Below are 57,671 nucleotides of genomic sequence, written 5' to 3' on the forward strand. Positions count from 1 at the left end.
ATGCTCTCTATTCAACCGAAATTCGAATCTCACTTCCGATCCGGGTGATTAGGCGCTCTCTATTCAACCGAAGTTTGATTCTCACTCCTGATCCGGGTGATTAGGCGCTCTCTATTCGACCGGGATTTGAATCTCACTTCCGATTCGGGTGATTAGATGCTCTCTATTCGACCGAAGTTTGACTCTCGCTTCTGGTCCGGGTGATTAGATGCTCTCTATTCAACCGAAATTTGACCTTCGCTTCTGGTCCAGGTGATTAGGCGTCGTCCATTCAACCGAATTCAGACTCTCGTTTCCAACCCCGACATCGAGACTCTTATAACAACGTTTGTGTTCTTCACAGATAACGAGTACTCTAATTGATCAAATTGATTCAAGTACAGGTAAATTACAAAAGAATGATTAACCCTTACTATTCTTTATAAAAAACCCGAAAAATGACTAGGATATCATTTTCCGGGCTAGTGGGTTGTTTATTGATTTTGAACTAGCTTTACCATCATGCTAGCCATCGTACGTCTTTCTTCTTCGGAAGCAACATTCCAAAGGTCACGAAGAATTGCTTCTTCATCGTTTTTTGCATCAACTTTAGATGCTAAGTGCTCACCTATTTCGTAAGCTAGGTTGTTGATGGTATCTTGTTGCATTCCTTTATCCTGCGCTTGATTAAGACGGTCACCTAAGAAATCCTTCCATTGATCGAAGTTATCCATTATGGACATGGTTCATCCTCCTTTACTATTCTTCACCTATATTTTCTACGGAAGATGAAACCTTATACATGAAAATTATTTATAAACCTCCACTTAATCGAAGGACTTGTCCATGGACATACTTGCTTTCACTCGAAAAAAGGAAGCGGATTAAGTTTGCTACATCTTTTGGTTGACCAGCCCGTTGTAAAGGCACTTGATTTGTCCACTCTTCCTGGTCTTCCACTGGAATAAGTTTATTCATTTTCGTATCAATTAAGCCAGGTGTCACGGCATTCACTCGGATTTTTGAAGGCCCTACTTCTTTTGCGATGGACTTCATCCATGCAATTTGGGCGCCTTTCATCGCCGCATAAACCGATTCATTACTCGCACCTAATTCGCCCCAAATTGAGGAGATCACCACGATATTACCTTCTTTACGAGCAATCATTTGAGGTATAAAGGCTTTCGCGATCAACATCGTTGATTTCACATGTATCTTATATTGCTCATCCATCTTTTCAGCTGACGATTCTGTTAAGAGCTCATGATAACTACGACCTTGGGCAAATAATATACCGTGTATTTGAAAAGGGATGGATTCGATTAATTGATGAATTTCTGTTTCATCCGTGAGATTTGCCTGAACACTCATAATGACTTGATCTTCATCCAATAAAGACATGGTTTTCTCGATGGCTTCATTATTTTCATGGTAATGCAGGATAAATTGTCTTGAAGGGTGTGCCAAGCTATGAATGGCTTCTTGAGCCAAATCACTGCTCGCTCCAATAACAAGAACAGTTTCTCTCATCATTATTCCTCTTCCGGTAAGATCATACAAACGGTCATTTGGTCCTCATCAATCCATCCGTCAATTACTTCTTTCATATCGTCTCTTGTCAAGTTCTCCAATGTCTCGAAAATATTTCGATAATCGACAGAAAGATCATGATAGTGAATGATTTGGTTAGCTGTACCCTCTAATTCATTGAAGTCACGAATTAATTCACCGTATTTTCTTTTTTTCATTCTGGCAAACTCTTCCTCTGACACGGTTGTATTTTTTAAGTTCAACAACATGTCGATGACACGTTCACTGAATTCTTCTGGTTTAAGTGTTCTTCCGCCAATCATTGTCACTCCGAATGATTTTTCCATATACGACTCAAGACGTAAGGTTTCCATGACTAACCCTTCATTGTATAGCTCTTCAAAATACTTTCCGCTTTTAGAGAAATACAAATCCATCACAAGTTCACGGACAAGCTCATTCTTCAGTAACTCATTCGTTTGAAGCCGTTCTTTTTTATCTTTGATTCCGACCATACATTTAGGTGTTTGTACAGGCATATGGATGACTTCTTTTTTCTTGAAAACCGGATCTTTTTCATCACCGTAGTCCCGTTTTATTTCCTCAATCGGTGCAAATTCTTTCTTTGCTTGGTTGTTTCTGACTAATTCAGCCATCTCTTGTAAAGAAAAGTTCCCGATGACAAAGAGAGACATGTTCGATGGATGATAAAATGTTTCATAACATAAATATAAGTCGTCATGGGTAATCGTGTAGATTGAGTCTACTGTTCCCGCGATATCGATTCGTACCGGATGTTTTTCAAACATGGATTGGAGCGTTCCAAAGAATAAACGCCAATCTGACTGGTCATCATACATCCGGATTTCTTGTTCAATAATTCCTTTTTCTTTTTCCACCGTTTGTTCAGTGAAGTAAGGATCTTGGACAAAATCGAGCAAGGTTTCAACATTTCGTTCCTCATCTTCCGTACTGGAAAATAAATAGGCTGTTTGAGTAAATGACGTAAATGCGTTAGCTGAAGCCCCTCGCTCTGAAAAGTGCTGAAATACATCGCCATCTTCTTTTTCAAACATCTTATGCTCTAAGAAATGGGCAATCCCATCAGGCACTTGAGTGAACTCATCACTGTTTAATGGCGTGAATTTTTGATCGATTGACCCGTAATTGGTCGAGAAAATAGCGAACGTTTTCTCAAAATCTTCTTTAGGATAATAAAAGACCGTTAAGCCATTCGGCAATGTCTCTTGATAGATTGTTTCATTGATTCGAGGTATATTCAGTTCTTTCATACTTCTTCCCCTCCATTCTCAGCAGTCAAAAAGTAAACCGTGTCTAATTGGATTTGTTTTGAAACGGCAACAACATCTTCTTTCGTAACAGATTGAATGGCTTCAGCGATGGCTTGTGGATCTTCAGACTTCCCACCGATCACTTGCTGGTGAAACAATTCGATGATTCCTGTTGAACGATCTAATGTTTCTTTCAACTGGTTGGTGATTGCTTTTTTGGTCTGATCGATCTCTTTGTCTGTAATTTCACCTTCACTGATTGCCTGATGCTGTGCTTCAATAATCTCTCTCGCTTGTTCATATTTTTCAGGGGCAATCCCACTGAAAACAAACAACAGACCTTTATTGCTTTCGAAGCGGGAAGCAGCATAATAAGCCAAAGAATGTTTTTCTCGAACGTTCAAGAATAACTTGGAATGAGGATAACCACCAAAGATTCCATTGAAAACTTGAAGAGCAGGAAAATTGTCATCAGAAAAATGAACACCTGTGCGAAAGCCCATATGAAGCTTTGCTTGCTGAATTTTTTGTTTTTCTGTAATGGTATCTACTTTTTCCGGCAAGATTGGTTCTGAACGAACAATTGATAATCGTGGGTTTCTTGTAAACGTAAGATTTTCCTCGATATCTTTTTCCATCTGTTCGTTGTTAAAATCACCTACTGCGAAAACATCCAAGCGATCCTCTGTGAGCATCTGTTGATAAGTCTCATATAAGCTTTTTCCATCTAACTGCGGAAGGTCCTCTAAATAGCCATGTGAATGAATGCCAAATGCTTCGTCTTCACACATTTCATCGATTAAACGCATATTGGCATACTGCATTTTTTCATCAATGATCGATTGGATTTTATTTTTTAATGTGTCTTTTTCTTTCTCAACCAATGTTTCATCGAACGCCTGATCTTTAGCCTTGGGCTTGGTAAGTACATCACTCAAAAATTGAAGCCCTTCCTTGGTTAGCGTCTCTTCATCTTTAATGAATTTTTCATTTGGTATGTCCAATACAAAAGTAACAATGTGATTTTCACCTTTTTTGGCTCCGTAAATGCTGAATTTAGCGCCGTACAGTTCGTCAAGCTGCTGTCGTAACGCTCTTTCCGTCGGATATTTTTCTGTACCTTTCTGTAAAACAAACGGAAGAAGTGCACGTTCTGTAATATTCTCACGCTTCAGTGGACGTGTGAATTTTAATGCAATCGTATTTGTTTTAAATTTTTTCGTATCAATTAAATGAATTGAATAATTGTCTTTTTTGATGGTTTGTTCTGTTACCTGCGACATATACATCCTCCTTTATCCTTCATAACCTATAGTTTACATGAAACAATCGTTTCATACTACACGGGCGATTTGCAAAGGATTTGTCATGTATATTTCGCCGAAACGAATTTGTTGGTACGGATAGTTTTGCTTGTTGGTCATTTTATTTTTTTGTTGAAGTCCGTTGTTGATGATTCATGATCAGTTTCTCCACGATTTATCGGCGGCTTTGCTTGGGTTTTCGACGGCTTCACCTGGTTTTTCGATGGCTTCTCTCCGTTTTTCGATGGCTTCTCTCCGTTTTTCGGCGGCTTCGCTTGCGTTTTCGATGGCTTCGCCCAGTTATTCGGCGGCTTCATATGGTTGATCGTCGGAGCACTTTACCTATAGGACGTATGCGAATTAAAAATCAACACGAATCTATTTTTTATTTCGGTCTGCATAAACGCTCATCGCAGTACACATGAATTCGGCCAAGCCTTCACCGAATTGGTCAATGTTTTTCGTAAATCGTTCATCATTCACGTACATTTGGCCTAAGCCCTTAAATGCATCAAGCGAATAGTTTCCTATTTTATTCAAATATTGAAACCATTCTTGGATTCGTTCTTGAACCTCTTCTGAATCGGGTGACAGATGGCGAACTTCAGCCAACCGACGAAAAATTTCATTAAACCTTTCTTGGTCAAAGGTAGTCATGTTTTTTGTTTTTTCATTTGCTTGATCGACTGCTTTGTCACCCCACTTTTCTCTAGCTTCTTCTTCATATGGATTATGGCTAAAGTCAAAGCCTTTGAACTTTTCCTCATTTGTCATCGTTATGTCTCCTTTCGAATGTTGAATGGTTTTTTCAATGGTCCAGATCATTTGATCAATTCGCTTTCTTTTTTCTAAAAGCATTTGATGTTGTTTCGTTAAAGCTTCTTGCCGATTGAATGTTGGACTTTCCATGATTTCTTTGATTTTCTTTAAAGAAAAACCAAGCTCTTTAAAAAATAAAATTTGCTGCAGATGTTCAAGATTTTTTTCAGAATATATTCGATAACCCGCTTGCGTCATATCCTCAGGGATCAATAAGCCAATTTCATCATAATGATGGAGTGTACGTACACTGATGCCCACTAAATCAGCAACTTCTTTCACTTTCATTTCGAGATTCTCCCTTCATCCATAACTATAAAGCATCTCGTTACGTGAGGGTCAATAATTATTCTGTGAAGTTAGACAAACAATAAATGAGGTATCTAAGTCAATTGAGGCTGTGACGAAATGATGATGACGATGGGCGTATATTGAAGGTTTGCGGATTAACCCTGAAGGTTTGCGAATTAACCCTGAAGCACAGCGGATTAACCCTGAAGATTCACAAATTAACCCTGAAGTCTTGCAGATAAACCCTGAAGCTCCGCAAATTAACACTGAAGACAGCCTGTTTAACACTGAAGCTCTAAGGTCGCCTGCCACCAACGGCCGTCATCGAATCCTAAAATCTAAACTATATTGTCTATTTAACCTAACAAATATTTTTAAGCCACAAAGAAAGCTAGTCAAGAAATTTTCTTGACTAGCTTCGTACGTTTTACTGCATAGATGTTTCCTCAGGTTGCTGACTAACCAGTACTTTTCTTGGCTTGCTTCCTTCATACGGACCAACAATCCCTCTTTCTTCCATGGCATCGATCAGCCTCGCAGCTCTCGTATAGCCTACCCTGAATTTCCGTTGTAGCATGGAAACACTGGCGCTTTGCATTTCAATGATTAACTGGACGGCATCGTCATAAAGGTCGTCATCTACTTCTTCCATATCTTTGGACGTCTCTTCAGGAATCATTTCTTCTTGATACTGTGCTTTTTGTTGGGTAATGCAATGGTCTACAACACGTTCGACTTCTTCATCGGATAGAAAAGCACCTTGAATCCTTGTAGGCTTAGAAGCGCCGACAGGCAGGAACAGCATATCTCCTTTACCGAGTAGCTTCTCCGCACCATTCCCATCTAAAATTGTCCGTGAATCGGTAGCTGAAGAGACACTAAACGCGATTCGTGACGGAATATTCGCTTTGATTACACCTGTAATGACATCCACGGATGGACGTTGTGTTGCGATGATCAAATGAATTCCAGCGGCCCTTGCCATTTGAGCTAACCGGGTGATTGCATCTTCTACTTCATTTGAGGCAACCATCATTAGATCTGCCAATTCATCAATTAATACAACGATATATGGCAAGTGCGGATGGTTTTCACCTTCTTCTTCATTCACCTTGTCCACGTGTTCATTATATCCTTCAATATTTCTCGTTGCCGTATCCGAAAACAGATCGTATCTTCTTTCCATTTCAGAAACGATTTTTTTCAATGCTTTCGATGCTTTTTTTGGATCTGTTACAACAGGAGCCAACAAATGTGGAATGCCATTATACACATTCAATTCCACTTTTTTCGGGTCAATCATCATCATTTTCACTTCATGTGGTTTTGCGCGTAGCAATATACTCGTAATAATACCATTGACACAAACACTTTTACCGCTTCCTGTTGCACCTGCAATCAGTAAGTGAGGCATTTTATTCAACTCGGAAGCAATGGATTCACCAGCAATATCTCGACCTAAGCCAAAGAGCAGTTTGGATTCTGGTTTCATCTGTGGTTGCATTACTTCACGGAGTGATACTTGAGCAACTTCTGAGTTTGGTACTTCAATTCCAATCGCTGATTTTCCTGGGATCGGCGCTTCAATACGTATATCGCGCGCAGCAAGAGCAAGTGCCAAGTCGTCGTGTAAATTGACAATTTTACTTACTTTCACACCGATATCAGGATTAACTTCATATTTAGTAACTGCTGGTCCTACATGCACTTTCGAAACTCTAGCTTTCACACCAAAACTTTGGAAAGTTTGTTCCAGCTTTCTTACTGTGGATTGAATTTGAGATTTCTCTTGCTGTTGTGAATGACTGACTGGACTTGCAAGTAGCTGAAGAGATGGTAACCGGTATGACTCATTCTCTACCTCCGTTAAAGCCATCACTTCTTCTCCCTCTTCGGGAAGTTCTTCTACATTTTCCGTCCATTCATTTGTCTCGATTTCCATTGGTTCTGGTTCAGCTTTCTCTGGTTCAGCCGATTGGAAATCTTCAATAACAGGATTTGGTTCTGAGTCAGTCACTTCGTACGTTTTTTCGATTTCTAATTCTTCTTCTTTGGCCTTCTCGGCTGCTTCTTTTCGTTCGGCCCGTTTTTCTCGCATCTTTGTAAACCGAGCTTGTACGTTACTGAAAAACCCTTTAATGACATCAATGATCGATTTCTCTGTCAGCATGATCATGCCAAAAACGATCGCAAATGTTGCGACAACTTTTGAACCTACACCAGATAATAGATAAAAACTAGATACGAATAATATCGCACCTGTCATACCTGCGCCGATTGCTGAATAATCTACTTCTCCATTTTGATAGGCTTCATAGTAATCCCACGTTAACCCGAATATATTTTGAGTAGTCGCTTGTACAATCGTTTCGAATGTTTGTACGTGTGTAAATAATAAGATTGAAGCAAATAATAGATAAAAACCGATCCACCGAATGGATTTAAAATTCGGCCATTTTCTTTTGATCAATAAGTAGATACCTATAAAGAATATGAATCCGCTAATTACTATATACCAAAAGCCAAACAGCCATTGGAGTAACGTTACTAAAACATGCGGAATCACTCCGTTCGATATCATCGGAATCCCACTTGAAAAAATGGCAAATAGGATGAATGCCAATCCAATCAGTTCAAAATATAGATTTGACTTTCGATTATTTTTTCGTCTATTTCTCTTTTTCTTCTTTGCCACTTTCTTCACCTCGAAATAAATCAGTAAAGCAGCCATACTTGGCTGCTTCGTCGTTAATTCATTATATCACACTCTCGAAGTGTTGAAAGTAGTTGAAAAGTTACAAATAGAAATTGGATCCAGGCATCAATTGTTGATTTAAATAATCATTGGGGTCGGTTGAAATCATTTGGTCGATTTCATATCCTGAAAAGTCAGCTTTTTTTCTCACCTTTACCATCGCGTGTTTCATCGATACCCATTGAATCTGTTCATTTTCCTCTTCCTCAAAGATCTCTTCGTAGGTTAGAGGTGTATAATGGATCATTGAATCACCTGACCTTCATTTTTCTCATCAATCAATTCATTGAGCTTTTTAATGGCTTCACTCACACCGCCAACTTCATCGATCAACCCATACTTCACTGCATCCTCGCCAATAACGTTTGTTCCAATATCGCGTGTTAAATTCCCTTTTTCAAACATCAATTCTTTAAATTTTTCTTCGTCTACATTGGAATGGTTTGTTACAAAGCGAATGACTCTGTCTTGCATCTTGTCTAAGTATTCAAATGTTTGCGGTACCCCAATCACTAAACCGGTCAATCGAATGGGATGAATCGTCATCGTTGCTGTTTCAGTGATAAATGAAAAGTCAGCACTTGTTGCAATTGGCACCCCAATGCTATGACCACCGCCTAATACAATGGAGACGGTTGGTTTAGATAAGCTAGCTACCATTTCAGACAATGCCAAACCTGCTTCCACATCACCGCCAACAGTGTTTAACAGTAAGATAACACCTTCAATTTTCGGATTTTGTTCAATGGCAACAAGTTGCGGCAACACATGCTCATATTTCGTTGTTTTATTTTTGGAAGGAAGTTGAAGATGTCCCTCGATTTGACCAATAATCGGTAAAATATGAATATTGGAATCTGGTGCTGACGGGACGTTGGTTTGCCCTAACTGTTTAATCTTATCAACTAATGATTCTTCGGGACCATCCCCATCTGGCTGCTCGGGTTGCGCTTCATTTTTTTCATTTTCTTGCTCGCTCATATATACACCACCTTTATTCGGTAGTGTGTGCGAAAATATTCGATTCATACTCCTTGAAATAAAGCTCTTCTATTACGTAAAAAATCCTACAGGATCGTACCCTGTAGAATTTTTAAGCTTATAGTCCCAGACTGTTACTTAATGTTTGTTCTTCTTCGTCAGTTAACGGTAATAACGGCAGCCGTACTGAACCGACATTTATGCCTTTTTTGTTTAAAGCTGCTTTCACTGGTGCCGGCGAAGGGGCCATAAAGCACGCCTTCATTTTCGGTAACAATTGACGGTGCAGATCGCCTGCTTCCTTCACATTTCCTTGCTGAAATGCCGAAACCATTTCTTGCATTTCATTTCCAAGGACATGCGCTGCCATAGAAACGACGCCTGCTGAACCAACAGCAAGCGATGGTAACGTCAATCCATCGTCACCACAATATAAACTGAAATCGTTGTCCGTTTGCTCAATAATTTCACTCATTCGATCTAAATCACCAGTAGCGTCTTTCGTACAAACGATATTATCAATTTTCGATAGCCTGATTGTCGTTTCTGTCGACATATCAACGACAGAACGTCCTGGAATGTTATAAAGCATAATTGGCAATGTCGTCGCATCAGCGATTGCTTTAAAATGCTGATACAATCCTTCTTGACTTGGCTTGTTGTAATAAGGTGTCACAAGCATAATTCCATCGACACCCGTTTTGGATGCTTCTTTCGTGATGGCAATAGAACTCTCTGTACTGTTGGTACCCGTTCCAGCAATGACTTTTGCACGTCCGTCTACAACTTTTACGACTTTCTCAAAAAGTTGAAGCTTTTCCTCTTCTGTCAATGTAGGCCATTCACCGGTTGTACCACCAACAACGAGGCCGTCTGAACCATTTGCAATAAGATATTCTACAAGCTGTTCTGTTTTCTCTAAGTCTAACTCATTCGATTCATTGAAAGGAGTAACCATAGCTGTTATTACATTTCCAAAATTCATGATCAATCGACCCTCTCTTACGTATTTAATAAAAATGTGTCGTGCAGTGCGTTCACGGCTTTTTCAAGATCTGTTTCTTTAATGAGAAGCCAAATTGTTGTGTGACTGTCTGCAGATTGTAGAATTTGAATTTGTTGTCCCGCAAGAGCTGAAACCACTTTTGCTGCCACACCAGGAACTCCTTGAATGCCTGCTCCTACTGCTGAAACTTTTGCACAATTTTCATTTATATCATAATTGACCGCTAACCGTTCGATAATCTCTGTTGTTCGCTTCAATTTATCATTCGGAACGGTAAACGTAATACCTTTTGAGAAAATATTAAAAAAGTCAACGGAAACTCCAGCTGCTGCTAACTCAGTCAATAACTGATCGTGAAGTTCCATGGAATTAGATGTATTTGTTCGTACCTTTATTTGAGTAATTCCGGCTTGATGAGCGATCCCTGTGACAAGTTGATCTTTGAATCCCCTATCTAAACCTGGTGTTTTCTTGAATGTAACCAGCGTGCCTTCATCTTCCAAATAAGTTGAACGAACACGCACTTGAATTTTTTCCTGCATGGCAATCTCAACAGCTCGCGGGTGAATGACTCTGCTTCCTTCATATGCTAAATGAACAATTTCATTATAGGTCATCACCTTTAATGTCTTGGCATTTTTGACGATGCCTGGATCGGCCGTTTTAATTCCATCTACGTCTGTAAAAATATCGACGAATTCCGCTTCGAGCGCGGCACCAAGAGCTACTGCGGATGTATCTGATCCTCCACGCCCTAGCGTCGTAATATCGCCATTCGCATCTTCCCCTTGAAAGCCCGCAACAACGATCACATCGTTACTTTTGAAATAATTCAGTAGCTCATCCGGTATCACTTTATTGACTCTCGCATTCATGTGATCGTCAGTCGTCAAAATTCCGGCTCGTGGACCGGATAAAGCAGAAGCGATGAGACCACTTTCTCTTAACTCATTTGCCATGACAATCGATGAGATCAGTTCACCTGTAGACATGAGCAAGTCAATTTCACGGGAAGTCAATTGGGTATTCGGATAATGAACGAGCTCTAATAATGTATCTGTTGAATAAGGCTCACCTTTTCTTCCCATGGCCGATACGACGACTACAACTTTATAACCTTCATCAATTGCTTTCTTAATGTGTCGAATAGCATGTTTTCGACTTTCCTTATTTCGGACAGAAGTACCTCCGAATTTCTGTACTAAAAACTTCATAGTCCACCTCGAGCGATCCATTATTTAGCTAATTTAATGTAACTTTGTGCGATTTGGACAGAATTCCAAGCCGCTCCTTTCAGTAGGTTATCAGAAACAACCCACAGATGAAAACCATTGGAAACATCCAGATCTTTACGGATTCTTCCTACAAAGACATCTGTTTTTCCTTCTGCAGAAAGTGGAGTTGGATAAATTTGATGATGAACGTCATCTTGCAACACAACACCCGGAGCACCTTTCAATGCGCCTTGAAATTGATCAATGGAAATATTGTCATGATCGATCTCAACATAAACACTTTCCGCGTGCGAATAATAAAATGGCAAACGTACACACGTAGCGGATACTTGCAACTCATCGTCATGCATAATTTTTTTCGTTTCATTAACCATTTTCATCTCTTCAAGTGTGTAATGATTTTCATCAAAAGTATCAATTTGCGGCAAAGCGTTAAAGGCTATCGGATAATGTTTTTTCTCCGATTTAACCGGCAAAACTTCGGCAAACACTTCTTCGTTATTCAACATTGCTTGTGATTGATGCGTCAATTCATCCATCGCTTGATTTCCTGAACCAGAAACAGATTGATAGGTCGAAACAATAATTCGTTTCATGCCATATTTTTGACGGATTGGTTCCAAAGCAGCAACCATTTGAATGGTTGAGCAATTTGGGTTAGCAATAATACCCTGATGGTTCAAAATATCCTGTTCATTGACTTCTGGTACGACCAATGGAACTTGCTCATCCATTCGATAGGCACTTGTATTGTCAATGACAACCGCTCCTCGTTCAACAGCCTCCGGAGCCAGTTGCTTAGAAACTGAACCCCCGGCTGAGAAGAAAGCAATATCGACATCATCAAATTGTTCTGGCAGTGCTTCTTTAATTTCGATGGATTCACCTTTAAAATCCACAGTCTTGCCAACAGAACGTTTTGATGCAAGTGGAATCAATTGATTCACTGGAAAATCAACCTGTTCAAGCATTTCAATAATTCGTTGGCCGACAGCTCCTGTAACGCCAACAACTGCTACATTGTATTGGTTTGAATTAGTCATTGTAGTAACCCCCAAAAGATTCTCTTTATTTCTTTATTTTAGCACATTACTGAGCGAATCACACAATGTCATAATTACGCATAATCGGTTGTAATTGTTTGCCATTGATTGCTTCATCGATCGTTTCTGGAATCAATTCCATGTGCGAAACGAGTGAATCAGGTTTTTTATAAGGATGGTCCTGACCGTACGGGACAAAAAATACATTTTTAGTCACCAATAATTTCCCTAAATTCATTGCATTTAACCCAAGTGCATCATTTGTTGCAATAGCTAAGACAACAGGACTACCATTACGCAATGTCGCTTTAGCAGCCATGAGTGGCGGTGTGTTCGTTAATGCATTCGCAAATTTACTTAATGAATTTCCAGTCAACGGAGCAATGATCATGCAATCCAGTGGCGCTTGCGGTCCAAGCGGTTCTGCTTCAGGCATTGTCTTGACAAGTTCTTTTCCAGTAATTTGTTTAATTCGTTCCAAATGATCCTTTGCATTACCGAACTTTGTATCCGTCTCTTGAACCGTATAAGAAACGATTGGGACAACCTCCGCTCCCAATTCCATGAGTTTTTCGATTTGAGGAAATACCTGTTCATACGTGCAGTGAGACCCTGTTAATCCAAATCCAATTCGTTTACCTTTTAAATCCATGAAACATTCACTCCTGTTGGTTTTATTCTTCTTCATTCAAAATATGATGAACGACATGTGCTAAAATCTTACCTGCAGACTTCGGCGCGACGATACCTGGTAATCCTGGCGCCTGAATCGCTTTAACTCCAATCCGCTTCGCATATCGGAAGTCAACTCCTCCAGGTTTGGAAGCTAAATCAATGATCATACTATTTTCGGGCAGTGCGCGAATAATTGTGGGCGTTACAACAACATCAGGAATTGTATTGATCAAAAGATTACAATCCTGAAGGTTCACATCCAACTGTTCTAACGGAATGGGCTTGCAGTTATACTCGAAAATTCTTGCTAAATCTATCGTCGATCTGGATGAGACCGACACATTTGCTCCTAGCCCTTTAAATGAATGGACCAACGTTTTTCCGACTCTTCCGAAACCTAGTATCATAATATTTGAATCATGAATCGTGAAGTCTGTATATTGAATCGCTAACATGAGTGTACCTTCTGCCGTTGGAATTGAGTTGTAGATTGCTACATCATCTCGTTCAAATAAAGGCACAATCATTCCTTTAAACGCTTCTAATTCTTTTAGATAGGGGGTCATGATTCCGGTGAACAAAAAGCAATCGTCCGGCAGTTCGTTAAACCAATCTTTTGTAAGATGTGGGGACTCTTCTGCATAATGGGCTTCTGCATAGCCATCTTGATCCAACCCAGTTATCGGCAATACGACTGCTGAAAGTTCTTGTTTATAAACTTGCTCGGCATGGATAAAATTCACATCGGACAATTGATCTTTTGCTCCTTCAAAACCGATGGCATACACATCTGCGTCCGCCAAGATCAGTTGTTCCATCATTTCCAGATGACGTGCATCACCACCCACAAATAAAACTGACTTACCTGTTAACATTTTTTCAACTCCTCAGACCATGTCATTCATTCGATATATCGTATGTAATAGACCGTTTTGTGTGATTTGCTCATTTTTGAATTCCTATAATGGTGTATTTTCATTGCAGCATTAAACGTTTATATATAAATTAAAAAAACCGAACCGTGTCTCTGATCAACTCGGTTCGGTAAATACATCACTGTTTTTCACGTTATTCTGTTTTCCGTTTGACAACAATCAAATCATCACCAATGACCTCTAAATCTGTCCACTTAATCTTTGTACCTGTCTCTCCTTTTCGCAGTCCGAGTAAGTTATAATCTTGAATGATAATTTCCTCAACCATTCCGTCCACTGGGTTAATATTCAAATCTGTCTGCCCTAAAACGCCCAGTCGGGTGCCATGATCTGCATCAATCAGTTCTTTCCCTGATAGTTCTCGAAATCGCATGGACTCTCCTCCTTTAACGTATCTATTCTATTTATACGTTTTCAGGTTGAATCAATGCACGAGAAGGCTCGGTATTCAGTAATTGCTCAGCCAATAAATTAACATCGGCTAGAGAAACCTCTTCAATTTTTTGTACGATTTCATCTGGAGTTTGATAAGGCAACCCGAGTAATTCCATCCGACCATTTTTTTGCATGTGACTACTAGAATGCTCTAAGCCTAGAATCAATTGTCCCTTTAATTGTTCTTTTGTCTGTCGCATTTCTCTTTCACTTATACCAGTAGTCGTAAAGTCTTTAACAATTGAGTGAATAATTTCTTCCATTTCAGTTAGCTGATCTGGATTTGTCCCTCCATAAATAACCAATAATCCATTATCCATAAATGTACTATGGTAGGAAAAAATCGAATAAGCCAATCCATGCTCTTCTCTCACTTGCTGGAAAAGACGGGAACTCATACTACCACCTAATATATTTTCCAAGATTGACATACGGTATAATTTGTCATCGTTCATTGATAAACCAGGATAGCCCAAGCAGAAATGTGATTGATGAGATGGTTTTTTGACAATTGTATTCGATGGATGAAAAGTTGAATAAAAAGAACCTTCAACTGCTGCGCCTTTCCGCAGCTCTATTAGTGAGTCTGAAACTTTTTCAGAAAGTGAGGTTGTTAGATTTCCTGCAACAGATACAACGACTCGTTCTGCAGTGTAATATTTTTCACGATAATTCAAAAGATCATCTCTTGATATTTGAAAGAGAGAATCTTTTGTTCCTAAGATGGATTGCTCGAGTGGATGATTTTTGAATGTGGATTCATGAATATAATCATGGATGATATCATCCGGCGTATCTTCAATCATATCTATCTCTTCAGCGATTACCTTCTTCTCTCTCTCTAACTCTTCTTCTTCAAATGTAGAGTGTAAAAACATATCTGATAAAACTTCCCAAGCGTAATCAGCATGTTGATCAAGAACCGTCGCAAATATACAGGTATACTCTTTGCTGGTAAAAGCATTCACATCGCCTCCGATGGAATCAAATGCTTCTGCGATTTCTTTAGCTGTCCGCTTTTCCGTTCCTTTAAACATCATATGTTCCATGAGATGCGAGATCCCTTGTTTTTCGTTCGTTTCATTTCTGGATCCAGCCAAGATCCAAATGCCCATCGAGACGGATCTTGACTCGGGTAAGGTTTCAGTTATAATTCGTACCCCATTAGCTAATTTGTCCTTTACAACCATCCAATCCTCTCCAATTCTTACACAAATAATAACCAATATTCCTTATAAAGATGGCTTTGTTAAAGCTTCGTGTTGATTTTTAGTGATGTAGCACAGAGTTGTTGAATTGTGATTGCGTTGGTGACGACTCTAGCGGGTTAAGAAATAAAGGAACTTCCGCTACAACCGCACACGTCCTGTTTGCAACGCGGAAGCCACTGCAAGTGATCGCGGATATCGCCTTATCTCCTTTGGGTAAAAGCGGTCACCAGTACCGAATCACAATATCAAGAACGGACATTAACAGAGCCATAAAGATAAAGGCCAAGACAAAAATAATGCTCGATTCATATCATCAGCATTCATCGTTCACTTGATATATTTTATCTCAACCTTCACATTCGTTAAGTTTTCTTGTTATTCAAGAAACAGTTTAGCACAGCAGACTTAAAAAAAGAACTGGTCAAATGCCAGCTCTTTTGCTAAATCAATGTGATTGTAATGTCATATTATTAATCTTTTTTCTCTTCCTTGGCATCTTGTTCCTTCAATGCAGCTTTTCTGGATAGATTGACGCGGCCTTGTCGGTCGATTTCTTTTACTTTGACAAGTGTTTCGTCACCGACATCAATGATGTCCGTTACGTTTTTCACGTGTTTATCATCCAACTCACTGATATGAACGAGACCTTCTTTACCTTTGAAGATTTCGACGAATGCACCGAATTTCTCAACTCGTTTGACTGTACCAAGATAAATCTTACCGACTTCTGCTTCTTGTACTAAGTTTTCGATAATTTTCTTGGCTTCCTCGATCTTGCTCGTATCTGTAGAAGAAATAAAAATCGTTCCGTCTTGCTCGATATCAATTTTTACATCTGTTTGTTCGATAATCTTATTGATCTGTTTTCCACTCGGTCCGATGACATCACGAATCTTATCTGGGTTAATCGTCATCGATACGATTTTTGGTGCGTACGGAGATAATTCTTCTCGTGGATCATTTATTGTCTCTAACATATGGTTCAGAATATCCATACGTCCTTTTTTCGCTTGAGACATCGCTTCTTTTAAAATTTCTTTAGATAAGCCATCGACTTTAATGTCCATCTGAAGTGCCGTAATACCTTTTTCTGAACCAGCTACTTTGAAGTCCATGTCACCTAAAGCATCTTCCATACCCTGAATATCTGTCAGGACAGTGTAATTTTCACCTGATTTTACAAGTCCCATGGCAATACCTGCAACAGGGGCTTTAATTGGCACACCCGCATCCATCATCGCCATCGTACTTGCACAGATACTCGCTTGACTGCTGGAACCGTTTGATTCAAGGATTTCAGATACTAAACGAATTGTATATGGAAAGTCTTTTTCATCTGGAACGATTGGTTCCAATGCTCGCTCACCAAGTGCTCCGTGACCAATCTCCCGACGGCCTGGGCCACGCATAGGACCTGTTTCCCCTACACTGTATTGTGGGAAATTGTAATGGTGCATAAATCGCTTGGATTCTTCCAGACCTAATCCATCTAACACTTGTACATCTCCTAATGCGCCCAATGTACATACGCTTAGTGCCTGTGTTTGTCCACGTGTAAACATAGCTGAACCATGTGTGCGTGGAAGGACAGTGGTTCGGGAAGATAATGGGCGGATTTCATCAACTCCACGGCCATCCGGACGTACTTTTTCTTCTGTAATTAAGCGTCTAACTTCAGTTTTAACAATAGAGTCCAACACTGATTTTACTTGTTTAATGGTGTCTGCTTCTGCTTCTTGCTCTTCATATTCTTCGATAATTGAATCTTTTACTTGATCAATCGCTTCTTCTCGCGCTTTCTTTTCTTGTGTCTGAATGGCATCGATTAATTGATCCTTCGCTTTACGTGTCACTTCCTCGACGATCGATTCTTCAGGCGTAAAGAGCGTCACTTCCATTTTCTCTTTTCCGACCTCTTCGACAATCTTTTCTTGGAATGCGACCAGTCGTTTAATCTCTTCATGACCAAACATGATGGCTTCTAGCATGACATCTTCAGGCACTTCTTGAGCACCTGCTTCAACCATGTTGATGGCATCTTTCGTGCCTGCAACCGTTAAGTCAATATCGCTTTTCTCCATTTGTTCAACTGTAGGGTTAATGAGTAGCTCCCCATCAACTCGTCCGACTTGAACGCCTGCAATCGGGCCATCAAATGGGATATCCGAAATACATAATGCTAGGGAAGAACCGATCATCGCTGCAACTTCAGATGAACAATCTTGTTCTACACTCATGACTGTGCTGATCACTTGGACCTCATTCCGAAATCCATCTGCAAATAAAGGACGGATTGGACGGTCGATTAAACGGGAGGTCAAAACAGCTTTGTCACTTGGTTTTCCTTCTCTTTTCAAGAACCCTCCCGGAATTTTACCAACTGCATATAACTTCTCTTCATAATTAATTGTCAGTGGGAAAAAAGGTAAGTCTTTTGGCTGGCTGGAAGCAGTCGCAGCTACAAGTACGGAAGTGTCTCCGTATCGGACCATTGCGGCTCCATTTGCTTGCTTGGCCACTTCACCAATTTCGAACGATAGCTTACGACCGGCCAATTCGATCGAAAATGATTTCATTTCATTCGCCATATTTATTACTACTCCTCTCAAGTCACATCGTTTTCGTTTTCATATGCTTTCCATTTATCTATTTTAATACGCATTTAGTCGTATGTAAAACCGCTTGACTGATTAAAAAACGCACGTAGTAAGCATTTAATCATTCTTTTATTCATAAAGAAAAAAGCGGGAAATAGTCCCCGCTTTTTCTGTACCTTATCTGCGCAGTCCAAGTTTTTGGATTAATTCACGGTAACGTTGAACATCTTTTTTACGTAAGTAATTTAATAGATTACGACGTTTACCAACCATTTTCATCAAACCACGGCGTGAATGGTGATCTTTATTATGTTCACGCAAATGATCGTTAAGGGTTGTAATTTGTTCAGTTAGGATAGCCACTTGAACTTCTGGTGAACCAGTATCGTTATCATGTGTCTTGAACTCACTAATCAATTCATTCTTACGCTCTTGTGAAATTGCCATCCTATTCACCTCCTACTTTTTATTGAAAACCCCTTAATCCTCGCATCCGACGGAGAACTCGCTATGCCAAGAGTAAGGTTATTTCTTACACTATAAAGATTACATTTTATGAGCAAAAAATGCAAGTCATTTACTGATTATTTTTCAAAGCTTCTTTCGCTTTTCGTTCATCTTCTTTCAATTCTTGCGTTAACTCGTCCACTCCATCAAATGCCAACTCGTCCCGTATATAAGAGCAAAACGACACTTGCATGGACTCACCATAGATATCACTTTCAAAATTAAATAAATGAACTTCTATGATCGGTTGTTCATGTTTCTCTTCGAATGTTGGGTTATAACCAATACTTGCCATTCCGTCATAGTTTTGGCCTTGGACGATAGCTGTTACTGCGTAAATACCAACCTTGGGAATAGCTCTGCTTTCATCGATTTCCAAATTAGCCGTCGGATAACCGATTTCCCTGCCCCGTTGGTAACCTTTAACGACGTGACCCGTTAATGTATAGGATCTTCCTAACAGCTCATTCGCTTGGTTTGGTTGCCCTTGATCTAATAATTCTCTAATTCTTGTTGAACTGACCTTCTCATTTTCAAAAGTAACTTTATCTATGACTGTATAGGAAAGTTTCCCGCGAGCATATTGATCCATATCGTGAATTTTCCCTGCACCTTTGTGTCCAAAAGAATAATCGAACCCAGCAGCAACATGGTGAATGGACAAATCGATAAAGAATTTATCAACAAATTCTTGAGGCGTAAGTTTCGCTAATTCTTTAGTGAATGAAACAACAAATAAATATCGAATGCCCATTTTTTCAAAAATTGCTTTCTTTTCTTCCAATGACGTCAACAAAAAATTCGATAACGGTTCATTTTTCAAGACTGCCAGTGGATGTGGGTCGAATGTCATAACAGCCGACTCTAGATTATTCTCTTTAGCGTAATCAATTGCTGCTTGTATGACTTGTTGATGGCCCCGATGCACACCATCAAAAAAACCAACTGCCAAACTAGATGGCTTTAAATGGTTTCGTTTATAATCCTCTGGATAATTTAATCGAATGACTTCCATTTTTACACCTTCTTCTTACTCGAAAACTTTAAAAGGTTTCATCAATCCATCTTTTGTTGGATGGTTTTGATAGATTGCAATAACCTTTTGATCAGGTTGCTCAATTTTGATATAAGCGTCATTTGCCATTTCCGCAAATGTCGGAAACACTTGTCCTTGTCTGAACTTCTTTGCTTCTTCATCGTCTTTCGGTGTATATGTCGGTAAAAAGGTAAGAGTTTGAGATAAAGTTCGAATACATTTATTTAATTGCCCTTGCTCAATAGCTTCTTCAATTTCTTCAAAAGTTACGGTTTCCGATGCATGGATTGTAGCCGCTTCAGTTCGTACTAGTTTGGATAGATGAGCTGGATATCCTAGCTTTTCTCCAATAGTAACACATAACGTCCGAATATATGTACCACTTGAACATGCGGCCCGGAAAATAAATCGGACATCGTCTTGATCGACTCGCTCAAGTTCTTTGGAAAGCATATCAATTTCATGAATCGTCACTGTCCGTTCAGGTCTATCGACTTCGATTCCTTCTCTCGCATACTCATACAACCGCTTGCCTTCTACTCTAACGGCTGAATACATCGGTGGAATTTGACGTATTCTTCCTTGAAAGCTCTCTAGGGCTTCTATACACGCATCATATGTAAGACCAGGATCGACTTCAGCCTTTGCAACGACTTCGCCTGTTTGGTCTTCTGTCGTTGTTTGTTTACCTAATGAAATTTCGGCTTCATATACTTTAACGGAGTCTGTTAATAAGGAAACGATCTTCGTGGCTTTACCGATGCAGATGGGCAAAACCCCCTCCACTTCTGGGTCCAACGTACCTGTATGACCAACTCTTTTCATTCGTAACAACTTACGGATTCGCGCTACACAGTCATGAGAAGTCATGCCTGCGGGTTTCCATAGTGGAATGACACCATTCAAAACCGATTCCCTCCTATGCTTTCTAAACTTAAACTTTATGTATACCTAAAATGGAAAGGATAGACAGTTCATTGCCTATCCTCCTCATTTTATTTCCTATACGTTTAAAAATTTTAATTTTATGATTCGTCCTCTTCATTTAGGTTGCGGATAATTCGCTCGATTCGATTTCCATATTCGATTGTCTCATCGATTTCAAAGGAAATCTCAGGCACTTTTCTTAGTCGAATACGTTTTCCGATTTCTGAGCGAATAAAACCTTTTGATTTAGCCAACCCAACGAGCGTTTGTTCTTTTTCTTCTTCAGTTCCAAAAATAGAAACGAAAATTTTCGATTCTTGGAGGTCCGGACTAATTTCTACATCCGTCACCGTAACAAATCCAATGCGTGGATCTTTAATTTTTTGGGTTAAAATGTCGCCTAACTCTTTTTTCATCTGCTCAGCGACACGATTGGCCCGAATATTACTCATCGATAATTCACCTCTATATTCTCATTACAGCCATTCATAATTTACGATTGTGACCTCTAAATCTGACCGCTCGTCAATTAGATTAACAGCTTGCCGCAAGATTTTTTCTGCCATCACTTGATCGACAGATACAGTGGCCATCTCAAACGCACAACGTTGCCATAGGTCATGGAAGTCTATTTCTGTAATGCTAATGTTAAATTGCTTGTGAATTTGATGGGTGATCTGCTTGATAATCGAACGTTTCTCTTTCAGTGAATGGACATCATATAACATGCATTCAACCCTTACACTGCCGATCATTTGCGTTCGATTTCCTCCATGATGAAGGCCTCGATAATGTCACCTTCTTTAAGATCATTGAAATTCACAATTGTAATACCACATTCGTAACCTTGTTGAACCTCTTTGGCATCATCTTTAAATCGTTTTAATGAATCAATTTCTCCTTCAAACAAAACAACACCGTCTCGAATAACTCGGACACCTGAGTTACGTGTGATTTTACCATCCGTAACGTAAGAACCTGCAATTGTACCAACTTTTGATACTTTAAAGGTTTCACGGACTTCTGCTTGACCAATCACTTTCTCTTCATATTCAGGGTCAAGCATACCTTTCATGGCAGCTTCCATTTCTTCGATCGCTTTATAAATGACACGATGTAGTCGAATGTCGATTTTTTCAGATTCAGCTGCCCGTTTCGCATTGTTGTCTGGACGGACATTAAAGCCAATCACAATGGCATTGGATGCGGAAGCCAGGATAATATCTGATTCGGTAATTGCTCCAACTCCAGTGTGAATGATATTGATGTTAACACCTTCGACTTCAATCTTTTGCAAAGATGACTGTACAGCCTCTGCAGAGCCTTGAACGTCAGCTTTAATAATGATATTTATTTCTTTCATATCACCTTGCTTAATTTGTTCGAATAAATCATCCAGACTGACTTTTCCTTTGGAGTCACGTTCTTCAGCAATTTGTTTTTCAGCACGCAGGTCTGCCACTTGCTTCGCTTTCTTTTCATCTTCAAAGACGACGAACGGATCACCAGCATTTGGTACGTGTTGGAAACCTGTCACTTCTACTGGAGTGGATGGTCCTGCCTCATCTACTCGCTCACCTAAATCATTGACCATGGCACGTACCTTTGCATATCCATTTCCAGCAACAAATGGTTCACCGATTCGGAGGGTACCATTTTGCACGAGCAATGTAGCGACACTGCCTCGTCCTTTTTCAAGTTGAGCTTCAATGACTGTCCCTGATGCCAAGCGATTTGAATTGGCTTTAAGCTCTTCAACCTCTGCAACAAGGTTAATCATTTCGATCAGCTCATCAATTCCTTCATTTTTCAATGCGGACAACTGAACGAAAATCGTTTCTCCTCCCCAGTCTTCAGGAATCAATTCATATTCCGTTAACTCCTGCATAACACGGTTCGGGTCAGCACCTTCAACATCCATTTTATTGACCGCAACGATGATTGGTACCTCAGCTGCTTTCGCATGGTTGATTGCCTCAACTGTCTGTGGCATGACACCATCATCTGCCGCAACAACTAAAATGGCAATGTCAGTAACTTTCGCTCCGCGTGAACGCATGCTTGTAAATGCAGCGTGACCAGGTGTATCCAAGAATGTTGTTTTCTTCCCATCTTGATCGATTTGATAGGCTCCGATATGCTGTGTAATTCCACCAGCTTCACCTGTAGCGACTTTCGTTTTACGGATCGAATCAAGTAATGTAGTTTTTCCGTGGTCAACGTGACCCATAATAGTAACAACAGGTGGACGTTCTTCTAATTCTTCCTCAGTATCTGGTTCGATATAGTTATCAAGATCTGATTGATCAACAGCAACTTCTTCCTCTACTTCAACACCATAATCTTCACCGATTAATTCAATGGTTTCTGGATCAAGTTGTTGGTTTTTTGTCGCCATGACGCCAAGTAGCATAAGTTTTTTAATAATTTCCGAGGATTCTCTGCCTAATTTTTCAGCTAATTCGCCAACAGATAACGATCCTTCATAAGTAATTTTCTTTGGTAGCTGAATCTCCTGTTTAGGCTGTTTCTGTTGCTGATTTTGTTTTCCCTTTCGGAAATTGCGTTTATTGTTCCGTTGATTATTCGGTCGTTGTTGATTTGTTGGTTTATTTGATCTATGCTGATTCGATTGTTTGTTCTGTTGTTTTGAATTTTGTTGAGTTTTTTGTTGATTGTTGTTTTGTGATCTTTGCTGGTTGTTGTTTTGTGTTCTCTGTTGATTGCTATTTTGCGCTCTTTGTTGATTGTTATTCTGCTGCTTCTGTGGCTTTTGCTGGGAATGTTGCTTGTTTTTTTGGTTACCAGCATGGTTAGCTGTTTCATTTTTTTGACCTTGTTTGTTGTTTTTTTCTTGTGTTGAACGATTTGTATTTATTGGTTTTGTCGCTTCTTTCTTTGTTGATTGTTGTTCCGTATTGGACTGGTCACTTTGTTGTCCTTGATTTTTTGTATTACCTAAAGATTCATCTAATTGTCGAATTGTATTTTCACTAATGGCTGTCATATGATTGGATACTTCAATACCAAGCTCATTCAACTGATTGATTACTTGCTTGCTTTTTAGGTTGTTTGCTTTGGCATATTCATATACGCGCATTTTTTTCATACATTCACCCCCGAGTTTTATTCCCGCAACAATTCTGATAATTTCTCAGAAAAACCTGCGTCTGTAACCCCTACAGCCACCCTACCTTCTTTACCAATTGCTTTGGAAAGTACTTGACGGTTGTCTATGATGACATAGGGGACTTGATAGCTTTTACATTTATCTGTTAATTTCTTTTGTGTGTTATCTGATGCATCCTCAGCAATCAGAACAAGCTTCACTTGTTTGTTTCGGATGCCTTCAACGATTGTTCCTTCACCATGAACTAGCTTTCTAGCCCTATTGGCGAGCCCCAACAAGTTTAAATAATTAGACATGTTCAGAACCTACTTGTTTGAACAACTCGTTATAGATGGACTCATCGATTGAAGTATTCAAATTCCTTTTTAATTGGCCACTATTTTTCGCTTTTTCAATGACTTCGCGGTCTTTCTTTATATATGCTCCTCGGCCATTCTTCTTACCGGTTTCATCAACGAATACTTCCCCTTCTTTGTTCCGGACAACCCGAATCAATTCCTCTTTCGGGAGCATTTCGTTCGTAACGACACATTTACGTAAAGGTTTTTTTCTTTTATTCATTTAAAAACACCCCTACTTATTCTTCTTCAAAGTCAACGGAATCCATCTCATGATCTAATTCGGTTGCTTGCTCCATATCAAATAAACCAAGTTCTTCAGCATCACTTTCACTTTTAATATCAATTTTCCAGCCTGTCAGTTTGGCAGCCAGTCTAGCATTCTGGCCTCTTTTACCGATTGCCAATGAAAGTTGATTGTCTGGAACGATAACTGTTGTCGCGTTTTCTTCTTCATTAACCAGAACATCGGTTACGCGAGACGGACTAAGTGCATTAGAGATATACACAACAGGGTCCTCGGACCAATGGACGATGTCAATCTTCTCCCCTTGCAACTCATCTACGATCGCTTGAACACGCTGTCCTCGCTGACCTACACAAGAGCCTACTGGGTCTATTTCTTCATCTTCTGCAAACACACTGATTTTAGACCGATCTCCCGCTTCACGGGCAACGGATCGGATCTCCACAATTCCATCATAAATTTCTGGCACTTCCATCTCGAATAAACGCTTCAATAAACCTGGATGTGTCCGTGAGAGATAAACTTGTGGTCCTTTGCTTGTTTTTTCAACTTTTGTTACATAAACTTTGATCCGATCATGCACTTTATAGCTTTCTGTCGGCATGATTTCGTTGAGTGGCAGTTTTCCTTCAATCTTCCCTAAGTGTACGTATAAGTTTCGAGCATCCATACGTTGGACTTTACCTGTCATAATATCGTCAACGCGGTCGATGAAACCTTCGTAGATGACATCTCGTTCAGCTTCACGAACTCTTTGCGTGACAACTTGTTTCGCGTTTTGTGCCGCAATTCGCCCAAAGTTCCTTGGCGTTACCTCTTGCTCAACGACATCACCGATTTCATAGTTGACATCCAGTTCTTTGGCTTCTTCAAGGCTTATTTCCAGATCTTCATTTTGAACATCTTCTACGACATCTTTTCTGGAGTAAACTTTCATCGTTTCATTTTCTTCATCCATCTCAACTCGAACATTTGTTTTAGAGTTGAAGTTCTTTTTGTAAGCAGAAACGATTGCTGCATCTAAGGCTTCCAGCAAAATCTCCTTATCAATCTCTTTTTCACTCGCCAATAAATTAATGGCTTCGAATAAATTAGTTTTCAAAACTCTCTTACCTCCCTTAGTTAAAAGATACCGCTAATCGAGCTAATGCAATTTTTTCATACGGAATTTCAATCTCTTTTTCCCGCGTTTTTTCTCGGTATCGAATGTGTACGAAATCATTTTCAAAATTAACTAAATCGCCATAAAATTCTTTATTTCCTGCAAAAGGTTCATATGTCTTGATATATACATGAGAACCGATATGCTGACGAATCGCTTCCTTTGTCTTTAGCTTCCGTTCTGCACCTGGAGATGACACCTCCAAAAAATAAGCAGGATCGATCGGATCATCTTCATCCAATCGTTCACTGAGTTTTTCACTGACTTGTTCACAATCTTCCAAGTCAACCCCTCCTGCTTTGTCGATATAGACACGCAAGAAGTTATTTTTACCTTCTTTCACGAACTCAACATCCACTAATTCCAGCTTTAATTCATCAACAATCGGCTGTGCAAGCTCTTCTGTTATGCCTTCGATCTTTTTACTCATGTGACAATCCTCCTCAGAAAAATGCTTTTGACTGATTCACTGACAGCGAAAAACTATCGTGAGCTATCAGTTATGATTTGTTTACATCGCTTTTCTTCTTATATATTCCAAACCAAAGCACTTTAAGTAAATGGTTGATTTTTTTCCGTAGAAACCTTGTTTCATAAATTATCCCTGCTGAAAAGCCAGCAGGGAAAGAGAAACGGTGCATCTTGAACGAATCAAAACGCATCCAGTAAACGTTCATAAGACGCATTCAGGGTAAAACGAAAGAGTGGGACGCGCCCACTCTTTCATCGTAAAGGTATCCTTAGTATAACCAATTTGAAATATATCATAACTTTCATTTAAATGCAAGAATAGGCTCGGCGTTCATCGGTTAGTTTCGGGCACATAGAAGAAGAGCCAAGCTCAGATTTATTGAAAAAGGTTATATGTAAAATTCGAGAGTAGGCCAGGAAGCACTCGGCTCATATAGCTCTAACTTGGTTTCATAAATCCTAGATTCGGTCACATATAATTCTTGCTTGGGAGCATATCAGCCAGAGTTGGGCGCATATACGAATGAAGTAGCTCATATTTCTGATAGTAGGTCGCAAATCCAATTCAAAGGTTGTCCAATCCAGTGCACGGACCATATATCGCTATCTTGGTATCATATTTCGCTCGACCGGTTACATATAACTTGCACTTGGATACATATCGATGAAAGCAGGGCACATATACGGAGAAATAAGCCCATATTTTTCTAGTTTGGTCACATATATCGAAATACTTGCAAACCATAACAAAACCCGGCTGCCTCAACAGCCGGGTTGCATGTATAGAATAAGGGAGATTTAAACGAATATTACTTCTGCTCAGCCGAACGAAATTCCACTCGGCGGTTTTTACCGAGGATTGCAGCTGTGTACGCAGGTAAATTTTCATTTAAGGTTAAAGCATTGTTTTTTCATGTAGAAACTCTATGTCCTTATAGAAATTCACTAAAATAACGATAGCTGATTTTCCTCCGGCAATCCTTCTAAGCAACCATGATCATCCAAATATTCGACAACCGTTTTAGATAATCGACTGCGTTCTCTCAAATCTTGTTTCGAAAGGAAATCCCCTTCTTCTCTAGCCTTGACGATATTAATTGCCGCATTTGTTCCCAATCCATCAACAGCGTTGAACGGTGGGATGAGAGTATTTCCATCAACAATGAAGTCTTTGGCATTTGAGCGATAAAGATCTACTTTTTGAAAACTAAACCCTCGTTCATTCATTTCCAATGCAATTTCCAAGACCGTCAATAAGCTTTTTTCCTTCGGAGTCGCATCATTGCCCTTGCTTAAAATCTCTTCGATCCGCGCTTTCAATGCCTCTGAGCCTTTAACCATTGTATCAAGCTCGAAATCTGCCGCCCGGACAGAGAAATAAGCTGCATAAAAATAAATTGGATAATGGACTTTGAAATACGCGATTCTTACGGCCATTAATACGTAGGCTGCGGCGTGAGCTTTCGGGAACATGTACTTGATTTTTTTACAAGATTCGATGTACCAATCGGGTACACCATGTTTTTTCATTTCTTCAATCCATTCATCTTGAAGCCCTCTACCCTTACGTACGAACTCCATAATTTTAAATGCTAGCGATGCTTCCAGCCCTTTATGCATCAAATAAACCATGATGTCGTCACGACAACCAATAACGTCACCAATTTCACAAATCCCATCATTAATCAATTCTTGTGCGTTACCAAGCCAAACGTCGGATCCGTGCGAGAGACCAGATATAATGACAAGCTCAGCAAAAGATGATGGTTTCGTGTCTTCCAGCATTTGACGAACAAACCGAGTACCAAATTCCGGAACACCCAATGTACCCGTTTTACACAAAATTTGATCCGGTGTTACACCAAGTGGATCGGGACCACTGAATATTTTCATCACTTCTGGATCATTCGTCGGGACAGTCTGTGGGTCGATTCCCGTCAGATCTTGTAGCATACGGATAACCGTTGGATCATCGTGTCCAAGGATGTCCAGTTTCAATAAATTGTTGTCAATCGAATGGAAATCAAAATGAGTTGTCTTCCATTCCGATGTACGGTCATCTGCTGGATATTGGACTGGTGTGAAATCATAGATTTCTTTATCATCAGGCACAACAATAATGCCTCCTGGGTGCTGACCTGTTGTCCGCTTGACCCCTGTACAGCCTTTGACTAATCGATTGATCTCGGCTTGCTTATAGTGTTGGCCATAATCTTGTGCATAACCTTTCACATAACCGAACGCCGTTTTTTCAGCAACCGTGCCGATCGTACCTGCACGATAGACATTTTCCTCGCCAAACAATACTTTTGTATAATGGTGTGCCCTCGGTTGATAGTCACCAGAAAAGTTCAGGTCAATATCAGGGACCTTATCGCCTTCAAAACCTAAAAACGTTTCAAAAGGAATGTCTTGTCCATCACGATGATAAGCTGTGCCACATGCTGGACAATCTTTTTCAGGTAAGTCAAATCCCGAAGCTACCGAACCATCTGTAAAAAATTCATGATTCTTACAATTCGGACATGCGTAATGTGGTGGCAATGGATTGACTTCCGTAATCTCTGTCATCGTAGCGACAAATGATGAACCAACGGAACCTCTTGAACCGACTAAGTAACCATCATCCAATGATTTTTTAACGAGTTTCTGAGAAATCAAGTAAATAACTGAAAACCCATTATCGATGATACTCGTCAGTTCTTTTTCCAAGCGGCTCGTTACAATCTCAGGTAAGTCATCTCCGTAAATGCTTTTTGCACGGTCATAACACATTTGCCTGATCTCATCATCAGCGCCTTCGATATTCGGTGTATACAAGTCATCTTTAATCGGCTTGATGTCCTCAATTTGGTCCGCTATGGCATTCGTATTCGTAATGACCACTTCTGTAGCTTTCTCTTCACCGAGAAAATCGAAAAGCTCTAGCATTTCATCCGTTGTACGGAAGTGAACATCCGGTTGTGTTTGACGATTCAACGGATTCCCACTTTGAGATGCAATCAAAATTTTTCGGTACTGTTTTTCATGTGGTTCAATGTAATGAACATTACCTGTAGCGACAACTGTCTTTTGTTGTTTTTCTCCGATTTCAACAATTGTTTTCAGCATTTGTTTAATATGTCCCATTGAATGTGCTTGTTCTTTCTCAATCAGATGTGCATAATTGCTCGGTGGTTGAATTTCAATGAAATCATAGAATTCAGCCACTTTCTCTGCTTCATCTTTTGATTTTAGTGCAACCGTATCGAATAGCTCTCCTTGATCACACCCTGAACCGACTAGTATCCCCTCGCGAAACTTATTCAGCTTGGAACGAGGAATTCGAGGCTGTCGATAAAAGTAATCGATATGAGCCATTGAAACGAGTTTGAATAGATTTTTTAGTCCTTCTTGTGTCTGAGCAATTAATGTAGCGTGAGACGGACGGGAGCGCTTATATGCGTCTCCTTCACCAACATAACGATTCAGCTCATTATGATTCAAAATCTCTTTTTCTTTTGCCATCTTCAATAAACTGACAAGCATATACCCTGTCGCTTCCGCATCGTAAATCGCACGGTGGTGCTGTGTTAATTCAATATTTAAAAACTTACACAATGTGTTCAATCGATGATTTTTTAAGTCAGGTAATAGAAATCTAGCCAATTCTAATGTATCGATTACTGGATTCGTTACCTTTTCAATTCCCATTCGTTGATAGGCTGCATTTATGAACCCAATATCAAAACTAGCATTATGTGCGACCAATATATCTTGTTCACACCACTGGTGGAAATCTTTCATTACTTCCTCAATTTCCGGTGCATCTTGAACCATATCGTCTGTAATCCCAGTTAAATTAATCGTTGTATCACTTAACTTTTGATGCGGATTTGCGAATCGCTCAAAGCGATCGACAATTTCACCTTGATGTACCTTGACGGCAGCCAATTCGATAATCTTGTCGAAGTTAGCAGATAGACCCGTTGTTTCAACGTCAAACACAATATAATTTGCATGATCCAAGTCAATCGCTTGTTCGTTATATGCAATCGGCACACCATCGTCAACCAAGTTGGCCTCAAGACCGTATAATACTTTGATGCCATGTTTCTTGCTAGCATTGTAGGCTTCCGGAAAAGATTGTACAACAGCATGGTCCGTAATCGCGATTGCTGAATGACCCCAATCAGCTGCTTGCTTAATGAGACGTTCAGCTGACACAGTAGCATCCATTTGACTCATGGCTGTATGAGCATGCAATTCCACACGCTTATCATCCATAGGATCTTGCCTGACTTTTGGCTTGATTTCAACAAGATCCGTACCCATCATGACAAGTTCATGCGTATAATTATCTGTTTGTATTCCACCACGTGCTTTGATCCACATACCAGGCTGTAGCTTTTTAAATTCTTCTTTTTGTTCTTCCCCTCGAGAAAACATTTTAATTTGAAGTGAGTCTGTGTAGTCTGTCACACTGATGATCAACAAATCACGACCCGACCGTAAATTCCGAATATCGACATCGAATACATAGCCTTGAATGGCCAGGCGCATTTCCTCTTCGATAATATGCTGCATTTCAATCGGTTCCTCTTGAATCGTCTGTCCAAGTTTAACCGGAGCATTTGAAGGTTCCGCCGCATTGGCTTGTTTCGCTTTTTCTTCCTGATCCCGAATGGCTTTTTCAATCAACGTACGTTCTTCCTGCTGTTTCTCTTGCTGGAACTGTTCGATCTCCTCGTCGTTTTGAATGATCTCCATATCAAGCTGGTAATTTTTTAAGCCATATTGCTGACAAAAAGATTTAAGCAATGGCGAAAGTTTCTTTTGGATTGCACTGGCTTCCATTTGATTCCGTGCACAAAGAAGAATAACATTACCTTTCAACTGTGGTTGCTGAGAATGGACAAAATCTTTATACGCAGGAAAGAGATCATCGATGGAAGAAATAAATAAATTCCAATAATTTATGATTTCTTTTTCTTCCAACTCACTCTGTTCAGTTGTCACCATGAAATTGACTTCCGCGATATGTTGAAAAGCTTCCCGAAGCTTTAACGAAAAAACTTCAATGACTTCGCACGGAAAGGGCTTTGGATTATGTAATTGAAATTGCCATGTTTTCGTTTCTTTAAAGACGGTCAGTTTCTGTAAAGTTGTTTCTGAAAAATATTCATGAACAATCGTCTCAGGCAATTGGATTTGTTCAATCAATAGCTGTAGTCGCTCTTTTGAAAAGTTGTCCATACCTTTCCTCTCACCCTTTATAATTCATTTAGACCCCTGCCATAGATTGACAAGGGTCCTGTTTACTTGATAATTATTCATTCTCCCTCAATTGTTCGATGAACTGTGTAAGCTCGGAAATCTTCACATCTTTTTGTTCACCTGTCTGACGGTGTTTAAATTCAATATACCCTTCACTGGCACCTTTTCCGATCACAAATCGATAAGGGATGCCGATTAAATCACTGTCGTTAAATTTAACACCCGGCCGTTCTTTTCGGTCATCATATAATACATCGAAACCTTCATCTTGCAACTGTTTATAGAGTTGATCGGCCAACTCAACTTGTTGATCATTTTTCGTATTCAAATTAAGTAAGTGAATATCAAATGGTCGAATCTCTTTCGGCCAATTCATACCATTCTCATCACCAAATTGTTCCACAACAGCGGCAAGAGCACGGGATACGCCAATACCGTAACATCCCATGATAAATGGCTGAGATTTACCGTTACGATCAAGATATTCTGCACCGAGTTTTTCGGCATAAAGCGTACCTAGTTTAAAAATATGACCCACTTCAATGCCTTTGGCAAATTCAATCGTTCCCTGCCCATCTGGAGACGGGTCACCTTCTTGGATGAATCTCAAGTCCGCATAGTGACTCACATGGAAATCTCTTTCTGGTTGGACATTTATATAGTGATAACCATCTTCGTTTGCACCACATGTTGCGTTCACTAAATATTGAACAGCATAATCAGCAACGACATCTACGGTGTCAGGCAACTTTACAGGTCCAAGCGAGCCAAAGCCAGCTCCAACTGTCTCGCGAGTCTCTTCTTCCGTTGCCAACTCAACAATATCTGCATTGTATAGATTTTTTAACTTCACATCATTGACTTCGTGGTCACCTCTGATTACAACTAAAACAAATTGGCCATCCACTTTAAACATTATGGCCTTCATGCCCGTTGCCAATGGGTGTCCTAGATAATCTGCTACTTCTTGCATCGTTTTTGCATTTGGCGTGGAAACCTTTTCCAACTCTTTCGGTTGCACATCAGGTTTCTCACCTTGATCGGTTACCGGAGCCATTTCAATATTTGCTGCATAGTCCGAGGTGTTTGAATAAGCAATGATATCTTCCCCTACTTCAGAAAGAACCATAAATTCATGCGTATCTTTACCACCCATTGCGCCAGAATCAGCGATTACAGCACGATAATTCAAATTTAATCGATCGAAAATTCTCGAGTAGGCATCATATAGTGCTTGGTAAGTCTCGTCAAGAGATTCAAAGCTATCATGAAAAGAATACGCATCTTTCATTAAAAACTCTCGTCCTCGCAATAAGCCGAAACGAGGTCTTTGTTCATCTCTAAACTTATTTTGAATCTGATATAATGTAAAAGGTAACTTTTTATAAGATGTCACTTCATCTTTGACCAATGTGGTGACTACCTCTTCGTGAGTAGCCCCTAACGCGAATGGTCTGTTGTGACGATCTTTCAAACGCATTAATTCTCCGCCCATCGTATACCATCTACCGGTAGCTTCCCAAATTTCAGCTGGTTGTATGGTCGGCATTTGAACCTCTTGCGCACCGGATCGATCCATTTCTTCCAAGATGATTTTCTCAACTTTTCGAAGTACCTTTTTACCGAGTGGCAAGAAATTATATACTCCTGATGCCAATTTACGAATATAACCTGCCTTTAAAAGCAATTGATGACTTTTGATTTCAGCTTCTTTTGGAACTTCCCGCAAAGTCGGAATTAGCAAATTGCTTTGTCTCATTTCATTCACCTCAATCTAATTATACCGTAAAGCCATAACGCATTTACATAAACAATCGTTCAATGTCATTCCACGTGACAGCAATCATTAACAACATCAGTAAAGCAAAACCAATAAAGTGGAAAATCCCTTCTTTTTGTGGGTCGAGTGGTTTACCTCGAATTGCTTCATAGCCTAGGAACATCAGACGACCACCATCCAACGCTGGAAGTGGTAATAGATTTACAATTCCTAAGTTAATACTGAGCATTGCTGTCCACATAAAGAAGTTCAAGATTCCTGTTTGTACAACTTCATCTGTCGCTGTATAAATACCTACAGGACCTGCTAAAGCATCCAGTGATAATTGACCCGTTACAAGCATACCGAGAGCATCTAGTATCAGTGTGCCGATCTCATAAACCTGAGTAAAACCATAACTGAATACTTCTAATGGTGCTTTATCGAAGTCTCGCTTCACACCAATCCGACCAATCATTTCACCAGTTTCTGTCTCGTATGAATTGGTGACAAGTGAAGTTTCAATCGTTTTACCATCACGGTCAGCGGTCAATGCGATTTCTTCGCTAGGTCGCTCCTGCACATAAAGAACAAACTCGGTCCAGTCATCAATTTCTTTTCCGTCAATCGAAGTAATGGTATCTCCTGCGATCAGTTCAGCTTGTTCTGCTGGAGAACCATCCTGCACACTACCTAAAGATGCTTCTTCAACTGGAACGCCTTGAATAAAACCAAGTCCCCAAAATATGACGATAGCTAGCAGGAAGTTCATCAATGGACCAGCAAATACTTGCATCGCTTTTTTTCCGACTGACTTTGAACCGAATTGACGATCGTATGGAGCAATCAATGTTTCTTTTTCGTCCATGACAAATAACGCTTTTCGGTCAACATCGTACTGTTTTCTCTCTTCTGTATTGAGCTCATGACATACAAGTGTCAAATCATGGTCGAGATCGATCTGTTCAACTTCAACAACTTTGGCATTCGGATGCTTCGATTTATTATTGACGATGATTTTGTTCACTTTGTTTTGCTCATTGAATTCAATGCCTATATGATAACCTGGCTTCAATTCCACAATTTCTGGATCGTCCCCGGCAACACGCACATACCCACCGATTGGTAACATTCGAATCGTATACAGTGTTTCATCTTTTCGATGAGAAAAGATTTTCGGACCAAAACCAATTGCGAATTCCCTTGCAAGCATTCCTGCACGCTTGGCAAAGATTAGGTGTCCCAATTCATGGATAAACACCAATAAGCCAAACATAAATATAAAGGCAATGATTGTATTCATACACTAGCACCTTCCTTTACGAGTAAACACTCAAAATGCGTTTTCTCGTATCTTGGTCAACAGCAAGAATTGTTTCCAAATCAGGTTGCTCAATTACTTGATGTTTCTGTAATGCATCTTCTATGAGTTGTTCGATTTCCAAAAAAGTGATCTGGTCGTCCAAAAATAACTGAACAGCGACTTCATTGGCAGCGTTTAAAACAGTTGGTGCACTTCCGCCTGCTTTTCCGGCTTCATAAGCCATCCTCAAACAAGGGAATCTTTCAAAACTCAACTCATTGAAATGAAGCTCTTGAAACTTCAATAAATCTAATCCTTCACTTAATGAGAAGTCTGTACGATTCGGATAAGTCAATGCATACTGAATAGGAATCCGCATATCTGGAGTTCCCAATTGTGCCATTACACTTAAGTCATTGAATTCTACCATAGAATGGATGACACTTTCTTTGTGCATGAGTACATCAATCTTTTGATATGGTACCTGGAATAACCAGTGAGCTTCAATGACTTCTAATCCTTTATTCATCATTGTAGCCGAATCAATCGTGATTTTTGCACCCATATCCCAATTCGGATGCTTTAACGCATCTTCTTTTTTGACACCGATCAATTCATCACGAGAATAATCCCGAAAGCTACCGCCAGAAGCAGTGATGATCAAACGATTAAGTTGGTCTTGCTTTTCTCCACGCAAGCATTGGTGAATGGCTGCGTGTTCACTGTCCACTGGCAGTAAATCCACACCATACTTCTTCGCTTCTTCCATCACTATATGCCCAGCAGTGACTAACGTCTCTTTATTGGCAAAAGCGATTTGTTTTCTCGCACGAATTGCATCCAAAGTCGGTTTAAGTCCGATGCTTCCGAGTAGTGCATTGACAACCATATCCGTCTGTTCATGGGCAGCAACTTCGCATAAAGCTTCCATTCCATAAGATATTTTCGCTTGAAAAGAAATCTTTTTTTCAATTTCTTGTTTGGCTTCCCGATCACCAGCGATAATCCATTCTGGTTTTAATCTTTCTACCAACTCAAGTGCTTTGTCTACACGCTTTCCAAAAGCAAAGGCAAATAATCGATATTCCGGAAGCTGTTCAATCACTTCGACAGTTTGTTCACCAATTGAACCTGTCCCACCTAATAATGTAATGTTTTTCATTATACAACCCTCAACTTATCAAGTTCGTTCAATTAAAAAAAGTGTATGAAGTGTAAAAATGGCACCATAAAGATCAAGCTATCGAAGCGATCGAGGATGCCGCCATGACCTGGTAGTATCTGCCCTGAATCCTTGACTCCCATATGTCTCTTTAAAGCAGATTCAACCAAGTCACCGATTTGTGCTGTAATCGAGGCAAATATAGTGACTAATAGTAAGATTAATAAATTATCATGAATGGTTGTAACAGATTGTAGGATCAATACAGCAATAACGGAGATGATCACGCCACCAAAAAAACCTTCAATCGTTTTCTTTGGACTGATTGCCGGCCACAGTTTATTTTTACCAAGGAACTTACCGGTAAAGAATGCCCCTGTATCTGTTAACCAAATGACAACTAACACAAAGACAACATATTCCAAACCGTCATAGCGTGTTTCAATAAAGTATGAAAACCCAATCCCTATGTATAGTGCAGAAGTCAGTACGTAGGAAACACCATTAAATGTAAATTTGTTTTTGACGAGAACCGTATAAGCCAATAATAACAGAAAAGCTAAAAAGATGATTTCTATACGGCTTAAAGGAATTCGTTCTGCAAAAGGCAAAACCTTTTCATCACATAAAAGCAACCATAGCATAACCACTCCAACGATTGCAGGAAAGGAATTGAAAGGCACATTATTCATTCTCATCAACTCAAAAAAAGCGATGGTTGCTAATAGAAACACCATAACAACAAATGGCCACTCTCCGAATAGGACAAGCGGAATAAATAAAATCAATCCAATAATTGCGGTAATTATTCTTTCTTTCATTATACATCCACCTAACTGCCTATAACCCACCAAACCTTCTCTTACGGTCTTGATAAGCTAAAATAGCCATATCCAAGGCTTTTTCATTAAAATCCGGCCAAAGTTTTTCTGTAAAATAAAATTCTGAATAGGCGATTTGCCATAACAAGTAATTGCTAATGCGTTGTTCACCACTTGTACGAATAACCAAATCGGGATCACTCAACGAATTTGTGGTCAAATAATTTGAAAACGCTTTTTCATCCAGATCATCAAGGTCCATTTGACCTTCCTGATAATCCAAGCAAATTTGCTTCACAGCATCTAATATTTCTTTGCGACTGCCATAATTAATTGCGAAGTTAAGGATCAATCCTGTGTTATTCTCTGTTTTTTTTACAGAATAACTGACTGCTTCTTTTGTATATTTAGGCAAGGCGTCAAAGTCGCCAATCGTTGTTACTTTCACATTGTTCTTTACTAAATCTGGTAAGTAAGTGTCCAAAAACTGAGAGGGAAGTTTCATAATAAACTCCACTTCATTCATTGGTCTTTTCCAATTCTCAGTGGAAAAAGCATACAATGTTAACGCTTTAAGATCTAGTTCAACGGCACGTTCAACCATCTTTTGGATGGTTTTCATTCCTTCCCGGTGTCCGGCAATCCGAGGCAATCCCCTCTTTTTTGCCCACCGTCCATTTCCGTCCATGATAATGGCAATATGTTCCGGTAAATTGGATGGATCGATTTCTTTTTGAACGGATTGCTTTTCTTTCGACCGAGTAAACATACCAATCCCTCACTAAGTAAAAGAGTATATAGAAAAATTTAGCTTTCGCTTCACACAGCGAAAGCTTATGTTAATCATGCGAGAAGCTAATTACACTTCTAAAATTTCTTTTTCTTTTGCTTCTAAACTAGAGTCAATTTCACCGATACTATTATCAGTGATTTTTTGAACTTCATCTTGATTAGCACGTAGTTCATCTTCAGTAATTTCGCTATCTTTTTCTTGTTTTTTCAGTTGGTCGTTAGCTTCACGTCGAATATTTCTGACTTGAACACGAGCTTCTTCAGCATATTTCCGTGAAACTTTCACCAATTCTTTTCTTCTTTCTTCTGTCAATGCAGGAATATTGATTCGAATGACATTTCCGTCATTATTTGGTGTCAATCCTAAGTCTGCTTTCAGAATACCCTTTTCGACATCACCGATCGATGATTTATCAAATGGCGTGACGACAAGTAAGCGTGCTTCTGGTGCTGAAATTGTCGCTAATTGATTCAACGGCGTGTTGGCACCATAATAATTCACATACACCGTATCCAAAATGGCCGGGTTGGCACGACCTGCTCGAACTGTAGCCAGTTGTCTACTAAAAGCTTTAACAGCATCATTCATTTTTGTTTTTGTGTCATTAATGATTGATTGACTCATGAATATTTCCTCCTAATTACTGTACCGATGTCTTCTCCTAATAATACGCGTTTGATATTTCCTTTTTCCATGATGGAAAATACAATTAATGAAATATTATTATCCATACATAATGAAGTCGCTGTAGAATCCATGACCGCAAGCCCTTTGTTCAAGATATCCAAATAGGATAACTCACTGAACTTCATTGCCTCTTGATCCATTTTCGGATCAGCGGAATAGACACCATCTACATTGTTTTTTGCCATTAAAATGACATCTGCTTCAATTTCTGCTGCTCGTAAGGCTGCCGTTGTGTCTGTAGAAAAGTATGGATTCCCGGTACCTCCAGCAAAGATTACCACACGCTTTTTCTCCAAATGTCGCATTGCTTTTCTGCGAATATAAGGCTCTGCAACTTGTCTCATTTCAATGGAGGTTTGGACACGTGTTTGGACATCGAAGTTCTCTAAACTGTCTTGCAAGGCCAGTGAATTCATGACTGTCGCCAACATGCCCATATAATCGGCATTTGCACGGTCCATTCCAACTTCACTACCTATCTTACCACGCCAAAGGTTTCCTCCGCCAACGACAATGGCAATTTCTATACCTAAATCATGAATTTCTTTTATTTGTTGGGCTATTGATTTGATAAACGTTGGATCAATGCCACTACCTTTTTCTCCACTTAATGCTTCACCACTTAATTTTAGTACAATTCGTTTGTATTTTGGTGTCGACATAGCTACCTCCATCAATTATATGTAAGCTATTCATCAAACATGTGCTGTTAAAAATGATTAGCTAAATAGATTCTTTTAAAAATAGGGAACACGTTCTCCGTGTTCCCTATTTTCTTGCCACCCATTCAAGTAAGATGAATGTTCATATAAAATTTCGCTATGGTTCATATGAGCGCCACATGAACAAAGGACTTGGGAACAGCTTATTTTTTGATTTGACCCATTACTTCGTCAGCAAAGTTTTCTTCACGTTTTTCCATACCTTCGCCAACTTCGTAACGGACGAATTCTGTTACTGATGCGCCGTTTGATTCTACATATTTTTTAACTTTTTGATCTGGATCTTTAACGAAACCTTGTTCCAATAGGCAAATTTCTTCAAAGAATTTACCTAAACGTCCTTCGACCATTTTCTCAACGATATGCTCAGGTTTACCTTCATTCAATGCTTGAGTTTTTAGCATTTCGCGTTCTTGATCCACTTCATTTTGCGGAACCTCATCACGAGATACAAATCGAGGGTTAACTGCTGCGATATGCATAGCAACATCTTTTGCTACAGATTCATCTGTTGTACCTTCCAATACGGTTAACGCTCCGATTCGGCCACCCATGTGAGTATAAGCACCAAACGCAGCATTGTCATCTTTTGTTAGTAGGCCAAAGCGACGAAGTGATAGTTTTTCACCAATTTGTGCAATGTTTTTATTGATGAACTCTTGTACGGTATCGCCTTCACCATTCAATGGCTGTTCAAGAGCTTCTTCTACTGTAGAAGGATTTTGACTTAGAATATGGCTTGCTAAAGCATCCAATAGTTCCTTGAACTGATCGTTCTTTGCAACAAAGTCTGTTTCACTGTTTACTTCGATCAATACAGCAGCATTTCCGTCAACTTTGATATGAGCTGATCCTTCTGCCGCAATGCGGTCTGCTTTCTTTGCTGCTTTAGAAATTCCTTTTTCACGAAGATATTCAACAGCTTTATCCATATCTCCATCCGTTTCAGTTAACGCTTTTTTACAATCCATCATTCCTGCGCCTGTTTTTTCACGTAATTCTTTAACCATTTTCGCATTTACTGCCATAAGAATTCCTCCTTCAGGTAATTGGGTATCATATCGTTAAGACGAAAGTTTTCTAAAAAAGGGTGATAAAAGGTTCTGTTCCCCCTTATCACCCTTTACCTTTTACTCTTCTACTTTTTCTTCTGTCTTTTTCTCTTCTGTTTCTTCACTCGTTGCTTCTTCTTCAGAAGTTGTATCTTGCAGTTCTTCACCTTGTTTTACTTCTAGAATTGCATCAGCCATTCTGGAAGTAAGTAACTTAACCGCACGGATTGCGTCATCATTTGCTGGGATCACGTAATCAATCTCGTCTGGATCACAGTTTGTATCAACCATCGCTACGATTGGAATATTCAATTTCTGTGCTTCTTTCACAGCAATTCTTTCTTTACGTGGGTCGACAATGAATACAGCGTCTGGTAAGCCGTTCATATTTTTAACGCCACCTAAGAACTTTTCAAGACGTTCTTTTTCTTTAAGAATCATAACAACTTCTTTTTTCGGTAATACGTCGAACGTACCGTCTTCTTCCATTTTTTCGATGTCTTTCAAACGATTTACTCGTTTTTGAATGGTTTGCATGTTTGTCAATGTACCACCCAACCAACGTTGGTTAACGTAGTACATACCAGAGCGAATTGCTTCGTCTCTAATTGTATCTTGTGCTTGTTTTTTGGTACCGACGAATAAAACTTTCCCTCCGTCTTGTGCCAAGTTTTTCACAAAGTTAAATGCTTCATCAACCTTTTTAACTGTTTTTTGTAGATCGATGATGTAAATGCCGTTACGCTCCGTGAAGATGTATTTTTTCATCTTCGGATTCCAACGACGTGTTTGGTGGCCAAAATGCACACCTGCTTCTAGCAATTGTTTCATTGAAATTGCTGCCATTGTTCATTCCTCCTATGGTTTTTATATTCCTCCGCTCACTTCATCAACAGAACAGAACTTTTTGAAAGCACCACTGTACTGTTTCGACGAGCGTGTGTACTAACACCAAAAGTAAATATATCATATTGATTTTACACTAGCAAGTGTTAATTCGACAATTGTGTATGAATTTTAATCATTAGTTCGATCTCTGTCACACCTACGTTTAATTGTTTAGCAATTTGATCTGCTGAATAGCCTTGATCGTAAAGGTGCATCACTCGGCTTTCCATTGTTAGCTCATACACCGGCTCATGTTCTTCTTGTGGAATAAGTGGTTCATAATCCAGTTCATCGGGGAAGTTTTCTTTGGTAAAGAAGGGCTCCTCTTCAAATTCGGTCGAATCCTCTTTTTCTATGACTGATTCTTTGCTTTGTTGCTGTTGCGTTCTTTGCTTATCTTGTTGTTTTTTCATTTTGTTTATTTGTTCGGTGAATTTCTGGTTCTCTTCCTTGATCTCTACTAAATAATTATGGAATAGTTCATCAATTTCTTTTTCTTTCTGTTCAATAACATTTTCTCGCTCTTTATTTTCCTGAAGTTTCTGATAGAGAAGAAACAGAAAAATGAATGTAACGCCATGTAAAATTAAGCTTAATAGTAACACGTCGAACCCTTCTCCAATCGCTAGCGTGAATAATCAATCTTCTTTCCTAAATAAGGATGATTTAATCTATTTTCCTCTGTTCGTTGCTGTTTCAAAGGTCTGTGATGTTCGTTTGATTGTCGGACTTGGTTGCTATCATCTGCATCCCTATGAATTTGCGTTTGATCTTTTTGTTCTGATTTTATTACTGCTTTTCGCATCTTTTCTGCTTCTTTTAAATGATTCTGGCCGATAAAGTCTTGACTTTGTTTGCCGCGTTGTTGCAGTTGATCTTGGAGTTGACTGTGTTCTTGAACTCTCGGCAGTGCGACTTGTAATTCTACACCCTTCCAACTCACTTAACTCACTCCTTTTTTTATAAAGGAATGATCGAAAAATCTTGATGTTTGTAGACAACCGATACGTGTTTATATTCTTGTTGAATGGACATGGAGTACTTTCCGACCATTACATGAACATTTGGATACAGGATACCATTTACATCCATTTTCAAAAAATCAAATGCTTCCTTCTCTTCGTTCAATGTAAATTGTTTTTCAAGCAACTTCTCAAGTTCAATCTTTGTCATGTTATACGTGTTTCTTTGACGCAACATCGCTACACGTTCTTTGCTTGATAGATCCCTAATTTGTTTGACTTCTTCTAAACGTTCTCCCAATAGTTTTAACTTTTTTAATTGGTCTTGGGCTTGTTCAATTTTTGACTCTAGTTCATTATACAAATGCATGACATCCATACTATGGCCTAAATAAACTTCTGTCTTTGTTTCTAAACGATTGCCGAAATCATTTCCTTCAATTTTCTTACCGACAGATATATGTCCTCCAATAATATGTCCTCGGTGGCAATAGAGCATATCTTGAGCATCGATGTGACTATGTAAACAAGAATTTTCAATAATGATATTTCTACCTGCTTTAAGATTTGCTTGATTAATATTCCGTACGCGAATATCCATTCCGGCATCAAGTCTTCCATTACCAGCCGCATATACACCCTCATGGACAAAAATCGAACCCCCGGCTTCCAGGGTGGCAGCTTCGACAGTCCCTTGAATCGTTATATCGCCTCTTGCCTTTAAAGAGAAACCTGTGGGAACGTCACCATTTATAACGATTGAACCATTAAAATCAATGTTGCCTGTCTCCATACTCACCGATTTTTTCACTTCATAAACAGGAAGTACTTGTATTTGTTTTGAAATCAAACTGACTTGGCCGCTTCCGGTAGCAAATATTGCCTGGTGCTCTTCCTGAAATTCTGTATTTTTTCCAGCCTTCATAACTGCTGGTTTCCCGGGCTTTGCCTTAACTACGTTACCTGTAACATTCATTCCATCCTTTGATTCTGTTGGCGGAATAATGGTAACTAATTTCGTGCCTGTTTCGACCTTTGGAATGACCATGATTTCTTTGAAGTCAATATGCTCTTGATCGTTTATCTCGATTGTTGTTCCTAATTGTACGTGATATTTCAACATACCATTCTTCCCATGTTGAGGCGCAAGCCCTCTTGCAAAGACAACGGGATCTTGGTTAATTCGAAAGTTTTTAATCATCGTTAATAAAACATCTTCCAACAACCCATATGTTACGTTTTTCGAACGAGCAAAATCAAAAAGATCTTTTAAATGAATTTGTTCTTTTAGTTCGTGTAATTCTTGGGTAGATCGATGTTGTAATACCTCACGGTTAAACTCTATAAGTGCTTGCATTTTATCATCACTAATCTGGATTAGAAAGACGCTCGACAAATCCAAGTTTTTTTCACTCCTAGTCACTGAACGATTTATTGAACAGTCGTTAAAAGGCTTTTCAGTTTTGCAATGGATTTTGTATGTATCTGTGAAATTCGAGAAGTCGAGAGTTGAAGAATCCCCCCAATTTCTGTGAATGTCAATTCTTCTTTATAAAATAGTTGTAGGACAAGCTGTTCTTTTTCATTCAGTTCTGTAATCACTGTTACCAATTCATTGATTTGCTCTTTTTTCAAGCTGGACTCTTCCGGCGTATACGCTTGTCTATCTGGTATGGTGTTCCTTAAGCTCTCCCGATGCTCGGGTTGTTGTTCACTTTTTTGTTCTTCAATCGATAGAAAATTTGCGACAAGTGTATCTTTTACAATTTCTGAGGTTTCTTGGTGGGATATGCCGACTTCATTTGCGATTTCACTGATTTTTGGTTCTCGATTCAATCTCTTTTCCAATCGCTCCGTTGCTTGCTCGACTATTTTTGCTTTTTCTCTGACAGACCTTGGCAGCCAATCTTCCTTTCGTAAACCATCAATGATCGAACCTTTTATGCGAAAAGAAGCGTACGTATCGAATTTTAAATCACGGTTGGGATCGAACTTTTCTAATGCATCAACCAACCCCATAAAAGCCAAGCTTTTTATATCCTGTCTTTCCACATTCTTCGGTAATGTTGTATAAATGCGGTTGACTTGATAATCCACTAGTGGCATGTAGTGTTCAACCAATTTATTCCCAGCTTGCTCATCCTTATCCTGTTGCCATTTTTTCCAAATTGTCTTCAAGGAATCTTCGGTTAATACCATAATATGTAACCTCCTGAAACTCAGGCTTTCTGATTATATGAACTGTTCACCTTGCTGTATGGTCCGAACCTTCAAAAGTAAACTCTCCGTACTGAATTCGATTGTCCGGCCTTTATTTCCGCCAACATCTTCAGCAAGGAGTGGTATGTTATGCTCTGTGAGCACTTCTTTTACTGCATCAATATTTCTTGGCCCAATCCGGATTGTATCTTTCCCGCTTTGATTGGTGAACATTTGAGCTCCACCCGCAATTTTAGCTTTCATTCGGCTCTTTTTAGCATTCTTTTGCAGCATCATTTCAATTAGTGTCGCAATTCCCGTATCTGCAAATTTACCTTGTTTAAAATCCTCAGTTTTGGCAATTGACGAATCAGGAAGCATCACATGGACCAATCCAGCTATACGGATTTGTTCATCATAGATCACAACGCCAACACACGAACCTAGTCCGATTGTGGAAATCGATCCTGGGTGTTCGACTACGTTTAAATCAGCTATTCCAACCTTGACAGCACCCAGAACCTTACTCATGATCGGCAACTCCCAATACTTCAAAAATTTGTTGAAATGCTTCTGGGTCCGGTAATAAAATAAAATGACCTTGTAATGGGTTCTTTTCCGATGTTTCATCACTGAAAACTGTTTCAATCATAATTGCGTGGTCGGATACTTGCGAAATTTCGATTAGACCTGCAGTCAACATTGCACCCAGCATATCTATAGCGACAGAAGGAACGGATTGATGTATTTCCAAATTTGTAAAGTCAGATAACGCACGCACATAGGATCCAGTTAAAATATTTCCTAATTCCATAAAAGCAGATATTGCGAATGAATCGCCTTCTATTAAGGATAAGTTCTTATTGCCGGTCAGCAATCCAACAAATTCTTCTGCTTCAGCCGGATCAATCACAAAAAACATGCTTCCTTTTAACCGTCCTTGTAACTCTACATGAATAGCAGCTTGTACTTCTTCCTTCCCACCTGCCCTTTCCATCATTTCATCAAAGGAAACAACATGTACAACTGGCGTTTTCATGTGTACGGGTTGATTCAACATTTCAGATAATGACGTCGCAGCGTTACCCGCACCGATATTAGCGATTTCTTTTAAAACATCTTTGTGGATCGCTGTATAATCAAAAGGATGATTCATAATACTTCCTTTCCACCAGCAGAGTTATTTTTCCACTGCTGATAACTGATTCACTTCTTCATTGGAGAGTACTCGATCAAGATTTAACAGAATTAATAACCGATGTTCCAATTTGGCTACACCACGGACATAATCAGTGTCCACCGAACCAATTACTTCTGGTGGTGTTTCAATGTCATCTTCACTCAAGTCAACAACATCGTTCGCTTCATCAACAATCATACCGACTTCTTTATCATCAATGTGCACGATAATCATTCTTGACCGATTAGAATACTCACTCGTTTCCATACCAAAACGCTCACGTAAATCAATGACCGGTGTGACAATACCACGTAAGTTTATGACTCCTTTAATAAACTTCGGTGTATTGGGAATCCGAGTAATTTCTAGCATTCTCTCGATTGAACCGACATAATCGATTGGCACCCCATATTCTTCATTTTGCAACCTGAAGACGATCACTTTAACTTCTTTTGACACTTTGCTCATCTAAACAGCCTCCTTATTTAATTAGTGAATGCGTATCTATGATTAACGCCACTTCTCCATCGCCGAGTATTGTCGCCCCTGATATGGCAAATATGTTCGTTAGATAGTTTCCTAAATTTTTCAAAACAACTTCTTGTTGCCCGATCAGTGAATCAACTACCAGACCTGCCACTTGTTCACCTTTACGAACAATGATAACGGATTCATAGGCAGATTCATTAGCAGAATCTGGCACTTCCAGCACATCACGTAAAAAGATAAGTGGAATCACAGACTCTCTGAAATGCATCATCTGTTGTCCTTGTACGGTAACGATTTCTTCCGGTTTGATCAGCGCCGTTTCGATGATTGTTGAAAGTGGTACGGCATACGTTTCATTACCAATCGTGCTTAACATGACTGAGATAATTGATAATGTCAGTGGGAGTTGGATCGTAAACGTGGTCCCTTTTCCTTCCTCTGATATAATTTCTATTGTTCCGCCCAAGGATTCTATTGTATTTTTGACAACATCCAGTCCCACTCCTCGACCAGATATATCAGAAATCTCGTCCGCTGTTGAGAATCCACTTGCTAAAATGAGTTCATCGATTTTTCGATTCGATAGCTGATTCGCTTGTTCAGGTGTGACCACCTGATTTTCGATGGCTTTATTCAATACTTTTTCTCGATTAATTCCTTGTCCATCATCAGAAATTTCAATATACACATGATTGCCACTGTGATAAGCCTTTAACAACACGTGTCCTTGGCGATTTTTTCCCATTTTTTCTCGGACATCTGGCGTTTCAATCCCATGATCTAACGAGTTCCGGATTAAGTGGACTAAAGGATCCCCAATCTCATCGATTACCGTTCGATCGAGCTCTGTTTCGGCACCTTCAATATCCAATTGAATCTCTTTTTGTAACTCTCGTGTCAATTGGCGAACCATTCGTGGAAAACGATTGAAAACCTGCTCAATCGGGACCATACGCATGTTTAAAATGATGCTTTGTAAATCACTGGAAATCCTGGTCATTCGACCGACCGTCTCTGTTAAATCATTATGCTCCATTTCATCGGCGATTTGTTCTAGTCTTCCTCTGTCAATGACTAGCTCTTCAAACAAATTCATCAATGCATCCAAACGATTGATATTAACACGGATGGTTTTATTTGCTGCTTGTTTTCGTTTGGATCCAGAATTTTCTTGGGCTTCCTTCGTTGTGGAATCAAGTTTTGTTGGTTCTTGATTTATTCCTATGTTTTCTGTTCGTTCCGTTTGTTTTTGATTGCCGATTGGTTGAATGCTCACCTGCTTAATTTCTGATACCTTCATGATTTTGTCAGTTATTTCTTTCTGTTCGATCGAAGTCACATAGGCCACATCAAACTGTTGATCGAATTCTTCATTTTCAAGTACTTCGACTGAAGGCACTGACTTAATTATTTCGCCTTCCTTCTCTAGGATCTCAAATACCATATAGACACGTGCTGCTTTCAGCAAACAATCATCCGCCAGTTGAATCGTTAAGTGATAAGTATGTAAACCTTCTGCTTTTGCTTGGTTAATCACCGTTTCTTCAAACGAATCGAGCGTGAGTTCTTTGCTAGTGACATCCTGGTTGGAAGCTACAGAATCATCCGAAACATCTTCACCTTTCTCGATTGCTTTGAGTTGATCTAAAATAGGTTGTATTACACCTTTTCCATCACCGCCCGAAGAGATATCACCGACCATTTCCTCAAGCTTTTCGACAGCATGCAATAACATATCCAGCAAATTAGTAGATGCTGGTAATTGATTGTTTCTGACTAGATCGAGAACATCTTCCATTTGATGTGTTAATGTCGTCAATTCTTCATAGCCCATTGTTGCAGACATACCTTTTAATGTGTGTGCCGCACGAAAGATCACTTCGATATGTTCCATATTCGTAGGGTCTTTTTCTAGGTCGAGCAATCCATCGTTGATTGTCTGTAAATTTTCGTTACTTTCATCGATAAAAATACCTAAATATTGGCTAGTCTCCATAAATGTTCCTCCCTATTCGTTCACCAATTCCACCAGTGTCGAGGTGATTTCATCCAAGCGTCTGATCAAGCAACCATTGATATGTTCAACAATAGATTTGGGCATTCCGTAAATCAATGCTGTTTCCTGGGATTCAGCGATGATGATGCTCCTTGTATCAAGTTGTTTCAGTTCCATAGCTCCATCTGTTCCGTCTGTACCCATCCCCGTAAGTACAACCGCTAGTTTATTTGTGTTTTTTAATGTAGCAACCGATGAAAACAACTTATTCACGGATGGTCGATGTCCCTTTTCCGGCTCTTCTCGGTTGATGTCAATGACAAGTGAACGATTAAGTTGTTTGAGTTGAAGATGATAATCTCCAGGTGCAATATAGACAACACCATTGCGTAAAATCTCTCCAGGTATTGCTTCTTTTACTTTGACAGCTGAAAGCTCATCCAGCCGCTCAGCAAGTGATTTTGTGAATTTCGCAGGCATATGTTGTACGATGACGACTGGTGCATGAAAATCATTGGGCAACTGAGTGATGACTTGTTGTAAGGCTTTTGGTCCACCTGTTGAAACGCCAATACAGACCACTGTTTGTTTATGTATAAATGGCGGAATGTGCTCGTTATTATTTATATCGAACTTTTTCCGTAAATGTTGATATTGTTGACCACTTGATGTTTCTGCTGCTTGAATGATTTTCTCGGTAATCTCTGATGCCACTTTATGTATATCCAGTGAAATGGGTCCAGAAGGCTTGGAAATAAAGTCGATTGCCCCTATACGAAGGGCTTCAATCGTTTCTTTCGCTCCACTTTTTGTTGTACTAGATAGCATAACGACTGGCATGGGATGACTTTTCATAATTCGTTCCAATGTTTCTAGTCCATTCATCTTAGGCATTTCTACATCTAACGTTACAACGTCCGGTTTCAGATCTTTCAATTTTTTAAGTCCGTCTACTCCGTCTCTAGCTGTTCCGACGACTTCTAATCGCTCAGATTGCTGAACAATATCGGAAATCATTTTTCTCATGAATGCTGAATCATCTACTATGAGTACTTTATATGGTTTCATCGCCGGGCAACCTTTCTTTCGTTGTGGTGATTTCATTTTCTATTGAGATAGAAAAATAAACGTGTTTCTGTGTGGCTCGTTTGAATATCGGTTCGGTTGATACGACCATTCTTTTTTATTAACTTGAAACTAACTTAACGAAATAACTTCGTTTTCATTTTCTCTATAAATGTTATTGATCGCTCTGTGTCGGGCGATTCTTTTTGCTCATATTGAGTGACAATTTTATCTAATTGTTTTGAGATTCGAGATTTTGGAAAAGATTCTATAAAAGGAATTTGCTTTTTTACAGACTCTGACACTGCAGGATCATCTGGCAAGCTACCAGCAAACCGAAGTTCACAGTCTAAGAAATTCATGGCAACTTTCCTAAGTCGTTGATACACTTGCCATCCTTCTGTACTTTTAGCCGTTCGGTTTACGAGTAAGGATAATTGAATATCTTTGTTGTCCGATTCAATTAATAGATGCTTTATTGCCGCATAGCTATCGGTCAATGATGTAGGTTCTGGTGTCGTTATAACAATAGATTCATCAGCCGCTTCTAAAAACGCTAAATGACTTTTTGTCATCCCTGCTCCTAAATCCAAGAGAATGTAATCAAAAAAATGAAGAACCTCTTGAAATTGCTGAATGAAATGCATCCTTCCCGACGTGTTTAATTCAAATAAATGCGATAAACTGGTACCGGCTGCGATAAAAGAAAAATAGTCAGATCTTGATTCAATTATATCAAATATGCTCATTTTATTCTCTAGCATTTCAGCCATAGAATGATCTGGACTCATACCTAGTAAGACATCAATATTTCCCATGCCGATATCTAAATCAATCAGTAGTACTTTTTTTCGCCGATCCGCTAGGCAAAGCCCAAAATTAATCGCATAATTCGATTTACCCACTCCACCTTTACCACTGAATATAGCAATCGCTTTTGCAGATTGATTATTCTCTTGGTTTATCATCAAATCTCGTAGTTTCGATGCTTGATCATTCACCATGATTTTTCACCGACCATCAACTGGGCGAGAACCTCAGCGTCGACAGTTAAAAGGTCATTCGGTACATCTTGACCGATTGTCAACGTATGGATAGCAAAGTGATGTTTCTTCCATAAGTTATAGATTTGCCCATAGGTTGATGTTTCATCTGCTTTTGTAAATATAACCGTATCAACGGGCAATTTCGAAAATTGTTGATAGATTGTTTCCATATCCTCTTCCTTAGCCGTCAGTGACAGAACGCACATCAACTTGTCCTGTTCTTTGAACTGGGCGATCTCTTTTAGTTGATTGATATATTCGCTGTTCATATAGTTCCGACCGGCCGTGTCAATATAGATGAGATCCTTATCTTTGAATTTTTCCTTGGCAGCTTCTAAATCTTCTGCATTATAGGCAACTTCAATAGGTATATCTAAGATCTTCGCATACGTTTTTAACTGCTCAATTGCTGCAATTCGATAAGTATCCAATGTAATAAATGCAATATCTTTCGCGTGTTTCATTTTAGCGTCGGCAGCCAATTTGGCAATAGTCGTTGTTTTACCAACACCTGTCGGACCTAGAAGATATATGAACTTTGAATGCCCTTCCGTTGATTCAATAGAGGAAGCCATCTCGTGTTTAAAAAATTCTTTTGTCACATTTAAAAGTTCAGATTCGGTCACTTTTTCATCATGTTTATAAAACGTTGATAATAGTATTTGAAGCACATGCGCACGTGTATCTTCATCGATTCCATTTTGCTGCAACTGTTCGAGTGTACTTTCGACCGGATGCGGGTAGCGATTCGATAAGGATAATCGAGTAGACACCTTTTCTCTCGACGATTCGGACTTCTGTAAATGCATTGGAAGTTTTGTTGGCATTACTGAATCATTTGCCGTTTGCTTCTTCTCTCGAGAAGATTGGCGTATCCGAGTCGGCTTTGGATCGACTGCTGCCAAAACCTCTATATTTCTTTTCCCGAACAGACCAAAGAAACGACTGGTTTTAATCTCACGTGAATCTAGTATAACCGCTGATTCACCCAATTCTTTTTTCACTTGATTCATTGCTTCTGGCATTGTCGATGCAATGTATTTTTTTACCTTCATTGTACATTCACCACCCCACTGCTTTCTACTTCAACAGTTGGTTCCAATTCGTTATAGGATAAGACGACCGTTTCTGGTAAAGCTCTTCCGATAATTTGTTTTACATACATCCGAACAGCAGGAGAACACAAAACAATTGGAGCTGAATCTTGGAAATAGGCTTGTGTGAGCTCTTGGTGGACAGCTTCGATTAATTTTTGTTGGTTTTCAGGGTCCATCGTAATAAAATTCCCGTGTTCTGTTTGTTGAATTCCCTCAACAACCATCTTCTCCACTTGAGGAGACAAGGTAACAACTTTTAAAAATTGATTCTGAGCATATTGATTGGTAATTTGCACAGATAGCGCTTGGCGACAATATTCTGTCAGCAGATCTGTATCATTTGTCATTTTTGAATAGTCAGCTAATGTTTCAAAAATAATTGGCAAGTTACGAATGGAAATTTGCTCACTTAACAACTTGGCTAGCACTTTTTGAATTTCTCCAACAGACAATGGTTCCGGCGTAATTTCCTCCACTAAAATCGGATGCGTTTCTTTTAAGTGATCAATCAACTGTCTTGTTTCCTCGCGACCAATCAATTCATGAGCATATCGTTTAATAACTTCTGTTATATGCGTTGAAACAACTGATGGCGGGTCAACGACAGTATATCCGAGCAATTCAGCTTCTTCTTTCATTTCTTCAGTAATCCATTTAGCTGGCAATCCGAAGGCAGGCTCTTTCGTTTCTATGCCGTCAATCCCATCATCCTCTAAGTCTGGACTCATCGCTAAATAATGGTTGATATACAGCTCACCTTGAGCAACTTGATTTCCTTTAATTTTGAGTTGATATTCATTCGGGTTCAATTGAATGTTATCGCGAATTCTTACAACTGGAATGACGAGTCCGAGCTCCAATGCTAGTTGTCGACGAATCATTACAACGCGGTCAAGTAGGTCCCCACCTTGATTTTGATCGGCAATCGGTATGAGTGCATAACCGAACTCAAATTCAATCGGATCTGTGTTTAACAACTGAACCACATTCTCCGGTGCTGCCATTTCTTGCGCACGTTCTTCCGTTTCATCGACTTCTTCAATTGGCTCAGCAGCCCTTTCTTCAGCTCGACTCAAGTAAAACCCACCAAATCCAAGCATACCGGAAATCACTGTCGTCAAAGCAAAATTAATCGGAGTTAATCCGAGTAAAAAAATCGTTCCTGCTGCTATATATAACAGTTTAGGAAACCGGAATAATTGACTCGTAACATCATAAGAAAGATTTCCTTTTGCCGCTACGCGCGTCACGATAATCCCTGTTCCGGTTGCAATTAATAACGCGGGAATCTGAGAGACCAATCCATCACCAACAGTCAATCGCAAGAAGACATCTACCGTTTCTCCGGCACTTAAGCCAAATTGCGTCATCCCGATGATAAAACCGAAAATAATATTGATCAGCACGATGACGATCCCGGCAATCGCATCACCCTTAACAAATTTACTCGCACCGTCCATTGCGCCATAAAAGTCCGCTTCATCTTCAATTTTTTCACGGCGATCTTTTGCTTGTTGCTCGGTAATCAAGCCTGCATTCAAATCGGCATCAATACTCATCTGTTTCCCAGGCATCGCATCCAAGGTAAAACGTGCAGCAACTTCAGATACACGCTCCGCACCCTTTGTAATGACAATAAATTGAATGACGACAAGAATAAGAAAGACGACAAAACCGACTAATGGATTCCCACCGGTCACAAAATTACCAAATGTATCGACAACACCACCAGCGTTTGCTTCAGATAGAATGGAACGCGTGGTAGAAACGTTAAGTCCCAATCGAAATAATGTCAAAAGCAGTAAGAGAGACGGGAATACAGAAAATTCCAATGCTTCTTTTACATTCATGGCAACTAAGATGACGACCAAGGCTAATGATATATTAATTAAAATGAGTACACTTAATAACGGCCCCGGTAAAGGAATCACCAGCATGATAATGATCATAATAACGCCGAATAAAACGGATAAATCTTTTATGGACATTCAGAAAAACCTCTTTCCAGTTACACTTTTCGTTGAAGCTTATATACATAAGCCAATACTTCGGCAACTGATTGATAAAACTCCTCAGGTATGGAGTCTCCAATCTCAACGGCTGCATACAGTCCTCTTGCCAAGCTTCGATTTTCAATTCGCATCACACCATTTGCTTCTGCAATCTCCCTGATTTTAAAGGCGACATAATCTGCACCTTTGGCAACGACGAATGGTGCTTCAGATTTTTCTTCGTCGTATTTCAGCGCGATGGAAAAATGGGTAGGGTTCGTAATGATGACATCTGCAGTCGGTACTTCACTCATCATCCGTTGCTGAGCCATTTGTCTTTGGGTATCCTTGATCCGTGATTTAATCAACGGGTCCCCTTCCATTTTCTTATACTCATCTTTGACATCCTGCTTGGACATTTTAATGTTCTTTTCGTGATCATACCGTTGATATAAATAATCGAAAACCGATAGAAACATCAACATGAGAGAGGCGGCAATACCCATTTGAATTGTCAACTGGGCAAAAAACGAAATCGATTCACTCACAGTCTTCATAGATAAAAGCATGAGTTCATCTTTTTGAAGCCAAAGCACTACAAAACATACACCGCCAATGGACACAATTTTCAATAAGGATTTCAAAAATTCAACAAGTGCCCGGACAGAAAAGATTCGCTTAAACCCTTTGATCGGATCGATTTTCTTCAGGTCGAATTTAAGTGGTTCACCAGAGAACAACAAACCGAATTGTATGTAGTTCGATAAAAGTGCTGCAATCACTGCAACGGCCATCACTGGCAAAACAACCTTGACGGCTTCCATCGTCATTTGAAAAAATACTTGCTCGGTTGTAGCTGCGGTCACTTCCCAGTGGATGAATTTTGTGAAGCTATATGTATACATACCTGTGAAAACCTCACCCATAACCGAACCAAAGACAAGTAGAAAGAGAAAGACAAAAAACAATAAGATGGCTGAGTTAATATCCTGACTTTTGGCAACCTGACCCTTATTACGAGAATCTTGACGTTTTTTAGGTGTTGCTTTCTCCGTTTTTTCTTGGTTAAAGAACTGTAGGTCTAAGCGTAGTAATTCCAAGACTAAGCCCCTCCCATTAACTGCATGAGTTGCCTCATCATCTGGAACATCGTTTCAAACAATCCTCGAAGCAACATGACATAAAATCCTAAAAAGATAAGAATCATTACAAATGCGACAAATATTTTAAGCGGTAAGCCAACGACAAACACGTTTACTTGAGGAACCGTTCGAGCAATCATACCTAAAGCGATATCTACCAAGAACAAAGACCCGACAACCGGAATCGACATCTGAAACGCAAGCATAAACATATGAGCAAAACTGTCTAAAATAAAAATTGGAAAAGATTGATCACCGATGGGTATCATGTCGTAAAATCCGATGAATTCATAGCTATAAAAAATCCCATCAATCAATAAATGATGCGCATTCGTCGCAACCAGAAATAATAATGCAAAAATGTATAGATATTGACCGATAATCGGACTCTGTGCCCCTGTTTGAGGGTCGACGATGTTCGCAATCGCAAATCCCATTTGGAAATCAATGAAACCACCTGCTATCTGAATGGCGGATAATATGATATAGGCCAGTAACCCGATCATTAATCCGACAGTTACTTCCTTCACCAATAAGAGAAAAAACTGTCCATTCAAGAAAAATACCGGAATTTCTATTGTGAAATACATAATCCAAGCCAGAAACATAACTAAACCAATTCGAACAGGCATCGGGATATTTCGGTAAGAGAAAAACGGTGTCATCATAAAAAAACCAGCTAAACGAGCAACAATCAATAACAACCCTGGCATTCTCGCAAGATCTATAAACTCAGCCATATTAACCAACCACGTTAGGGATGTTATTGAATATATTAATCGTAAATTCAATCATACGTTGAAGCATCCAAGGTCCAAAAAAGACGATCCCAATAAATACGGCAATCATTTTAGGAATAAACGCCAACGTTTGTTCTTGAATCTGTGTCGTCGCTTGGAAGATACTGACGAGAAGCCCGACGGTTAGCGCTAAAATCATTAAAGGGCCAACAACAATCAATAATGTATAGACGCCTTGTTCCGCTAATGCTATTACTGTATCTGCACTCATTTAATGCCCTACTTCCTATGTAAAACTTTCCAATATGGAATGACCAATTAAGTTCCAGCCATCGACAATTACAAACAATAAGATTTTAAATGGCAATGAAATCATGACCGGTGGGAGCATCATCATTCCCATTGACATCAAGACACTAGCAACAGCCATATCAATGACCAAAAACGGAATAAAGATCATAAAACCCATTTGAAAGGCTGTCTTCAGTTCACTAATCGCAAAGGCAGGGACTAATGTTGTCAAAGAGATATCAGCCAATGTTTCCGGACTTTCTTCCCCGCTATAATCCATGAATAATGCAAGGTCTTTTTGTCTTGTATGCTTGGCCATAAACTCCTTGAAAGGTATGCTTGCCGATTCATAAGCTTCGTCCAATGTTATTTCTTCATTGAACAGAGGTTGTAATGCTTCCTCATTTACTTCATTAAATGTCGGGGCCATTATAAAGAAAGTCAAAAATAAAGCTAACCCAATCAGTACTTGGTTCGGTGGCATTTGTTGTGTCGCTAGTGACGTTCTGACAAATGACAACACAATAATAATACGAGTGAAGCTAGTCATTAAAATTAAGATGCTTGGCAGAATGGTTATCGCCAATAACAATAGCAAGAGTTGAATGGCTGATGAAGCTGCTTGCGGATCATTCTCAGTCAGTAGATTGACAGCATCAGTCATGACGTTGATCCTCCTTCTGTTCGCTTCCTTTCAGCAATTCATTACGGCTCTTTCTCATCTGGCTCAACTCAGACTGAAATTTATTTTTTGTATCCGTATTTTGATATGGATTTTGATCTCGTTGAGTGAATTTCTTCAACAGATCTTGAAAGTTAATGGCTTGATTGGCCGTAGCATCACTTGATTCCAGACTTCCAATCGTATCCGGTGACTCAATTTTGTCTAGTAATTGGACGTCATCACCAACACCAATTAAGTAATACTCACTGCCGACACGCACGATTTGAATGGATTTGTTCGAACCGAGTGATAAACCGCCGAAGTTTTCCAATGACCGAGTCTGTTGATAGATTCGAGTGCGTTTTTGTAGAAATTTTAATAGAAAATAGATTAAACCGAGTACAACAACCAGTGCGACAATCATTTTCAAGAAATCCAAAAACAAGGAACTGTCAGACGCTGTCACTTGTTCACCAGTGGAGTCTTCGATATCGAGGCTATTTTCTTGTGATGGTTCCCTTTGCTCATTTGTTTCCTCTTTTTCTTCCTCTTTTTCAAAAAGATCGGATACATTCCCATCTCCACTCGGTGAAGCGGAAATTGAACTAACTGGAATGAATAAAAAGAAAAGAAAGACTCCAATGGCTATTTTATGTTTCATCGTCATCGACCCTAACCGTAAAATGTTTTCATAGATTTCTCTTGCATTTTGTGCAAGATTTGATCTGTTCTGACATGCGGAAAAATACTAATTAATTTAACACTTTGTTGATGGCTTCAAGCACACGATCGGCTTGGAAAGGTTTGACAATAAAGTCCTTTGCCCCCGCCTGAATGGCATCAATTACCATAGATTGCTGCCCCATTGCTGAACACATAATCACTTTCGCATCACTGTCTGAACTTAAAATTTCTTTCAATGCAGTTAACCCATCTTTTTCAGGCATTGTAATATCGAGGGTTACAAGGTCCGGTTTGAGTTCAGCATATTTTTCAACTGCTTCAACACCGTCCTGTGCTTCCCCAACAACTTCAAATCCGTTCTTCACTAAGATATCTTTAATCATCATACGCATGAATGCTGCATCATCTACAATCAATATTCTTTTCGACATAATAGACCTCTCCCTTTTTCTTTTCTGCTTATAAGTTATTTTTAGCGTAATTTCTGGATTCGTTCAGCTTGACTCAATATATCCGTGACCCGTACACCAAAGTTTTCTTCGATGACAACGACTTCACCTTTCGCAATCAATTTACTGTTTACTAGAATATCAACCGGTTCTCCAGCAAGTTTGTCCAGTTCTACGATTGATCCTGAGCTAAGATCAAGAATGTCTCGAATGGGCTTACGAGTACGTCCGAGTTCAACGGAAACGTTCAGTGGAATATCCATTAATAAGTCTAAATTTCTGCGTTCCGCTGGGTTTGTCTTCTCTGAGGAAGCAAACTCGCTAAATTGAGCAGACTCAACATGATTGATGAAAGGTTTTTGATATGAGCTGTCATGGGAATGCTGGTTTTGCTGTTCAGGCTCTTCCTTTGAATAATTTTCCACAGCCTTCTCACCTTCCTCTTGATCACTGGGTTGTTGATTCAATTCCTCTTGTGGACTTTCATTCAATAATCGCTTAACACTTTCTTTGACAAACTGAATCGGCAATAACTGCAAGATATTGGAATCGATTAGATTTTCTACTTTCAACTGGAAAGATACTTTGATCAATACCGGCTCATCTGGCAAATATGCTAAGCCATCACCAGTCGTAGCATCTAACATAATTGGTTTCGGTGGTGTTATGTCAATCGGTTGGTTGAATACGGATGACATACTTGTTGCAGCAGAACCCATCATTTGGTTCATCGCTTCTTGAATAGCACTTAAATGCAATTCATCTAAATCGGTAGATGGTGTAGAACCATCGCCTCCTAACATGAGATCTGCGATTACTGCTGCATCTTCATGTTTGATCACTAACAAATTCGAACCTGAGAATCCAGAGGTGTAATCGACACTCACCGCAACATGAGGAGTAGGGAATTCACCGGCAAGCTGATCGACATGTACGGCGTTTACGACTGGTGTCGTAATCTCAACTTTATGGTTCAATAAAGTTGATAAAGTTGTCGCTGAGCTACCAAACGATATATTGCCTAACTCGCCGATCGCATCTACCTCCATAGATGTCAGCACATCTTCAAGTGAGGGGTTCGAATCGCTCGTTGGCTCAGTTGGCTGCCGCTCTTGTGTAGTAGATTCTTCATCCGGTTGATCATTGGACGGGCCGCCATTCAGTAACGCATCAATTTCTTCTTGTGTGAGCATATCACCTTTATGGTTATCCATCGTCTTCCTCCTTCATATCACTGATGACCTGAACGGCTAAGTGATTATTTTTCTTACCTGGGTGAACATAAAATTTTGGTTCTTCATCGACATATAGTTTTAATGGATCATGA

Annotated in this window: 57 protein-coding genes (1 of these 57 running past the window's edge); all 57 read right to left on the reverse strand. The window is 39.5% G+C overall.

Going from position 1 to position 57,671, the window contains the following annotated elements; all coding sequences use genetic code 11:
• Positions 1 to 473: 473 nt before the first annotated feature.
• Complete coding sequence (locus tag FPQ10_RS01580; protein WP_144159210.1) at positions 474 to 722, reverse strand: DUF3243 domain-containing protein; 249 nt, start codon at positions 720 to 722, stop codon at positions 474 to 476.
• A 70-nt stretch (positions 723 to 792) separates the two neighbouring features.
• A complete protein-coding gene (gene ymfI / locus FPQ10_RS01585; RefSeq protein ID WP_186278495.1) occupies positions 793 to 1,509 on the reverse strand; it encodes an elongation factor P 5-aminopentanone reductase in 717 nt (238 codons plus the stop codon).
• A gap of 2 nt (positions 1,510 to 1,511) precedes the next feature.
• Positions 1,512 to 2,801 (reverse strand): EF-P 5-aminopentanol modification-associated protein YfmH, encoded by a 1,290-nt coding sequence (gene yfmH / locus FPQ10_RS01590; protein ID WP_144159216.1) that lies wholly within the window; start codon positions 2,799 to 2,801, stop codon positions 1,512 to 1,514.
• On the reverse strand, positions 2,798 to 4,084 hold the full coding sequence (gene yfmF, locus FPQ10_RS01595) for an EF-P 5-aminopentanol modification-associated protein YfmF (RefSeq protein WP_144159219.1): 1,287 nt from the start codon (positions 4,082 to 4,084) through the stop codon (positions 2,798 to 2,800). The genes yfmH and yfmF overlap by 4 nt, the downstream gene beginning before the upstream one ends.
• A gap of 137 nt (positions 4,085 to 4,221) precedes the next feature.
• A complete protein-coding gene (locus FPQ10_RS01600; protein ID WP_144159222.1) occupies positions 4,222 to 4,422 on the reverse strand; it encodes a hypothetical protein in 201 nt (66 codons plus the stop codon).
• Between the two features lie 61 nt (positions 4,423 to 4,483).
• Complete coding sequence (locus tag FPQ10_RS01605) at positions 4,484 to 5,212, reverse strand: MerR family transcriptional regulator (RefSeq protein WP_144159224.1); 729 nt, start codon at positions 5,210 to 5,212, stop codon at positions 4,484 to 4,486.
• Between the two features lie 430 nt (positions 5,213 to 5,642).
• Positions 5,643 to 7,910, reverse strand: coding sequence for a DNA translocase FtsK (locus tag FPQ10_RS01610; protein WP_186278496.1), 2,268 nt, complete (start codon positions 7,908 to 7,910; stop codon positions 5,643 to 5,645).
• A gap of 100 nt (positions 7,911 to 8,010) precedes the next feature.
• A complete protein-coding gene (locus FPQ10_RS01615) occupies positions 8,011 to 8,217 on the reverse strand; it encodes a YlzJ-like family protein (RefSeq protein WP_144159230.1) in 207 nt (68 codons plus the stop codon).
• Positions 8,214 to 8,951, reverse strand: a complete 738-nt coding sequence (locus FPQ10_RS01620; protein WP_144159233.1) for a ClpP family protease — start codon at positions 8,949 to 8,951, stop codon at positions 8,214 to 8,216. The genes FPQ10_RS01615 and FPQ10_RS01620 overlap by 4 nt, the downstream gene beginning before the upstream one ends.
• Before the next feature lie 118 nt (positions 8,952 to 9,069).
• Positions 9,070 to 9,936 carry a 4-hydroxy-tetrahydrodipicolinate synthase gene (dapA, locus tag FPQ10_RS01625; protein WP_186278497.1) on the reverse strand — a complete coding sequence of 289 codons (867 nt, stop codon included), beginning with the start codon at positions 9,934 to 9,936 and terminating at the stop codon, positions 9,070 to 9,072.
• A gap of 17 nt (positions 9,937 to 9,953) precedes the next feature.
• On the reverse strand, positions 9,954 to 11,171 hold the full coding sequence (gene dapG / locus FPQ10_RS01630; RefSeq protein WP_144159236.1) for an aspartate kinase: 1,218 nt from the start codon (positions 11,169 to 11,171) through the stop codon (positions 9,954 to 9,956).
• A 20-nt stretch (positions 11,172 to 11,191) separates the two neighbouring features.
• Complete coding sequence (locus FPQ10_RS01635; protein ID WP_144159239.1) at positions 11,192 to 12,235, reverse strand: aspartate-semialdehyde dehydrogenase; 1,044 nt, start codon at positions 12,233 to 12,235, stop codon at positions 11,192 to 11,194.
• 58 nt (positions 12,236 to 12,293) lie between these two features.
• Positions 12,294 to 12,887 (reverse strand): dipicolinate synthase subunit B, encoded by a 594-nt coding sequence (locus tag FPQ10_RS01640; RefSeq protein WP_144159242.1) that lies wholly within the window; start codon positions 12,885 to 12,887, stop codon positions 12,294 to 12,296.
• A 22-nt stretch (positions 12,888 to 12,909) separates the two neighbouring features.
• The gene (dpsA, locus tag FPQ10_RS01645) at positions 12,910 to 13,785 is read right to left on the reverse strand and encodes a dipicolinate synthase subunit DpsA (RefSeq protein WP_144159245.1); all 876 of its coding nucleotides are present in this window, start codon (positions 13,783 to 13,785) and stop codon (positions 12,910 to 12,912) included.
• A gap of 193 nt (positions 13,786 to 13,978) precedes the next feature.
• On the reverse strand, positions 13,979 to 14,218 hold the full coding sequence (locus FPQ10_RS01650) for a YlmC/YmxH family sporulation protein (protein WP_144159248.1): 240 nt from the start codon (positions 14,216 to 14,218) through the stop codon (positions 13,979 to 13,981).
• A gap of 31 nt (positions 14,219 to 14,249) precedes the next feature.
• Positions 14,250 to 15,470, reverse strand: a complete 1,221-nt coding sequence (locus tag FPQ10_RS01655; RefSeq protein WP_144159251.1) for a M16 family metallopeptidase — start codon at positions 15,468 to 15,470, stop codon at positions 14,250 to 14,252.
• Positions 15,471 to 15,961: 491 nt separating this feature from the next.
• Positions 15,962 to 18,079 (reverse strand): polyribonucleotide nucleotidyltransferase, encoded by a 2,118-nt coding sequence (gene pnp, locus FPQ10_RS01660; RefSeq protein WP_144159254.1) that lies wholly within the window; start codon positions 18,077 to 18,079, stop codon positions 15,962 to 15,964.
• A gap of 186 nt (positions 18,080 to 18,265) precedes the next feature.
• Positions 18,266 to 18,535, reverse strand: coding sequence for a 30S ribosomal protein S15 (gene rpsO / locus FPQ10_RS01665; protein WP_144087787.1), 270 nt, complete (start codon positions 18,533 to 18,535; stop codon positions 18,266 to 18,268).
• A 130-nt stretch (positions 18,536 to 18,665) separates the two neighbouring features.
• Complete coding sequence (locus FPQ10_RS01670; protein WP_144159257.1) at positions 18,666 to 19,610, reverse strand: bifunctional riboflavin kinase/FAD synthetase; 945 nt, start codon at positions 19,608 to 19,610, stop codon at positions 18,666 to 18,668.
• Positions 19,611 to 19,625: 15 nt separating this feature from the next.
• Positions 19,626 to 20,537, reverse strand: coding sequence for a tRNA pseudouridine(55) synthase TruB (truB, locus tag FPQ10_RS01675; RefSeq protein ID WP_144159260.1), 912 nt, complete (start codon positions 20,535 to 20,537; stop codon positions 19,626 to 19,628).
• A 119-nt stretch (positions 20,538 to 20,656) separates the two neighbouring features.
• Positions 20,657 to 21,010: a 30S ribosome-binding factor RbfA gene (gene rbfA / locus FPQ10_RS01680; protein WP_144159263.1), complete on the reverse strand. Its 354-nt coding sequence runs from the start codon at positions 21,008 to 21,010 to the stop codon at positions 20,657 to 20,659.
• A 24-nt stretch (positions 21,011 to 21,034) separates the two neighbouring features.
• A complete protein-coding gene (locus FPQ10_RS01685) occupies positions 21,035 to 21,313 on the reverse strand; it encodes a DUF503 domain-containing protein (protein ID WP_144159266.1) in 279 nt (92 codons plus the stop codon).
• A complete protein-coding gene (infB, locus tag FPQ10_RS01690) occupies positions 21,310 to 23,667 on the reverse strand; it encodes a translation initiation factor IF-2 (protein ID WP_144159269.1) in 2,358 nt (785 codons plus the stop codon). Before infB ends, FPQ10_RS01685 begins: the two co-directional genes overlap by 4 nt.
• A gap of 17 nt (positions 23,668 to 23,684) precedes the next feature.
• Entirely contained in the window at positions 23,685 to 23,984 is a 300-nt protein-coding gene (locus tag FPQ10_RS01695; protein WP_144159272.1) for a YlxQ family RNA-binding protein, read from the reverse strand.
• Positions 23,977 to 24,249 (reverse strand): RNase P modulator RnpM, encoded by a 273-nt coding sequence (gene rnpM / locus FPQ10_RS01700; protein WP_144159275.1) that lies wholly within the window; start codon positions 24,247 to 24,249, stop codon positions 23,977 to 23,979. Before rnpM ends, FPQ10_RS01695 begins: the two co-directional genes overlap by 8 nt.
• A 16-nt stretch (positions 24,250 to 24,265) precedes the next feature.
• Positions 24,266 to 25,375, reverse strand: a complete 1,110-nt coding sequence (gene nusA, locus FPQ10_RS01705; RefSeq protein WP_144159278.1) for a transcription termination factor NusA — start codon at positions 25,373 to 25,375, stop codon at positions 24,266 to 24,268.
• 16 nt (positions 25,376 to 25,391) lie between these two features.
• Positions 25,392 to 25,865 (reverse strand): ribosome maturation factor RimP, encoded by a 474-nt coding sequence (gene rimP / locus FPQ10_RS01710; protein ID WP_144159281.1) that lies wholly within the window; start codon positions 25,863 to 25,865, stop codon positions 25,392 to 25,394.
• 986 nt (positions 25,866 to 26,851) lie between these two features.
• Positions 26,852 to 31,141 carry a PolC-type DNA polymerase III gene (locus tag FPQ10_RS01715; RefSeq protein WP_144159284.1) on the reverse strand — a complete coding sequence of 1,430 codons (4,290 nt, stop codon included), beginning with the start codon at positions 31,139 to 31,141 and terminating at the stop codon, positions 26,852 to 26,854.
• A 73-nt stretch (positions 31,142 to 31,214) separates the two neighbouring features.
• Positions 31,215 to 32,921, reverse strand: coding sequence for a proline--tRNA ligase (locus tag FPQ10_RS01720; protein WP_144159287.1), 1,707 nt, complete (start codon positions 32,919 to 32,921; stop codon positions 31,215 to 31,217).
• Positions 32,922 to 32,964: 43 nt separating this feature from the next.
• Positions 32,965 to 34,224 (reverse strand): RIP metalloprotease RseP, encoded by a 1,260-nt coding sequence (gene rseP, locus FPQ10_RS01725; protein ID WP_144159290.1) that lies wholly within the window; start codon positions 34,222 to 34,224, stop codon positions 32,965 to 32,967.
• Positions 34,225 to 34,240: 16 nt separating this feature from the next.
• Entirely contained in the window at positions 34,241 to 35,386 is a 1,146-nt protein-coding gene (dxr, locus tag FPQ10_RS01730) for a 1-deoxy-D-xylulose-5-phosphate reductoisomerase (RefSeq protein ID WP_144159293.1), read from the reverse strand.
• 32 nt (positions 35,387 to 35,418) lie between these two features.
• Positions 35,419 to 36,207: a phosphatidate cytidylyltransferase gene (locus tag FPQ10_RS01735; RefSeq protein WP_144159296.1), complete on the reverse strand. Its 789-nt coding sequence runs from the start codon at positions 36,205 to 36,207 to the stop codon at positions 35,419 to 35,421.
• 19 nt (positions 36,208 to 36,226) lie between these two features.
• Positions 36,227 to 36,976, reverse strand: a complete 750-nt coding sequence (locus FPQ10_RS01740) for an undecaprenyl pyrophosphate synthase (RefSeq protein WP_144159299.1) — start codon at positions 36,974 to 36,976, stop codon at positions 36,227 to 36,229.
• Between the two features lie 90 nt (positions 36,977 to 37,066).
• Complete coding sequence (gene frr, locus FPQ10_RS01745; RefSeq protein WP_144159302.1) at positions 37,067 to 37,624, reverse strand: ribosome recycling factor; 558 nt, start codon at positions 37,622 to 37,624, stop codon at positions 37,067 to 37,069.
• Positions 37,621 to 38,349 carry a UMP kinase gene (gene pyrH, locus FPQ10_RS01750; RefSeq protein WP_144159305.1) on the reverse strand — a complete coding sequence of 243 codons (729 nt, stop codon included), beginning with the start codon at positions 38,347 to 38,349 and terminating at the stop codon, positions 37,621 to 37,623. The genes frr and pyrH overlap by 4 nt, the downstream gene beginning before the upstream one ends.
• 203 nt (positions 38,350 to 38,552) lie before the next feature.
• Positions 38,553 to 39,437 carry a translation elongation factor Ts gene (gene tsf, locus FPQ10_RS01755; RefSeq protein ID WP_144159308.1) on the reverse strand — a complete coding sequence of 295 codons (885 nt, stop codon included), beginning with the start codon at positions 39,435 to 39,437 and terminating at the stop codon, positions 38,553 to 38,555.
• A 102-nt stretch (positions 39,438 to 39,539) separates the two neighbouring features.
• The gene (gene rpsB, locus FPQ10_RS01760) at positions 39,540 to 40,307 is read right to left on the reverse strand and encodes a 30S ribosomal protein S2 (protein WP_144159311.1); all 768 of its coding nucleotides are present in this window, start codon (positions 40,305 to 40,307) and stop codon (positions 39,540 to 39,542) included.
• 146 nt (positions 40,308 to 40,453) lie between these two features.
• Entirely contained in the window at positions 40,454 to 40,954 is a 501-nt protein-coding gene (locus FPQ10_RS01765) for a DUF6115 domain-containing protein (RefSeq protein WP_144159314.1), read from the reverse strand.
• 20 nt (positions 40,955 to 40,974) lie between these two features.
• Positions 40,975 to 41,292 (reverse strand): hypothetical protein, encoded by a 318-nt coding sequence (locus FPQ10_RS01770; RefSeq protein ID WP_144159317.1) that lies wholly within the window; start codon positions 41,290 to 41,292, stop codon positions 40,975 to 40,977.
• 17 nt (positions 41,293 to 41,309) lie between these two features.
• Positions 41,310 to 42,713, reverse strand: coding sequence for a flagellar assembly protein A (locus FPQ10_RS01775; protein ID WP_144159320.1), 1,404 nt, complete (start codon positions 42,711 to 42,713; stop codon positions 41,310 to 41,312).
• Between the two features lie 29 nt (positions 42,714 to 42,742).
• Complete coding sequence (locus FPQ10_RS01780; RefSeq protein ID WP_144159323.1) at positions 42,743 to 43,510, reverse strand: FliA/WhiG family RNA polymerase sigma factor; 768 nt, start codon at positions 43,508 to 43,510, stop codon at positions 42,743 to 42,745.
• Between the two features lie 33 nt (positions 43,511 to 43,543).
• Complete coding sequence (locus tag FPQ10_RS01785) at positions 43,544 to 44,041, reverse strand: chemotaxis protein CheD (protein WP_144159326.1); 498 nt, start codon at positions 44,039 to 44,041, stop codon at positions 43,544 to 43,546.
• On the reverse strand, positions 44,034 to 44,666 hold the full coding sequence (locus FPQ10_RS01790) for a chemotaxis protein CheC (protein ID WP_144159329.1): 633 nt from the start codon (positions 44,664 to 44,666) through the stop codon (positions 44,034 to 44,036). The genes FPQ10_RS01785 and FPQ10_RS01790 overlap by 8 nt, the downstream gene beginning before the upstream one ends.
• 24 nt (positions 44,667 to 44,690) lie before the next feature.
• Positions 44,691 to 45,158: a chemotaxis protein CheW gene (locus FPQ10_RS01795; RefSeq protein ID WP_144159332.1), complete on the reverse strand. Its 468-nt coding sequence runs from the start codon at positions 45,156 to 45,158 to the stop codon at positions 44,691 to 44,693.
• Positions 45,159 to 45,171: 13 nt separating this feature from the next.
• The gene (locus FPQ10_RS01800; RefSeq protein ID WP_144159335.1) at positions 45,172 to 47,175 is read right to left on the reverse strand and encodes a chemotaxis protein CheA; all 2,004 of its coding nucleotides are present in this window, start codon (positions 47,173 to 47,175) and stop codon (positions 45,172 to 45,174) included.
• A gap of 12 nt (positions 47,176 to 47,187) precedes the next feature.
• Positions 47,188 to 48,243, reverse strand: coding sequence for a protein-glutamate methylesterase/protein-glutamine glutaminase (locus tag FPQ10_RS01805; RefSeq protein WP_144159338.1), 1,056 nt, complete (start codon positions 48,241 to 48,243; stop codon positions 47,188 to 47,190).
• 134 nt (positions 48,244 to 48,377) lie between these two features.
• Positions 48,378 to 49,244: a MinD/ParA family protein gene (locus FPQ10_RS01810; protein ID WP_144159341.1), complete on the reverse strand. Its 867-nt coding sequence runs from the start codon at positions 49,242 to 49,244 to the stop codon at positions 48,378 to 48,380.
• Positions 49,238 to 50,341, reverse strand: a complete 1,104-nt coding sequence (flhF, locus tag FPQ10_RS01815) for a flagellar biosynthesis GTPase FlhF (RefSeq protein WP_144159344.1) — start codon at positions 50,339 to 50,341, stop codon at positions 49,238 to 49,240. Before flhF ends, FPQ10_RS01810 begins: the two co-directional genes overlap by 7 nt.
• Positions 50,338 to 52,371, reverse strand: coding sequence for a flagellar biosynthesis protein FlhA (flhA, locus tag FPQ10_RS01820; protein ID WP_144159347.1), 2,034 nt, complete (start codon positions 52,369 to 52,371; stop codon positions 50,338 to 50,340). Before flhA ends, flhF begins: the two co-directional genes overlap by 4 nt.
• 20 nt (positions 52,372 to 52,391) lie before the next feature.
• Complete coding sequence (gene flhB / locus FPQ10_RS01825; protein WP_144159350.1) at positions 52,392 to 53,474, reverse strand: flagellar biosynthesis protein FlhB; 1,083 nt, start codon at positions 53,472 to 53,474, stop codon at positions 52,392 to 52,394.
• A gap of 2 nt (positions 53,475 to 53,476) precedes the next feature.
• Complete coding sequence (gene fliR, locus FPQ10_RS01830) at positions 53,477 to 54,256, reverse strand: flagellar biosynthetic protein FliR (protein ID WP_144159353.1); 780 nt, start codon at positions 54,254 to 54,256, stop codon at positions 53,477 to 53,479.
• Position 54,257: 1 nt separating this feature from the next.
• On the reverse strand, positions 54,258 to 54,527 hold the full coding sequence (gene fliQ, locus FPQ10_RS01835) for a flagellar biosynthesis protein FliQ (protein WP_144159356.1): 270 nt from the start codon (positions 54,525 to 54,527) through the stop codon (positions 54,258 to 54,260).
• A gap of 15 nt (positions 54,528 to 54,542) precedes the next feature.
• Positions 54,543 to 55,211, reverse strand: coding sequence for a flagellar type III secretion system pore protein FliP (fliP, locus tag FPQ10_RS01840; RefSeq protein ID WP_144159359.1), 669 nt, complete (start codon positions 55,209 to 55,211; stop codon positions 54,543 to 54,545).
• Positions 55,204 to 55,872, reverse strand: coding sequence for a flagellar biosynthetic protein FliO (locus FPQ10_RS01845; RefSeq protein ID WP_186278498.1), 669 nt, complete (start codon positions 55,870 to 55,872; stop codon positions 55,204 to 55,206). The genes fliP and FPQ10_RS01845 overlap by 8 nt, the downstream gene beginning before the upstream one ends.
• Before the next feature lie 91 nt (positions 55,873 to 55,963).
• Entirely contained in the window at positions 55,964 to 56,326 is a 363-nt protein-coding gene (locus FPQ10_RS01850; RefSeq protein ID WP_144159365.1) for a response regulator, read from the reverse strand.
• 41 nt (positions 56,327 to 56,367) lie between these two features.
• Positions 56,368 to 57,558 carry a flagellar motor switch phosphatase FliY gene (gene fliY / locus FPQ10_RS01855; RefSeq protein WP_144159368.1) on the reverse strand — a complete coding sequence of 397 codons (1,191 nt, stop codon included), beginning with the start codon at positions 57,556 to 57,558 and terminating at the stop codon, positions 56,368 to 56,370.
• Positions 57,551 to 57,671: the final stretch of a flagellar motor switch protein FliM gene (fliM, locus tag FPQ10_RS01860; protein WP_144159371.1), read on the reverse strand. It continues 875 nt past the right edge of the window; only the last 121 of its 996 coding nucleotides appear in the window; its start codon lies off the right edge, out of view; its stop codon occupies positions 57,551 to 57,553. Before fliM ends, fliY begins: the two co-directional genes overlap by 8 nt.

It is taken from the genome of Allobacillus sp. SKP2-8, from assembly GCF_007559355.1.
Taxonomy (GTDB): domain Bacteria; phylum Bacillota; class Bacilli; order Bacillales; family Alkalibacillaceae; genus Allobacillus; species Allobacillus halotolerans.

Coding starts and splice junctions, on each gene's coding strand:
- FPQ10_RS01580 (WP_144159210.1), bottom strand. CDS start 722: ATGTCCATAATGGATAACTTCGATCAATGGAAGGATTTCTTAGGTGAC.
- ymfI (WP_186278495.1), bottom strand. CDS start 1,509: ATGAGAGAAACTGTTCTTGTTATTGGAGCGAGCAGTGATTTGGCTCAA.
- yfmH (WP_144159216.1), bottom strand. CDS start 2,801: ATGAAAGAACTGAATATACCTCGAATCAATGAAACAATCTATCAAGAG.
- yfmF (WP_144159219.1), bottom strand. CDS start 4,084: ATGTCGCAGGTAACAGAACAAACCATCAAAAAAGACAATTATTCAATT.
- FPQ10_RS01600 (WP_144159222.1), bottom strand. CDS start 4,422: ATGAAGCCGCCGAATAACTGGGCGAAGCCATCGAAAACGCAAGCGAAG.
- FPQ10_RS01605 (WP_144159224.1), bottom strand. CDS start 5,212: ATGAAAGTGAAAGAAGTTGCTGATTTAGTGGGCATCAGTGTACGTACA.
- FPQ10_RS01615 (WP_144159230.1), bottom strand. CDS start 8,217: ATGATCCATTATACACCTCTAACCTACGAAGAGATCTTTGAGGAAGAG.
- FPQ10_RS01620 (WP_144159233.1), bottom strand. CDS start 8,951: ATGAGCGAGCAAGAAAATGAAAAAAATGAAGCGCAACCCGAGCAGCCA.
- dapA (WP_186278497.1), bottom strand. CDS start 9,936: ATGAATTTTGGAAATGTAATAACAGCTATGGTTACTCCTTTCAATGAA.
- dapG (WP_144159236.1), bottom strand. CDS start 11,171: ATGAAGTTTTTAGTACAGAAATTCGGAGGTACTTCTGTCCGAAATAAG.
- FPQ10_RS01635 (WP_144159239.1), bottom strand. CDS start 12,235: ATGACTAATTCAAACCAATACAATGTAGCAGTTGTTGGCGTTACAGGA.
- FPQ10_RS01640 (WP_144159242.1), bottom strand. CDS start 12,887: ATGGATTTAAAAGGTAAACGAATTGGATTTGGATTAACAGGGTCTCAC.
- dpsA (WP_144159245.1), bottom strand. CDS start 13,785: ATGTTAACAGGTAAGTCAGTTTTATTTGTGGGTGGTGATGCACGTCAT.
- FPQ10_RS01650 (WP_144159248.1), bottom strand. CDS start 14,218: ATGCGATTTCGAGAACTATCAGGGAAAGAACTGATTGATGCAGATCAT.
- FPQ10_RS01655 (WP_144159251.1), bottom strand. CDS start 15,470: ATGGTTGTAAAGGACAAATTAGCTAATGGGGTACGAATTATAACTGAA.
- pnp (WP_144159254.1), bottom strand. CDS start 18,079: ATGGCGAATGAAATGAAATCATTTTCGATCGAATTGGCCGGTCGTAAG.
- rpsO (WP_144087787.1), bottom strand. CDS start 18,535: ATGGCAATTTCACAAGAGCGTAAGAATGAATTGATTAGTGAGTTCAAG.
- FPQ10_RS01670 (WP_144159257.1), bottom strand. CDS start 19,610: ATGGAAGTCATTCGATTAAATTATCCAGAGGATTATAAACGAAACCAT.
- rbfA (WP_144159263.1), bottom strand. CDS start 21,010: ATGAGTAATATTCGGGCCAATCGTGTCGCTGAGCAGATGAAAAAAGAG.
- FPQ10_RS01685 (WP_144159266.1), bottom strand. CDS start 21,313: ATGATCGGCAGTGTAAGGGTTGAATGCATGTTATATGATGTCCATTCA.
- infB (WP_144159269.1), bottom strand. CDS start 23,667: ATGAAAAAAATGCGCGTATATGAATATGCCAAAGCAAACAACCTAAAA.
- FPQ10_RS01695 (WP_144159272.1), bottom strand. CDS start 23,984: ATGTCTAATTATTTAAACTTGTTGGGGCTCGCCAATAGGGCTAGAAAG.
- rnpM (WP_144159275.1), bottom strand. CDS start 24,249: ATGAATAAAAGAAAAAAACCTTTACGTAAATGTGTCGTTACGAACGAA.
- rimP (WP_144159281.1), bottom strand. CDS start 25,865: ATGAGTAAAAAGATCGAAGGCATAACAGAAGAGCTTGCACAGCCGATT.
- FPQ10_RS01715 (WP_144159284.1), bottom strand. CDS start 31,141: ATGGACAACTTTTCAAAAGAGCGACTACAGCTATTGATTGAACAAATC.
- FPQ10_RS01720 (WP_144159287.1), bottom strand. CDS start 32,921: ATGAGACAAAGCAATTTGCTAATTCCGACTTTGCGGGAAGTTCCAAAA.
- rseP (WP_144159290.1), bottom strand. CDS start 34,224: ATGAATACAATCATTGCCTTTATATTTATGTTTGGCTTATTGGTGTTT.
- dxr (WP_144159293.1), bottom strand. CDS start 35,386: ATGAAAAACATTACATTATTAGGTGGGACAGGTTCAATTGGTGAACAA.
- FPQ10_RS01735 (WP_144159296.1), bottom strand. CDS start 36,207: ATGAAAGAAAGAATAATTACCGCAATTATTGGATTGATTTTATTTATT.
- FPQ10_RS01740 (WP_144159299.1), bottom strand. CDS start 36,976: ATGTTTACTCGGTCGAAAGAAAAGCAATCCGTTCAAAAAGAAATCGAT.
- frr (WP_144159302.1), bottom strand. CDS start 37,624: ATGAGTCAATCAATCATTAATGACACAAAAACAAAAATGAATGATGCT.
- pyrH (WP_144159305.1), bottom strand. CDS start 38,349: ATGTCGACACCAAAATACAAACGAATTGTACTAAAATTAAGTGGTGAA.
- tsf (WP_144159308.1), bottom strand. CDS start 39,437: ATGGCAGTAAATGCGAAAATGGTTAAAGAATTACGTGAAAAAACAGGC.
- rpsB (WP_144159311.1), bottom strand. CDS start 40,307: ATGGCAGCAATTTCAATGAAACAATTGCTAGAAGCAGGTGTGCATTTT.
- FPQ10_RS01780 (WP_144159323.1), bottom strand. CDS start 43,510: ATGGTATTAACCGAAGATTCCTTGAAGACAATTTGGAAAAAATGGCAA.
- FPQ10_RS01785 (WP_144159326.1), bottom strand. CDS start 44,041: ATGAGTAAGGTTCTGGGTGCTGTCAAGGTTGGAATAGCTGATTTAAAC.
- FPQ10_RS01790 (WP_144159329.1), bottom strand. CDS start 44,666: ATGAATCATCCTTTTGATTATACAGCGATCCACAAAGATGTTTTAAAA.
- FPQ10_RS01795 (WP_144159332.1), bottom strand. CDS start 45,158: ATGAGCAAAGTGTCAAAAGAAGTTAAAGTGATCGTCTTCAGGTTGCAA.
- FPQ10_RS01800 (WP_144159335.1), bottom strand. CDS start 47,175: ATGGAGACTAGCCAATATTTAGGTATTTTTATCGATGAAAGTAACGAA.
- FPQ10_RS01805 (WP_144159338.1), bottom strand. CDS start 48,243: ATGAAACCATATAAAGTACTCATAGTAGATGATTCAGCATTCATGAGA.
- FPQ10_RS01810 (WP_144159341.1), bottom strand. CDS start 49,244: ATGGTGAATGATCAAGCATCGAAACTACGAGATTTGATGATAAACCAA.
- flhF (WP_144159344.1), bottom strand. CDS start 50,341: ATGAAGGTAAAAAAATACATTGCATCGACAATGCCAGAAGCAATGAAT.
- flhA (WP_144159347.1), bottom strand. CDS start 52,371: ATGTCCATAAAAGATTTATCCGTTTTATTCGGCGTTATTATGATCATT.
- fliR (WP_144159353.1), bottom strand. CDS start 54,256: ATGGCTGAGTTTATAGATCTTGCGAGAATGCCAGGGTTGTTATTGATT.
- fliQ (WP_144159356.1), bottom strand. CDS start 54,527: ATGAGTGCAGATACAGTAATAGCATTAGCGGAACAAGGCGTCTATACA.
- fliP (WP_144159359.1), bottom strand. CDS start 55,211: ATGACTGATGCTGTCAATCTACTGACTGAGAATGATCCGCAAGCAGCT.
- FPQ10_RS01845 (WP_186278498.1), bottom strand. CDS start 55,872: ATGAAACATAAAATAGCCATTGGAGTCTTTCTTTTCTTTTTATTCATT.
- FPQ10_RS01850 (WP_144159365.1), bottom strand. CDS start 56,326: ATGTCGAAAAGAATATTGATTGTAGATGATGCAGCATTCATGCGTATG.
- fliY (WP_144159368.1), bottom strand. CDS start 57,558: ATGGATAACCATAAAGGTGATATGCTCACACAAGAAGAAATTGATGCG.